Raw genomic sequence first — 57,671 nt, forward strand, 5'->3', positions numbered from 1 at the left:
GCCTGGTTCGACACCGAATACCAGAAGGACAACGATAACAACAACCCCGCGCGCGCGAATCAGGTGTCGGTTGCCTATGACGAATTCACTGATGACACTCGACATCTGCACGGCGGTGATGGTGAGTTATTAGATGCATTCGTTTATTGGAATGGTGAAGTTGCGGATCGAGCTTTGTCCTTTCGTTTGGGGCGGCATGGCCTGATTTGGGGGGAAAGTCTGTTTTTCGGGGCCAACGGGATTGCTGGCGGAATGGCTCCGGTAGACGTGGTAAAGGCTATTTCAGTACCCAACACCCAGTTCAAGGAAATCACCAGACCAGTTAGTCAGTTGTCTACTTCCTACCAACTTACTGATGCGCTTTCATTGGGGGCGTTCTACCAGTTTGAGTGGGAACAAACACGATTACCTGCAGCGGGTAGCTATTTTTCCACGCTCGACATGATGGGAGAGGGGGCTGAGCGCCTGATTGTCGGGGAGCCATTCCCCGATTTTCTCGGTGGTAATCCGAGCAGCCCTGCGGCCTTTTTTCATGGTAAGGACAAAAAAGCCCGGAATTCTGGACAGGGTGGCCTGCAGTTACGCTATGCAGCTGAAACTGTCGATTACGGGCTTTATGCTATCCAATACCACGATAAAACGCCGCAGTTGTACCTCCGTCCTGGCGTAGGCGCCCCTAATTTTGCAACCGGGCAAGTAGGTGAATTCTTCTGGGTGTATCCGGAGGATATACGCGCACTGGGCGCAAGTTTTACCACGTCAGTGGGTCAGTATAACTTTGCCGGGGAAGCGTCTATGCGCTGGAATATGCCCCTGGTATCGAATGGTCAGGTCGTACTGCCAGATGTAGAGGCTGACAATGACAATCATCCACTGTACGCGGTCGGGCGGACTGCCCACGTGAATTTGAACGTGCTCGCTTCTCTCGAGCCAACTTTCATATCCAATGAGGCCAGCTTGATCGGTGAAATTGCCTGGAACCGTTTGTTGAAGGTTACTGAAAACCGATCAGCACTGGATCCGAATGCTACAGACGACGGGGTAGGGCTCAAGTTGGTGTATACACCAACTTATCGTCAGGTCTTCCCGGGCATCGATCTTGGTGTTCCGCTAGGTGTCAGCTATTTTCCTATGGGTAAGTCGCCTGTAGTTGGCGCTTTCGGTCCTGATAAAGGTGGTGATTTCAATATCGGTGTAACCGCCACCTACCTTGATCGTGTCACTTGTGGTTTGACGTACACACATTATTACGGTCCATCTGACACTACGCTCAATGAGGCCAGCCAGTTTAATTATAAGCAATCATTTAAAGATCGGGATTACGTAGCCTTCTCTATCAAGAGCACTTTCTAAGAGGACTTGAACATGATTTCTCGAATTAAATTCAGTGCCGCTTATTTTTTCATAATGAGTGCTGTTGCTTTTAGTGCGTCCGCGATGGCTGCCGGAGTAGATGATTTAGGTAAAAGCCTGACCCCCTTTGGCGCTGAGCGGGCTGGTAACGCGGATAAAACTATCCCGGCATGGGAGGGTGGATATACCACCGTTGATCCGTCTTATCAGAAGGGTGGTAAACGTGGCGATCCTTTCGCCGCGGATAAACCACTGTTCAGCATTACTTCGAAGAACATGGCTCAATACGCAGATAAGTTGAGCGATGGTGTTAAAGAAATGTTCAAACGGTATCCAGACACCTATCGAATGGATATCTACCCAACACGTCGAACAGCAGCGGCTCCGCAGTGGGTATATGACAATACAGTCAAGAATGCGGTTAATGCCAAGCTGGTAGAGGGTAGCGCGGGTCCAATGCCCGAAGGGGCTTATGGCGGCATTCCGTTTCCGATTCCGAAAAATGGTGACGAGGCGATGTGGAACCATCTGCTGAGTTGGAGCGGTACCTCCATTACGCGGGACGCTCGCTTTTATTTGATGACTGCCGATGGTCAACAGGTAATGACTACTGATGGTAAGGCTATCCAAGAGATGCCGTATTACTTTCAGGATGGCTCGACGCAGACTTTCGATGGCGATTACTGGATGATTCGCCTTCTTAATATTGGCCCGCCGATTCGTGCTGGTGAGCAGGCGATGGATCGGGCCAATCTCAATGCCGATAAATCACAGACGCATATCTACCTTGCCGGTCAACGGCGAGTGCGCAAGGTACCTAACTCCTGCTGCGACACGCCAGCGCCTTCAACAGCAGGTGTGATGGCCTATGATGAACTGTCCGTATATAAAGGGCGGCTCAACCGGTTCAATTGGAAGTTGGTAGGAAAAAAGGAACTTTATATTCCCTATAACACCAATAAATTCTTTACCGCAGGCAAACCGGAAGACGTACTTGGTAAGCGGCATCTTAATCCGGACGTCTTGCGCTGGGAACTGCATCGTGTGTGGGTTGTGGAGGCAAATCTGAAGCCTGGGGAGCGCCATCAAATGGTTAAGAGCCGTTACTACCTGGATGAAGATACCTGGCAAGCGCTGTTGGGCGATCGTTGGGATGCAAGTGGTCAATTGGCCAAAACGCTGTGGGCGCTACCGGCAGTCATGCCAGATATTCCTGCCCAGGCTTCTGTCTCGTCGGGGTTCTATGACTTTATGTCCGGTACTTGGTTTGTACTTGACCTGCTCACTGGACAGCCCTCGCAATGGGGGATTGTCGATCGTTTCAAGAAGTCTGACTTCTCGCCAACAGTAATGGCGGGGCAGGGTGTGCGTTAACGCTAAGACTCTCTGAAAAGCACCGACAATTTCAGTTGTCGGTGCTTTGCAACACGTGATTCAAGAGATAATAAAAATGATAATAAATAGTCGTTTAAGTGCCTTGGCGTTAGCTTTGGCTTTGTCTGCTTTAGCTTCGCTTGCTTGTGCTGAGGGTGGAGCCGTTGGCTCTGTCCTGAGCTCACCGGCGATGCAAATCGCCACACCCGCTCATGCTGTTCTGATTGATTTGGCACGTGCTGGTGATCGACTGATTGCGGTTGGTGAAAGAGGCGTCATTGTACTTTCCGATGACAATGGCCAGTCCTGGCGACAGGTGCAGGTACCGGTCTCAGTCAGTCTGGTTGCGGTTCAGTTCATCGATGACGAACATGGCTGGGCAGTCGGACACGGTGGCACAGTGTTGGCCACTGTGGACGGTGGTGAGCGCTGGAGCCTCCAGCTTACGGGTATACAGGCTGCAGAGATTGAGTTGAAGGCAGCTCAAGATAATAAGGCTAATGCAGTCGATGCCGACGCGGCGGATATGCGCATTTCCAATGCCGAACGCCTGGTAGCAGATGGGCCGGATAAACCATTTCTGGCGCTGCATTTTCTTGACGCCAGGCACGGCCTCGTAGCCGGCTCCTACGGAATGGTTTTTTCTACTCAGGATGGTGGGGCAACATGGCAATCGCTGATAGGCAGCATCGAAAATCCGTCGCTTGTGCACATCTACGCGATCGCTCGGAAAGACCACCTTTGGTTCCTTGCCGGTGAACAAGGTTATGTAGCTCGCTCAACAGATGACGGAAAGTCTTTCACACAATTGCCAAGCCCATATAACGGTAGCTTTTTCACCGCGAATGTACGGGGTGACGGAGCTCTGCTGATCGCGGGACTTAAAGGCCATGCCTATTTGTCATCTGATGATGGTGCCAGCTTTAATCAATTGAAGGCGTCTAGGCCGAGTTCAATCAGTAGTTCCGCTCGATTGCCAGATGGAAGTGTATTGCTAGCCAATCAAACTGGTGATTTGTTCAGTAGCTCCGCCTCAAATGGTTTAGCACTTAACCCGGTGGGCAATCCACTGGGAATTCCCGTGAGCAGCATTGTTGAGGCGGTCGACGGTAGTCTGATTACCTCCGGTTTTGCTGGTTTGTCACGTTTTTCACATCCCGCCACTGAAGTTTCGGAGTGAGCATATGAATTCCGCTCGTCATCCATCCCTGCCTGAGTCAGGCATATTTGATCCAAGGTCAGGGACCTTGGTTGAGCGTGCTCTATTCAACCATCGCCACTGGGTGCTTCTGCTATGTCTGCTGACGACGGTCCTGCTCGGTTGGCAATCCACTCGACTGGGGTTGAACGCTAGTTTCGAGAAGATGATCCCGACTGGTCATCCCTATATTGCCAATTATCTAGCCAATCAAAAGGAGCTCTCCGGACTCGGTAATACGGTGCGTATCGCTGTTGCCAACAAGAAGGGGGATATCTACGACACTGATTACCTGCGCACTTTGCAGTCCATGAACGATCGTATCTTTTTGCTGCCAGGCGTGGACCGCGTGTACATGAAGTCGCTATGGACGCCTTCCACACGCTGGGTTTCGGTGACGGAGGATGGGCTCGATGGTGGGCCGGTCATTCCTGACAAGTACGACGGCAGCCCCGCATCCCTCGCTGAGTTACGAAGCAATGTGCAGTTGTCCAACGAGATAGGCCAACTGGTAGCCTTCGACCAGCGGTCCAGCATCATTTCCATTCCTTTGCTGTCACGCACGCCGGACGGCCAACCCCTCGACTACGCCAAACTTTCTGCTCAGTTGGAAGCGCTTCGCGCCGAGTTTCAAAGCGACAATATTGACATTCACATTACGGGGTTCGCAAAGAAGGTAGGGGACCTGATAGATGGGCTGGGGCAAATCATACTGTTCTTTGCCGCCGCCATTGCTATCACGACAGTAGTGCTCTATGGCTACACCCGATGCCTGCGGAGCACATTTCTGGTCGTGCTTTGCTCGGTAGTGGCGGTTGTCTGGCAGCTTGGTTTGCTGCCGTTGCTGGGGTATGAGCTTGACCCATATTCGGTCCTGGTGCCCTTTCTGGTGTTTGCCATTGGCATGAGTCATGGCGCCCAGAAAATGAACGGCATCATGCAGGATATTGGTCGCGGCATGCACCGAGTGGTTGCCGCGCGCTTCACGTTTCGTCGCCTGTTTCTCGCCGGTCTGACTGCACTGCTTTGTGATGCTGTGGGATTCGCCGTGTTAATGATCATTCAGATCAAAGTCATTCAAGACTTGGCCATTATCGCTAGCATCGGCGTTGCGGTGCTGATTTTCACCAACCTCATTTTGCTACCCGTCCTGCTCTCCTATGTCGGCGTCAATCGCTGCGCAGCCGAGCTAAGCCTCAAGAGCGAACGGGCCGAGCAGAGTGGTCAAGCGCGACACGTTTTTTGGCGATTCCTTGACCTATTTACTCGAAAACCATGGGCCTTGATCAGCGTAGTTGTCAGCCTGGTGGCTGCTGTGCTGGGCTTTATGGTCAGCTTGCATCTGGCAATTGGCGATCTGGATGCGGGAGCGCCAGAGCTACGTTCGGACTCGCGTTATAATCTGGACGATGCCTTCATGACGCGCAGCTACGGGGCCAGCAGTGACCTGTTTGCCATAATGGTGAAGACGCCGAAGAGTGCCTGCTCTCGCTACGACATCTTGCACAAGGTCGATGATCTAGATTGGCAGTTGCGTAGTTTGCCCGGTGTCGATTCAACCAACTCCATGGCGCTGCTAAATCGTCGTATGTTGGTAGGCCTGTCTGAGGGCAACTCGAAGTGGTACGAGCTGCAAAACAACCAGGCAATGCTCAACATGATTACCGCCAGCGCGCCACGTGGACTTTACAACGAGTCCTGTAGCCTGCTGACGCTTTACGTTTTTCTCAAAGACCATAAGGCTGAAACCCTTTCGCGCCTGGTTAGTCACGTCGAAGCTTTTGCAGCGGCTAATGACACCGATGAAGTCAAATTCCAGCTTGCCGCCGGTTCTGCAGGAATAGAGGCGGCAACTAACATTGTGGTCAAAGAGGCCAATCGCGAAATGCTGTTTTGGGTGTACGGCGCGGTTATTTTGCTCTGCCTCATCACCTTCAGGTCTTGGCGAGCGACTTTGTGTGCCGTAATTCCGCTTATGCTCACGTCGATACTGTGTGAGGCATTGATGGTCGGGTTAAGTATTGGCGTAAAAGTGGCGACGTTGCCGGTAATCGCTCTAGGTGTCGGTATCGGGGTTGATTACGCGCTGTATGTAATGACCATCATGCTGGGTTTCTTGCGCGAAGGAAAAAGCCTCTCGGAAGCTTACTACCGTGCGTTGGTATCCACTGGGAAGGTTGTAATGCTCACAGGGATAACTTTGGCGATAGGTGTTGGTACTTGGATATTTTCCCCCATCAAGTTCCAGGCAGACATGGGTGTTCTCCTGGCGTTCATGTTTGTCTGGAACATGGTGGGGGCTCTTCTCCTGCTGCCGGCACTGGCTTACTTTCTTTTGCCTTCCACCCCCCGTAGCGATGCTTCCAGCATCAAAGTGGCCAACCCGATGGCGTTGAGTGAACAACCCACTTCAGGTCATCCACTGCGTCTGCACAGCGCCAGCTCCTGATCATCGCGCCACGGCGTATTACGATTGATCAAGGGCTTTCATAACAACTGCGGCGGGGGAATATAGCGCGCGGATAATCCTGGACTTGGTTCAGGTTTATCCGGCCATTGACGCTGCCTCCGTTGGGAAAGCCGTAGTGGCTCCCTCAGTGGACATGTTTCCCTGTCCCTGGCGCACCACCACTAGCATGAAGAGGGGATGGGTATGTCTTTGGTGAACCGGCTACTGGGTAATCTCTCGGTGGGAGCCAAGCTGTCAATCGGTTTTGGCTTGGTGCTGCTATTCACTCTCGGGGTGGGAATTGCCGCGTTTCATTCTTTGAGTCTGTTGGGGGTGCGCGGTGAACAACTCCGTACTGAGGACTGGATTCAAACGTTGATCCTGCAGGCTCGTATCGCGGAAAAAGAATATGCGCTAAATCTTTCTCCTCTGGCGCAGGATCAAGTGCGAGGTGCCATTGACCAGCTCATTCGCCATTTTGATGATCTCCCCCAAAAAAACAGCTCTGAGACAGCGATGCGGGATGCGTCCAGCGACTATTTAAAGCAATTCCTGAGTTATGCCGAGTCTCTTCAGCTAGCACGCGAGGCTCGCTTGCGCATGCAAACACTCGCCCAGACAGCGGGTGAGAGCTTCACCTTGGTATTTCTCGATCAGCTGGATGCATTGAGCGAGCAACAAGAACAAGGAGCCTCTCCAGGTAGTGGGAAACTGTTGTTGCTGGAGCAGACCACCGCTCTGCGTGACAAGCTGGCGAAGCTCCGTGACAGCGAACTTTATTATTCGTTGGATGGTGAGGAGCGCTTCCGTAGCGATTGGGAGATGAGCATGAGCGACCTGCTGTCTTCAATGCAGGTGCTCAATCTTGATGATCAGGAAAAGGTTTCGCTGCAGGCTGCAAGCAATGCTTTGGGAGATTATCGAAAAGCCTTCGAACAGTTCGTTGCCAGCCGCAAGCAAATAGCACTTAGTAGCGAAGCGATGAACACGCAAACCCAGCAAGTCAGCGGGTTGCTGGATAAGGCCAACCAATTTCAGAGCCAGGCGATTCAACGCGATAGTCGCAGCGCATTCCTTCAGCTTGGCCTTATCAGCCTGCTGGCATTAGCGCTGGGTGTTGGCGCCAGTCTATTAATACGCCACTTGATACTGCAGCCTTTACGTCGGGTTGTTCATTTGGCTCAACAGGTTGCTGCAGGCGACCTGAATTGTGCGCTTGACGGTAGTAGCGGTCGCCACGATGAGCTTGGGCAGCTATTGGATACGGTCAATGGCATGCTAGGTAGTTTGAGAGGCTTGGTGGGTCGAATTGGTACCGGGGTAGGCCTGCTCAATGGAACGGCAGGGAGTCTGGCAGAAGTCATTCAGCGCAGCAGCCGGGGTGTTGAAAGACAACGACAGGAGACTGAAATCGCCGCAACCGCAATGCAGCAAATGACCGCGATGGCCAGCGAAGTCGCACATAATGTCAAGGAGGCTAGTGCTGCCGTAACTCTTGCCGATGGCCAGGCGCGCGAAGGTGACGATTTGGCACGCCAAGCGGGTTCCAAGATCGATCAATTAGCTTTGGAAATGACCGGCTGCGCTGATGCCATGCAATCTTTGCTACTGGAAAGTACCGCCATAGGCGGTGTACTTGACGTTATTAAGGCTGTAGCAGAGCAGACAAATTTACTGGCATTAAATGCGGCCATAGAAGCTGCGCGAGCGGGTGAACATGGTCGTGGATTCGCGGTAGTTGCTGACGAAGTGCGTGGATTGGCGCGCCGCACACAGCGTTCTACTGCGGAAATCGAAGGCTTGATCAGTCGACTGCGTGGGGTTGCCCATCAGGCAACTGAGCGGCTACAAGGGAGTCATGTACTAACAGGAGAAACAGTGATCCTTGCTGGTCAGGCATCTCAGGCATTGACGCGTATTACCCGCGCTGTATCAAGCATTGAGCAGATGAACAAACAAATCTCGGCGGCAGCGGAGCAACAACAAGTTTTGGCACAACAGGCGAGCCAGAATATAGTGCGGGTGCGCGAGGTGGCAGAGGAAAGCGCCCAGGAAAGTGTGAAATTGCAGCAGTTGACGCTCGAACTCCAGCAAGTGGATCAGGAGTTGAATGCAGCGGTCGGTCACTTTCGCACGTAAGTATTTTCATCCAGCAGCGGAGTTACGAAGTCGCAATAGCCACCCTTGGCTAGCGGTGAATGAAAGATGCTCAGACTCGCGGTTTTTCGCCAATGCTCAGTATTCAACGCCCGTTCAGGACCAACGACTTCTCACTACCAGCCCCAGCAATTCTCGATGTCCGCTGACTCCCACCTTTCGATAAAGTCGCTTGATGTAGGTAGCGGCGCTTGAGCGCTGGATTCCCATCAGGGGCGCAATGTCTTCCGCCCCCAGGCCACTGAGCAAATGCCTGAGCAGTTCACGGTCCCGACGAGTCAGTTCAGGAAAGAGTAACTCGACGCGTTGACTTAACAAGGACGGCATCTGATTGGCTTCGATAAAGGCGCGATAGTGCAATCGCGTGACTTGAATCAGTAACGGCGCAACCGATTCGATAAATTCAATCTCGCGCTGATTGAAGTTGCCGTGCTCACGACCTCGATAGAAGTTGATCGACAGCCAGGCCCCGCCCTCTTCCTGATGATTGAGCAAGGCCATGCGCTGAGATATTTGTGGTTGCTCGTAGCAGACCCACCGATAGTCACGATGGGTAATGTCTTCAACTGATTGAAGCTGAGCCAGGATTCGCGCACCGCCGTATTTTGCCCGATGGTCGAGCATCGCTTGGCGGTTGCCGTCCAGGCTGTGAAAACGCTCGACGTAGTCCCGGGAAATGCGCGATATTTGCACGAGTCTTGCCTGATCGGAGCACGACAACACCTGCGGCTCCTGGCCTTGCGGATAAGCGAAAATTGTACATTGAGCCAGCGGCATTTCACCCCGTACCAGGGTCAGTAACTCTGCCGCCAACCAAGTTCGGCAGTCCTCGCCTACCCGAGCCAATAGATGAGCAATTTCCCCCGTCGTCAATGGGCTCTGATGGTAAACGTTGGTAAGCAGCCAGTGGTTCATTCAGGGATGAGTTCACGTGATGAAGGTTGGCGTTCGTGGGGTAGTGTGCGTACCAGCATTGCAGCCACCAGTAACAGCAGCGCAGCGTACAGACAACCGGCGGTATAGGTATGGGTAAGGTCTTTCAGCCAGCCGACCACTAAGGGGTTAAGGGCAGACCCCAGATTACCCACTGCATTGATCACCGCGATGCCCACCGCCCTGGCTTGAAAACTCAATGAGCGATCCGGCAGGGTCCAGAAAATCGACATGGCCGTATAGGAACCCGTCGCCGCCATGCAGACCCCGGCCAGCTGCACGATCGGCTCACTCGACAGGGCCGTGCAACACCAGCCTGTTGCAGCTAGCAGCATTGGAAGCGCCAGGTGCCAACGCCGCTCTTGGGTCAGGTCCGAGTGTCGGCCCCAGAGGATCATGCCAATGATGGTGCATATTTGCGGAATTGCCGACAACAATCCGATCAGCGTATTGCTCTGGCCAGCGCTGAAGCTCTTGACGATCAACGGCGTCCAGACTGCGATCATCGCCAAGGTGTTGACCAGGCAAAAGTACACCAGACAGAACAGAATCACCGATGGCGACAGCAGCTCACGTCCCCAGTGAGCGTGAGGGGAAGGTGCCTGACGGTCACGCTCGATCAACTCGGCCAACTGCAGCTTCTCATCGTCGCTCAACCAGTGTGCCTTGCGCGGCTGATCATCCAGATAACCGTACACCGCCAGACCGAGTACGACGCTGGGTAGTCCTTCAAGAAGAAACAGCCATTGCCAGCCTGCCAGGCCCCAGTGGCCATCCAGCCCCAAAATGGCACCGGACAAGATCGAGCCAAAGCCCGCGGTAAACGGCATGGCGATCATGAACAGCGCATTGGCACGAGCCCGGTACGCTGCTGGAAACCAGAACGTCATGTACAACAGCACACCGGGCAGAAATCCTGCCTCGGTGATACCAACCAACGCACGCAACCAATACAGACTGGCTGCGTCATGCGCAAACAGGGTGGCTGTCGACGCGAGTCCCCAAGCAATCATCAGGCTGCCAATCCAGCGACGGGCGCCGAGTTTCGCCAAGGCCATGTTGCTGGGGATGCCGCAGGCGATGTAGGCCAGGTAAAAAATCGTCGTTGCCATACCGAACTGGGTACTGCTCAAACCCAGATCGTCCATCATCGTCAGCCCGGCGAAGCCGATGTTGATACGGTCCAGAAATGAAAAAACGAAGCAGATGAAAAGAAACCACAGCAGGCGTTTCGAAACCTTGGCAATGACCGGCGGTTGAGCGCCGGCCTCCACGCCAGGGGTCACAGCAGGACGGGATGGCATAGGGGTGATCCTGTTCTTGTAATTATTGGCTGGCGCGAAGCTTTACAGGTCTTGTCCGGCGCATTTGATCAGTGCGTCGAAGCGCTCGGCATCGTTCAGTGCCTCGGCCGCCAGTAGGGCCAGCTTGACCAGAAACAACTCGCTGTCGTTACCCGTACGATCAATCGCCTCGGCAAGTTGGTCATAGGCGCGTTCGAGGTCTGTTACGTTCATTGACTGGCTCATGGGTGGTCACTCCCGTTGTGGCCAAGGGCCTGGTTCAATCCATGGCGCAAACGCTCGCCATCCAGATGCAACCAGCGCGCGCAGACATGCTGGTCCGGGCGCGCCAGATAGGCGGCGCCTGCGTGCTGCACGCCGTAACGCGTGCTGAACAGATTGTCGCAATCGGTCAGGGTCAGGTCGGCGTGTTGCACCTGAAGGACTCCATTCGTGGCGATCGCGATCACTTGTATTGGCAGTCCCTGGCGGCGCCGAGCCTGGACTTGTGCAACGACTTCGACATCGAGTGCCGCCGCGTCAGTGAAGCAAATCAAATGATAAGCGGGCGCCAACTCATCGAAGAGATAGTGCTGCTCTGCCAGACGTACATTCAGCAACGGTGCACCGTTGCGCGGCCCGCCGGTAAACAATTGATTATCGTCGTTCACCGCGTTGAGTTGCGAATCGGCATAATCGTGAGCCCTTGAAGTCCGCCAGTGATAGAGCGGGCGCACGAACTCCCGGGTCAACGACAGCGACAGCACCGCATCGCGCAACAGACGATAACCGCGGCTAGGCGGCGCCATGAACCGCGTGCTCTTGCCTGCCTCTTCAATGATTTCACGAGCAGCCTTGACCCGTTCGTCACTGTAAGAAGCCAGCAGTCCGGCACCGGCCAGGCCTTTGATGTGCAGGGCCAGTTTCCAGCCCAAGTCGTGGCAATCCTGGAAGCCGGTATTGGCCCCGCGCACGCCGAAAATCGGTAACAGGTGCGCCGCGTCTCCGGCGAAAATCACGCGGTCGTTGATGTACTCCGCCAGGGTCAGCGCCCGGGCCGAGTACACCGAACTCCAATCCAGCTCCCATACCGGGTTCTCGACGCCGAGCATCGCCAGTTGCGCATCGATGCGCTCACGCAAGGAGTCGGGGTGCAGCGCCTGCTCGGGCGTTTCGTCCACGGGCAACTGGTAATCGATGCGCCAGATATCGCCAGGCTCGCGGTGCATCAACACGGTGTTGCCGGGGTTCCAGGCGGGATCGAAAAACGCCAGGCGTTCGGTCGGCAGATCAAGCTTGATGCGGATGTCGGCAATCACGAACCGCCCCTCATAGGACGCCCCTTCAAGCTTGAGCCCCAGCAACGAGCGCAGTCCGGAGCGGGCGCCATCGGCGGCCACCACCCAATCGGCCTCCAGGCTATAGGTATCGCCCGGGGTATCGACTTGCAATACCGCACCGTCGACGCCTTGCTCTATATCGATGACTTTGTTGCCCCAACGCAATTCGATCAGCGGTTGAGCCTGGGCGGCCTCTACCAAATGTTGCTCGAGGTACTGCTGTTGCAAGTTGGTCATCGGCGCAAAACGATCATGCTCGTCGACCGGTGCTTCCATGCGAAAAACCCGTTGGCCGCGGTAGTACGAATTGCCGAAACGCCAGGGCAGACCCTGCTCGGTTACCGCCTCGGACACCCCCACTTGCTGGAAAATTTCCATGGAACGACGGGTGAACACAATCGCGCGGCTGCCTTCGCAGACTTGCTGCTCAGCGGCCAGAACGGTACTTCGGACACCATAGCGCGCCAGTTCGAGCGCCAGCGTCAGGCCAATAGGTCCGGCACCCACAATCGCAACGGGCGAGCGATTGACGATGCTTGGGGACGGTACGAAAGCAGGATAAACCTGATAGGGAAAATACAGAGATTGATGGGGTACGATCTGAGGCTGATGCATGGTCCGGCGGCTCCCGGTTTATTGTTATCGGGGACAAATTTTGTCTTTGAGCCACTCTAAACCCGAGCGCTCAGAAAGATGTCCCCTTCAGGGGACATCTTTCTGAGCGCTCGTATTGACCAACTGCTAGAAAATCGCCAACCGGTAGTGACTTATGAAGGCGGTAGGGATCCAGTCGCGGTATACGTTGGAAAAGACATCATCGACTCGGCTGGTGGATGCTCGTAGGTTGAGGGCAAGACAGCACTGAATCGATCGCCCAACAGGTTCCAGGCACGCTTCTTCTCTTCGGCATAGTCGTGATGTAGGTAATGGCGCCTCACCCGCGAACCGGCCAGCACATGGTATTGGCAGCGGTCGATGACGTCCAGGCTGACACCCAAGGCTTGCATCATGGTCGCCCCCGTACGGCGCAGGTCATGCGGAGTCCAGTCGCCGTTTTGGCCGTCGGCAAGGACCAGGGTATCGTCATGGCACCGTCTGGAGAGGGCCTTACGGTTTTTGAACCGGGCCTGGCGATCGCCGACCTGTTTATATGGCGCGCTGTCTCTGAGCATTCTATTTTCCGCGATGCTGGCGCCATTGACCAGTCGGCTGATCGCCCGCTACGGCGGTCGCCCCATCCTGGCCAGTAGCGGCCTGGGTGTCGCCATCGGATTATTTCTGATGGCCAGCTCGACCTCGTTACCGATGTTTCTTTTGTCTTGGGCAGTGATTAGCGTCGGCATGGCGCTGGGGCTGTATGAAGCCCTGTTCGCAGCTTTAGGTTCTCTATACGGGGAGCGGGCGGGCACTGCGATTACCGGGGTCACGCTTATTTCAGGGTTCGCCACAACGCCGTCATGGCCCGCGGTGGCGCCGGTCATCGATCACGTTGGCTGGCGCACGACGTGCGTGGCGTATGGGGTGTTATTGGTCATTGCCGTGGCACCGCTTTATCTCTTGGTGCTGGCGCGTGGCGTAGGGCCACTCGCCCAAAGCCATACAACGGGTGATGAAAACCTCTCAATCGACCTGCGGATCTACCTGTTGCTCACGCTGATTTTTGCGTTAGGCGCAGTGATCATGACGGCGATGTCGGTCCAGCTGATTTCATTGTTGCAGGGGCAGGGTTACTCGCTTGCAGCCGCCATCGGACTGAGCGCGTTGCTGGGGCCGAGCCAGGTAGGATCAGGTGTTCTACAAGTTTTTTCGCGTAAGCGACACCCGATCTGGACGACGTTGATCTCCGTGGTATTCGTGGCAATCGGTCTGCTGTTTGTGACCATCGCACCGGCAATGACTGCGCTGGGGCTGGTGATCTATGGCGCGGGTAATGGTTTGCGGGCGATCGTTCGAGGACTGCTGCCATTGGCTCTCATGTCGCCCGCCCATTATGTTTTGCTGATGGGGCGCATGGCTCGGCCTTCGCTCATAGGACAAGCCTTGACCCCCCTAGCAGGCGGTTACTTATTGCAGACCTGGGGCGCTGGCGGTGTGCTTGCGGGCCTGAGTGCGCTAGCCGTATTGAACTTGCTCTTGGTCTTGCTGCTCATTCGACTGATATGAAAGGAACAGCGCTGACCCGGTGACAGAGTCAGCCATGCACGGCCGAAGGCCCCGACACTGTGGCCGCGTTTATCGGCGAGCCGCTGATGGGCACCGGCGGCATCATCGTTCCACCGGCCGGTTACAGGGCTGGTGCCGAACTCGTCCATGAAACCGCCTGGACCTGATCTACCCCCTGATTCGCCGCCTCGACCACGCCATGGTCGCGGTCAACGGCGTCAAGTTCACCGGCCACCCGATCCCGTTCGGTGGCATGAAAGCCTCGGGGCTAGGCCGCGAAGGCGGCACCGAAGGCTTCGAAGCCTTCGTCGAAACCACGTTACGTGGTACAGGCTGACTCACCGCTCCTCTAGGCTTCGCTGCCGCATCCTGGCACGGGCTCGATGGCGTTGCATGCGTAGCCAATGATGCGCGGCTGCTGCCGCACCAATGCAGGTGTCTGGCGCAACGTGCCAACCCCGGCCTCGCCCGCACCGGTGGTGCTAATGAAGACCACAGCGGTGACATCTTGGGTAGTAATAGGTGCGAACTACAAATATGCAGCCGATGGTAATTCTACCGAGGCGTCAGGAATCGCTGGATAAGTTTGTGTATTTGTTGAGACGCTATAGTCGAGCTCAATGCTCGCGTCGATCACGGGTTGGCAATGCCAAGCTTCTGCGCCACTTTCAGGCACTGTCTTGTACAGAGCTTTTGCAGCCGTGACCCCACGCGACGATTAGTTCAGCATGTTGTTAATTGTGGCGTTAGGAATACTCTTTATGGTGAGCTCCAGTTCATCCCAGTCGATGCAAGACTTCAGTAAAAACTTGCGCCTTCTCTGCGGATATTATAAATCGGTGGCGAAGGTGTGCCGCTCCCTTGATATCAATCGCCAGCAGTTCAACAAATACTTGGGGGCGCAAGCGACTCCCTCGTCTTTTACCCTGCGCAAGATCTGCACTTTTTTTGGGGTGGATGAGGAGGAAATATTCTCCGAGCATGAATCCTTCCGCGCTCTGCTCAACCGGCAACGCACGACGCGAGAGCCGGACAGTGCGGTACCAGCCGGTTTTTTCCCGAGCTCCGCGCAGACGTTGTCGAAGTACCAGGGTTACTACTTTGTCTATTTGTTGTCGCCTTCCGCGCCGGGGGAGGTGATCAAGTCGATTACCCGCTTGACCCGCTCCGGCGAAAAGATGCTGAGTAAAACCTACGAACGGATGAGGTTGGGCGATGACCAACTGAAGAGTTTCGGCATCAATAAATATCGTGGGTTCTGCTTTGCCTCATCGGATCTGATTTACATCGTAGAGCGCGAGTACCTCTCGTCCCGGGGCTATATCTGGTCAGCGATTTATCCCTCCTACCGTAGTCGTTTTCGTTTTCTTAACGGCTTGGTACTCGGCGTTTCGGGTGACAATTTCCGCCGTCCTTTTGGTGCCCATATTGTATTTGAGTACCTAGGCGAGTCGATCGACCTGCGTAACGCTCTCACCAGTTGCAGCTGTTTTCCGATTGATGCCCCTGAGATTCCCGACGAGGTGAGGGCGCGGCTGCTGGTACATCCATCAGAAGGTGAGTTCAACCTGGTCCCTCCGCTGTTTTAGTCTTTTTTAAAATAGACGCTAGGTGACGCTTCTGGGCGTCATCTGGCGTTTTTTTCTTCGTGCTCGCGAAATTGAGCTGGTCGTGCGGCAGATCGATAATGCCATACACCACTCAGAAGTCAGTTTCGTTAACGGCCAATCACATCATTCATTCCAGTTGAATGAGTTCCTGCTTCTACAAGTGATCCGCTGCGCCCACCATAAAAATAAGAGGAACATCTATGAGATTCAAAAGAACATTGATGGCGGGGTTGATGGCGCTGTCCATTACTGCGCCATTGACCAGTGGATTGGTGTATGCGGCAAACAATACCTTGGTTGTCGCTGATCGAGCCTCTTTCAAGGATTGGGATCCTGCCTCGGCTTTTTCGGAGGAAGTGCGGGTACTTGGCAATATCTACGAGACACTAGTTGTATATAACGCGCCAGGCAGTGCTGAGGAGTTTTCCCCCGGGCTCGCCACGTCCTGGGAAAGCAGCGACAACGGCAAGACCTGGACCTTCAAGCTGCGGCACGGCGTTAAATTTCATGACGGTTCGGCCTTTAATGCCGCAGCGGTCAAAAAGTCCATTGATTACGTCAAGGAGCTGAAACAGGGCGCTGCATTTGTATGGAACGGTCTGGATGCCGTCGAGGCCCTCGCTGACGATACGGTAGTGCTCAAGTTTAAGAGTCCCACTCCGGCCAATCTGATCGCGGCAGGTCAGTATGCGGCTTACATCATTGCCCCGGCGGCGGTGGAGAAAGGTCATGACTGGATGATGGCTCCCAACGCCATCGGCACCGGTCCCTACAAACTTGGGCAGGTCGAACAGGGCCAGCAAGTGGTGCTTGAGCGATTCGATGGCTACTGGGGAGGTTGGAAAGAAGGGCAATTTGATCGGGTCATCGTGAAGGTCGTGTCCGAAGCCGCCACTCGTACCCAGATGATCAAAAATGGCGAGGCCGGTGTCGCTTGGGATATCCCTCTTGATCAGCTCAAGGTGTTGGGAGAGAACCCCTCCATCAAGGTGAGCACCGCGCCTTCGTGGAAGAACTTTCAATTTTTGATCAATACCCAGAAGTACCCTACGAACAACCTGGCATTTCGTCAGGCGCTGCAATACCTCTGGGACTATGAAAGTGTCACCAAAGATATTTTGCATGGCTACGGCAGCGTTCCCAAGGGGCCTTTGCCCACCAGTATCTGGGGGCATGCCAGCGTGCCTATGGCCTCTTACGATCTGGATAAAGCCCGACAATTGTTGGAAGCCTCCGGTGTACCTAAGCAGGACTGGAAGGTCTCGATGCAGTACATCAGTGGCATCTATGCAAACGCTGCTGAACTATTCCAGGCGACGGCGTCTCAGGTTGGCGTTGAGGTGGAGTTACTCCCCGGCGAGTGGGGTGTGATCTGGGATAAGGCAAAGAAGCTGGATACCGCTCCCAACATGCAATCTATGGCTTGGTGGCCGACGTATCCGACACCCAGCGATTGGCTTTTCAGTGAGTTCCATACAGAAAAAACCACGCTATTCAATCTGTCTCACTACAGCAACCCAAACTTTGATCAGTTGATCGAAGAGGCGGCGGCGTTAGAGGGCAGTGATCGGGCCAAGTCCACTGAAAAGTACGTGCAGGCCCAGCAGATACTGGCCAAGGACGCTCCTGCGATCTGGTACGCCGACGTGCAGCAGATACGTGTCTCCCGCAAAGACATCAAGGGTATGGGAAAGAGCCTGAATCCTGCTTATGAGGCGATTCTCTACTACAACCTGAATCGCTGAATGCTTAGTCGTCTTTGATGAAGTGGTACGTGTAATACCTGATTTGCCATGTAAATCGATAACCAGGCAGTTAGTTAATTTGCCTGGTCATTCCCTCAAGGGTTAATCCGCTTTTGGGGTTTTTATGTAGGGCGTAAGAAGTCAGGGTCAAGTTTTTTAGCCACAAGGGGTATTCCAAATGGCGAAGTATATAGCTCAGCGATTGATAGTGATGTTCTTCATTCTTTTGGGAGTGTTGACCATCACCTTCGTTCTGAGCCGAGCTCTTCCGGGTTCCCCGGTAGAAATGATGCTGGGAAACCACCCCACGGTGGAGCAGATTGCCGTCGCACGGGAAAAACTGGGGTTGGATAAGCCTCTGCCGATCCAATACTTCAGTTACATCGGTGATCTTCTGCGAGGTGATTTTGGCACTAGTCTGCGCACCGGGCGGCCGGTGATGGAGGAAGTGGTCAGGCGGGTTGGTGCGACTTTTGAACTGACATTCCTGGCGATGTTCTGGGTGGTGGTGCTAGGGGTGCCGATCGGTGTCATCTCGGCGGCGCGGCAGAACTCAGTGGTCGATAATGCGGCACGAGCGGGGTCCATCGCAGGGACGGCGTTTCCAGTTTTCATCCTGGCCATGGGCTTGCAGTTATTGTTCTACGGCAAGCTCAACTGGCTGCCCCTGCAAGGACGTATCGATGCTTCCATTCTTCTCGATAGCCCTTTTGAGCGTGTGACAGGCTTTTACCTGATCGACACTCTGCTGGCCGGTAATTTCGTAGCACTGTGGAGCGCCATCAAACACCTGACGCTACCCGTGCTCACCCTGGTCATCGTGACCTTGGCCACTGTCACCCGGATCACCCGCAACATGATGGTGGAGGTGTTATCCGAGGAGTACATCCGTACGGCCGTTTCTTACGGTGTACCCAAGTGGCGTATCCATTACGCCTATGCCCTGAAGGCGACAATGATTCCGCTCCTGACAGTGGTGGGCCTGACCTTCGGTTACCTGCTCGGTGGTGCGGTAGTCGTTGAGTTCATTTTCGATTGGCCTGGCCTGGGCGGCTTCGTGGTGTTTTCAATTGCCCAGAATGATTTCCCCGCTGTGATGGGCGCCACCCTGGTGCTGGCCACGACGTATCTGTCGATCAACCTGATCGTTGATCTCTTGTATCACCTTGTTGATCCGAGGTTGCGAGTCCAATGAGTATCCAAGACGTATCCCTGTCCATGCCCTCGCGAGCCCCCTCATGGCGTATCAAAGCCTTGGCGTTTGCCAGCGATAACAAGTTGTTTGTATTCGGCGCGCTGTTATTGCTGCTGATCATCCTGGCGGCAGTCTTCGCCCCGTGGCTTGCACCTTATGAGCCGAACAAGATTGTCTTTTCCCAGAAATTGCTGGCACCCAACTGGGCACACTGGATGGGCACCGACGAGTTTGGTCGCGACATTCTTTCACGGGTGCTTTATGGCGCACGCACCTCGCTGATCATCGGAGTGAGCGTGACTCTGATTGCGATGCTGATCGGGATTCCGATTGGGCTTGTTTCCGGTTACTTCGGTGGTCGAGTGGATACGCTACTGATGCGTTTCACAGATGTGTTCCTGGCCTTTCCACCGCTGTTGTTGCCGATCGCTATCACCGCTGCGCTGGGATCGGGATTGGCCAACGCCATGTTAGCGCTCGCTGTCTCCTGGTTTCCCTGGTACGCGAGGATCATGCGCGGTGCGGTAGTACGGGTTCGGTCAGAAACCTATATCCATGCGGCCCGTTCCATGGGTGTCAGTCACTGCCGTATTTTGCTTCGCCATGTACTGCCCAATGCCACCACGCCTGTGATCGTGCAGGGCTCCATGGACTTTGGTTACACCATTCTCGCCGCTGCCTCGCTGAGCTTTATCGGGTTGGGGGCCAAGCCACCCATGATCGAATGGGGGCTGATGGCCGCAGCGTCGCGCTCGCAGTTACTCGAGAATCCCTGGACGGTGCTGTTTCCCGGAGTGGCGATTTTTGTCCTGGTGCTGGCCGTCAACCTGGTAGGTGACGGGCTGCGCGATGTGCTTGATCCAAAGAAGGGGACGCGCTGATGATCGACGAATCCTTGCAATATTCTCCTATCGAGAGTCTAGCCGCTTCGAATAACGACGCAGCTCAAGACCTGGTGCTGGAAGTGGAAGGGCTGACGGTGTCCTTCCCTGGTTTGTTCAAGACCGTACAGGCCGTACGCGGCATCGACCTTAAGATAAGGCGCGGCGAGATCCTCGGGTTGGTGGGGGAGTCGGGCTCTGGCAAGTCAATGACGGCCATGTCCTGCCTTGGATTGATGCCTGAGGCCGCTCGGCTGGGAGGCAGTGTCAGGGTCGCCGGACAGCAGGTCAACGGCGCGTCGGCGTCGCAGCTGGCGGTTTTGCGAGGCGGTGGCGCGGCGATGATCTTCCAGAATCCGATGAAGGGGCTCAACCCGTTCTTCACCATCGGGCGGCAGATGATCGATGTCATCGGTTGCCATCGGCAACTGAGTAAGGCAGAAATCCGCGCCGAGGCGCTGAGCTCGCTGGAAGCGGTGAGCATGCCCGACCCCTCTCTAGCGCTAGCCAAGTACCCGCACCAGATGTCTGGCGGTCAGTTGCAGCGAGTGGTGATTGCGATGGCGCTGGCCTGTCGGCCAAAACTGCTGATCGCCGATGAGCCGACCACGGCGCTGGACGTCACCGTGCAGGCGCAGATCATCGCCCTGCTGCGCAAACTGGCACGGGAGCAGGACCTGGCAATTCTGTTTATCACCCACAACCTTGGGGTAGTGGCTTCGCTCTGTGACCGGGTGGCGGTGATGTATGCCGGCGAAGTGGTGGAGAGCGGTCCGGTGGGCGAGGTGTTCAAGCGACCTGCACACCCCTACACCCTGAAGTTGATGGGCACCGTGCCCAAGTTGGGGCAGGGACCCCAGCCCCTGGGCTTCATCCCGGGGCAGGTGCCGAACATGGCGGCTCCCCCGGCTGGCTGTGCCTTCAACCCACGTTGTGAACGCGCCACCGGACGCTGCAATCACGCTGCGCCGAGGGTTGTCATCGGCAAGGAGCACTGGGCAGCTTGCCACAACATATTGGTCAAGGTGTGAGGCTTCTTTGAAAGGTAAACGGCTATGAATAACAACAAACAGCCCGCACTGTTGAGCGTCAATCAGTTGCACAAGACCTACGCCAGCCGCGACGGCCTGGTGACCGCCATTGACCACATCAGCCTGGAGGTGCAGGTCGGTGAGACGGTCGCGCTGGTGGGGGAATCCGGTTGTGGCAAAAGTACGGTGGCCGCGACCTTGCTCGGTCTGCTGCCAGCCGATAGTGGGCAAATTCTGGTCCAAGGTCGGCCGCTGCCCACTGATGCCAGGGCGCGGGGCAGGAGCTTGAGTATGGTGTTCCAGAACCCGTACGCCTCACTGAACCCGAAAATGACGATCAAGGCGATTGTTGCCGAGCCGCTGAAGGTTGCCTTTGGTTTGCGCGGTAGCGCCTTGCACGCGCGCATTCTCACGCTGCTGGGAAATGTAGGGATGGGCGAGGAGCACATGGAACGCTATCCCCATGAATTCTCCGGTGGCCAGTTGCAGCGTATCGCTATCGCCCGGGCCTTGGCGCTGGAGTCAAAACTGCTGATCCTCGATGAGCCTACGGCGGCGCTCGACGTGTCGGTCCAGGCCCAGGTGCTGCAACTGCTCAAGACGCTGCAGACTGACAATGGCCTGAGCTACCTGTTCATCAGCCACGACCTTGCGACGGTCGAGTATCTGGCGCAGCAGGTGCTGGTGATGTACTTGGGGCGCATCGTCGAGGCCGGGCCTGTGGAACAGGTGTTCGGCCGACCGCGTCATCCCTACACTCGTGCGCTGCTCAATTCAGTGCCCTCCATCGACCCGGAGCGCCGTGACCAGTTGCAAATCCTGAGTGGCGAGATCCCCAGCCCCTTGAACCGGCCTACCGGGTGCCACTTCGCGCCCCGTTGCCCGCGGGCTAGTGAGCGTTGTCGCCGAGAGGTGCCAGCCGAGACCCAGGATCACGGCCACCGCTTTTCTTGCCACCACCCTCTGAACGATGAGAGCTGAACCCCTATGTACAATAAAAAAGACATGACCGCTCCCGGCATTGGTTATCAGGACCTAAGTTTGATGCAGGGCTATCCGCCGCCCCGGGAAAAGCAAGTCGGCCTGCATAATTGGGACAGTCCGCCCTATAACCGCTGGTCGTTCCAGCACATCAGCCAGTTGTTTCCGGTGGCCGCTATTCATCGCAGTCCCGGGCCGGTCACCGAACTCGAGCGCAACGAACGCTCACTGGACAACGTACGTTTCCAGCGGGTCGACGGCGGACAAACCGATCTGGCGACCTTCTTGACCGATAGCTACACCGATGGTTTTTTGGTGCTTCATCAAGGCAAGGTGGTTTCGGAGCAGTATTTCAACGGTATGCAGCCGCACACGTTGCATCTGTTGCAATCGGTATCCAAGACCGTCGTCGGTAGCCTGGTCGGCAGATTGATCGGCCAGGGCAGAATCGATCCCCAAGCGCGTGTCAGCGACTATGTGCCCGAGCTTTCGGCAAGCGGTTATGGCGACGCTCGGGTACAGGATCTTCTGGATATGCGCACGGGAGTGAGATTCAGGGAGGACTACACCGATCCTGATGCTGAATTCATTCAGTTGGATATCGCCTCGGGTTGGCGTGAACGGGGAGAGCGAGAGTCACCTGACAGCATTTATGGTTTGTTGAAGTCGCTGAGTAAGGACCGTGAGCATGGCCAGTACTTTGAGTACCGTTCAGTGGATACCGACATGTTGGCCTGGGTTTGTGAGCGGGCTTGCGGCGAGCGGCTGCCCGTTTTACTGAGCCGGGAAATCTGGTCAAGACTGGGGGCAGAGCAAGACGCGAATATCACCCTCGATAGCGTTGGAACTGCATTGGCCGATGGCGGGATGAGCGCCACGCTGCGTGATCTGGGGCGCTTTGCCCAAATGTATCTGCAGGGGGGGCGTTTCAACGGCCAGCAGATTGTTCCAGAGGAGTTTGTGCGTGAATGCGGCCGTGGTTCCACACCGGCTTTTGAAGTTCTCTATGGCTTTTACGTCAAGAGCTTTCCTGGCGCGGCATACAGTAATCAGTGCTGGGTATTGGACAGTGAACTAGGTACCTACTCGGCGCGCGGAGTATTTGGGCAGAGTATCTATTGGGATCCGGCCTCTGAAGTGGCAATCGTAAAACTTTCCAGTTGGCCGGACTTTATCAATCCAGAGTGGACGTTGAATACCTTCCATGCCTGTGCGGCAGTAGTTGAACAACTGCAACGCAGCTGACGCGGGAGTATGAATGACCGCGGCTTGTCAGACACCTCCCAGCCTTAATGAAGAGGTGCCATATACAGGCTCTGCATAGCTACACCCAGACCCTGCAGGCCGCCGGCGGCTGACCCTCCCGGCCCGCACCTGGACGCTGTTAACAGCCTTCGTCCTGGCGGGCCTTACCCCTTTTATCCAGACCGCGCTTTTGCCGTGGCCGGGATAGCTGTTGCCAAAAATAAGACCTAGAGAAGAGACGGAGCGACCATGAACTTGAATACAACCCGGGCCTTGCGCTCATTGACCCCACTGGCGCTATTGGGCGCCCTTTCCAGCCCTGCGATGGCGATCCAGGTTACCGATAACCTTGATCTCGGTGGTGCCGTCCGGGCGCGTTGGGACTATGACCCGGATCGCGACATCCAGACGTTGAACTTCGACACCGCGATCCTCAGCGCCAAGTACAACTCCGACACCTGGATTGGCGAGGCCAAGTACCGTTTCTACGGTCGAGCCTACCCTTACAAGTACACAAATAATGTCGGTGACGTCCAGTTCGCCGAGTTGGCGTGGATCGGCTACAAGTTCAACCCCGACCAGCAGGTCCAGGTCGGCCTGAACCAGCTGCCGTTCGGTTTGCAGCCGTACTTCGGCAGCACGTTCTATCAAACCCTGGGCAGCGTCATAGGACTGGAAGACATCGAAGAAGTCGGTGCCAAGTACATCCAGCAAAGCGGCGACTGGAATGTTCAGGCCGGTTATTACCTGCGCCCGGCCTGGCAGGGCAAAGGCACCAGCAACGGTGAAACCTACTCCACCGTGGTCTCCGAAGCGGACAGCTATGTCACCGACGGCAGCAACAACCAGGAACGCAACACCGTGGTACTGCGGGTGGCCAAGGCGCTGGACCTGGGGCCGTGGAAGTCCGAAGTCGGGATCTCAGGCCTGACCTCGTCCCTGGAGAACCGGGACACCAACAATGATGGCCGACGCAATGCCATGGCGGTGCACTATATCGGCAAAAACGGCCCGTGGGGCGTGCAACTGCAAGCCGCGCGGCAGCAGATGTCCCCGCGCAACCCTGGCACCGATGAACTGGTGACTTTCGGCGGTTACGACGGCACCTTCAACGTCGCCAGTCGCGGCAACTTGTATGTGGCGGATTTGAGCTACGACGTCAGCGGCAAGTATCTGTTCGATCAGATCAGCGGTGTGAAGCTGTACGCCAACTACAGCGCCTTCGATAAGTCCGCGGACGATTTCAAGACCTCGCAACGGATGATTTTCGGCACCTCGTTCTCCCTCAGCAAGCTATGGATCGCCACGGAATGGTTGTACGGCAAGAATGATCCGGTCATCGGTGGCGGCAGCCTTACCCAGAGTCTGGGGGCTGGTGGTAGTAACCAGTGGGAAAACCAGTTGTACATGAACATCGGTTATTACTTCTGATCCGGATTTTTTGGCAACAGCCTTAAAGTCCTCTTCGCGAGCGGGCTCGCCCACAGGTTTAGCGCATAACCTATAGGCGAGCCTGAATTGGTCAAGTAAGTCCGGACGCCGATTACGGTGTTTATGCCGCTTTTTGCTCCATGGCTTTTGGCGACAGGTAGTTGTTGTAGCTGTGGAGCCTGGTGCGGTTGCCTGGGTATTTAATTTGGGTTTCTACACGGCCCTTGGTTTAACGAATCCTCTCTCACTTCGAGGCAAAATCATGACGGATTTGCTTGCACAACAAGATGTTAAACATCACCTCCATCCTTATACGGATGCTCGACTTCTTGAAGCGGATGGCCCCCTCATTATCGAGCGTGGAGAAGGAGTTCATGTTTATGACAATCAAAATAAGCGATACATCGAGGCGATGTCAGGGCTATGGAGTGTAGCACTTGGTTTCAGCAACCAGCGGCTGATCGAGGCTGCCGAAAAGCAGCTACGTACACTGCCGTTCTATCATGTGTTTTCCAGTAAGGCACACCGTCCCAGCATCGAGCTCGCCGAAAAATTGGTGGAGATGGCTCCGGTGCCGATGAGCAAAGTGTTTTTCACCAACTCCGGCTCTGAGGCAAACGACACGGTAGTTAAGCTTTTGTGGTACCGGAACAATGCACTGGGGAAGCCCGCCAAGAAAAAGTTCATCAGTCGGCAGAACGCATATCACGGTACCACTACCGTAAGTGCGAGCCTCACTGGGCTGCCAGCAAATCAGCGCGGTTTTGACGTTCCCCTGCCGGGCTTCCTGCATGTCAGCTGCCCGCACTTTTACCGATATGGTCTTGCAGGTGAAACAGAAGAACAATTCGCCGATCGCCTCGCCCGAGAACTGGATGATCTGATCATCAAGGAAGGCCCTGAGACGGTCGCAGCGTTTTATGGCGAACCGCTGATGGGAGCGGGGGGGGTGATCATTCCGCCGAAGACCTACTGGGAAAAGATCCAGAAGGTGTGCCGCAAGCATGACGTCTTGATTGTCGCGGACGAGGTCATCTGCGGTTTCGGTCGAACCGGCAGTATGTTCGGTTGCGAGACCTTTGATATCAAACCAGACGTCATGGTGGTATCCAAACAGCTGTCGTCCTCCTATCAGCCCATTGCAGCCATACTGATTAACGACGCTGTTTACCAAGACATTGCCGACCAGAGCCATTCGATCGGCACGTTAGGGCATGGCTTCACTGGTAGCGGGCACCCGGTAGCTACTGCAGTCGCCCTGGAGAATCTTAAAATTATCGAAGAGGAGGGCCTGGTTCAGCATGCTGCTGAAATGGGGATTATCCTTCGCAAAGGGCTTCAGCAGTTTGCTGATCATCCAATGGTTGGAGAGGTTCGTGGTGTGGGGTTGATTGCTGCCGTTGAGTTGGTAGCCGACCGGCACACAAAAGAGCCTTTTGAGGCTGTTGGCAGACTCGGGCGGTATCTGTCCTCTCAGACCCAGGAGCGTGGAATGATCAACCGAGTCATGGGAGATGCATTGGCATTCTGTCCTCCGTTGATCTCAACGGAGAAGGATATCAATGAAATCCTTGGAGTTTTTGCGGGTTCTTTGGATGCGACACTGCACTGGTACCTCAAACACACTGCACAGTAGTTAACGCCAATCACTCCAGGCAGAGCCGGAATACGGAGTCCTCCGGCCTGCCGCTTCGTACTCGCTTTGTCCACAGAGCGGTACTTTCCGTTCTCGGTTACGGGACGATGGCGCTAACCATTTACCGGATTCTGCTTACGGCGCCTCGTTCCGCTTTGATGAAGGTATTTAGGATGGAGGTGCCTGTTCCGTTGAATACAGACGCCTTCCCTTGAGGTAGCTCCGTTGTAATCAATCGACATAGTGTTGCTTGCTCAGTGACTGAGGCTTGTCAGTATTCTCACGGGCAAGTTCAATGCCAAAATGGTTTTCAGGTCGACCAATGCGACTTCATGATTGTTGCTCCTCTTTAAGGGCCGTACCTATGAGCGCTAGCAAACGAAGGCGAGCTTTATTCGGCTTATGATCATGCATTGACACACTCCGTACAAATAAGGGGCACCTGATGGCCACTGCACATGTTTTCATCGCCACCAGTCTGGATGGCTTCATCGCCCGGCCCGATGGCGACATCGACTGGCTTTTGCGGCGCGATGATCAGGCCGAGGATCATGGCTACTCAGATTTCATCGCCGACAAGGATGTAATCGTGATGGGGCGGGGAACCTATGAGAAGGTGCTGACCTTCGACACATGGTTCTACGACCGGCCCGTGGTGGTGCTGTCTGAGCAGCTGGTCGACTCGCCGGTGCCCGAGGCGCAGAAGGGCAAGCTGCGTTTTTCCAACCAAGCACCTAGGGACTTGATGGAGGAACTGGCGAGGCAAGGCATGCGTCGGGTCTATGTCGATGGCGGGCAGTTGGTGCAATCATTCCTGCGTGATGGATTGGTCGCCGATATGGTGATCACCACCGTTCCCGTGCTGATCGGGTCGGGTAGGCCATTGTTCGGGGGCCTTCAGCAGGATGTTGACTTGAAACTGTTATCCAGCCGCTGCTTTCCTTCGGGTTTGGTGCAGTCCACCTATCGGCTGGCCCCATAACCCACCCGCATGAACGTCCTACCCAAGGCAAGGGCAAGGACGCGCATCGTACCCCCCGCCCTGGATCATCTACTGGGCCCTTTGGTGGCCCACTGAAAGGGAGGATAGGAGCTTCGGGAATCCCTGCGTCTCGAGAATGACTTGGATCGCGGAAGGTCGGGGGGTAAAGGCTTGCGTTTGCCTGTCGCAACTACTACCTCTTCTTCGACCGTATCGTCGACATTGCGCAGGGGAAACGTCCCGATATGTCGAAAAACGAACCCGTTCGATGAGCTCGTTTTTTTGTAGCCAGTGTTTGAGTTACCAACCCAGCTGCTTGTTGAACGACAGTGCATCATAGTAGTCATGCTGCGTCGCGATCTTGCCATCCTTCAAACGAATGAAACTGACTCCCTTGAAGGACAACGGCTTGTTGGTTGCTGGCGTTTCAGGTGCCCAGGCACCGGTGTTGTGCCCATCGAACTGCCACTCGAAAGCGATGTTGTTGTCGTCGATAATTGGCTGGCCAACCATTTGCCATTTCAGGTCGGGCACTGCATCGATAAAGAGCTTGATGACTTCCACCCTGGCAGCTTCCCTGCCGACTTTAGGAACCCCTACCGAGGCGTCCAGAAACTCTCCGTGCTCGGCAAAGTATTGGGCTGCCGCGTCAGGGTCGTGTCTGTTCCACGCGCTCATGTAAGCGTTGATGACGTCAAGGGTGTTCTGTTAGTCCGCAGCAACCGAAAACTGGGCAAACAGAAGAAAGGCCAGGAGGCTGAATAGGCGAATCGATATCCGGTGCATGGTATTTCCTCTTCGATTATTGCTGTTGTTGGAGAGTCGGAAAACAGTTTTGCCCAAGTCGTGCAGCGACCTATCGCGGCACCTGCAGCTCGACCAGCGACCACTCGATCGACAGTGGTTTGAGCTTGTGTACCTTGGCGGCGGCAGGGCGGCTGGCCATGTTGCCGACGAACCAGTTCGCCGAATTGGCCGCGACGATCCGGCCTTCGCCGTTAATGATGAACGCCTCGTTTTTCATGCGCAGCAGGCAACGGGTGAGCAGTTGATCGAATTCGTGCAGGGCAATATCCGCCGCGGCGACGCCAACAAAATGCCCTCCGGCGAATATCGGCACGGAGAACGCCAGTATGTAGAGTTCGGTGCCATAGAGATCCACGAAGGGACCTTCGACCGAGGCTTCGCCCGTCAGCTTGGGGCGTGTGAACCAGGGCATGCCCTGGTAGTTATAGAAGCTTTCACTCTGACGGTTGAAGTTCAACATCATGGGGGCGACTTTTCCGCTCGAGGGGCGGTAGAACCATTCCAGGAACAGCTCTTGATCGGCGAGCTCACCCGGTTCCAGCACGACACCGGTCCCATGAATATAGTTGTCGTTTCCTGACAGGCGTTCTTCGATCGTCGGTTGTAAAAACGCCAGGTCCTTCGACGTTGGTTTTTTGCCTTCGGCGTCTAGCGCGTTCCACACCGTCACCACTTCTTCGGCCAGCGTATTCAGTTGCGCGAACACCTTGCAGAAGATGTCTTCAAGGCGCTGGGCGCACTGGCCAAGCTCGTCATTCATTTGTGTCGTGATCATCGCAATGTGCTCTCTTGCTGGCCAAGGAGGGCAAAGCGCAGATCCATCAGGCGCTTGATGCCTTCCTTGATGTGGGCTTCGGTCAGGGCCCTGGCCAGATTGGATTCGCCGGCCATCACGGCCTGCAGGATGGCCCGGTGTTCAGCAATGGCCGTGCTTTTCTGGACCTCGGTCGTGGAGATCCATTGGAGCTCGCCTATTTCGGTCTGCAGCCGCATTTCCGCGTGAGTTAGCCGCACCGATTGTGCAGCCACGGCAATTTCGATGTGGAATCGAGCATCTGCCCGACGCAGCTCGCTTCGGGTCGTGGCGTCCTGCAACGCCGTGACGAAATTTTCCAGCCGCTGGTGCTGGGCGCTGGAGGATCGGCTGGCGGCCAAGCCTGCGGCGGTCGCCGAGATGGCAATCTGTTCGTCGCACAGGTCGCGAAGTTCCAGCGAGCTCATGGCGCTCAACCTGGCCTTGAGAAAGTCATCGGAAACTTCCACGGGAGCGCAGACGAAACTGCCTCCGTTCCTACCGCGTTTCGTGGCGACAACGCCGCGCTGACGAAGAATGGCCAGGGCATCGCGCAGGGTCACGGTAGCCACGCCGAAGCGGGTCGCCAGCTCGCTTTCGCTGGGCAATTGTTCGCCCACGCCAATCAGGCCCAGCTCGATGACCTCGATCAGTCGGCGAGCCACTTCCTCGGGCTTACCTTCCTGGCTGACTTGCAGCAGGGAAAGGCGTTTCACTTTATTCAGTTGAGTCATCTATTCGCCGCAAAAAGTATGAAACTAGGTTTCTTTTAGTCATATACAGCCTTTCGTGCAATAGAAAAGCCTAACTTGCCAAAATTCAGCCGCAGGAGTGTCGTTTTTAGATTAAAGCGACACGCTGTTTGGCAGTGGGTTAGTCATAAGATATGGTTTCATATGTTTAATAAAGGCCAGGCTCCTGGATTCACCGGGAGCAGTACTGGCACCGACACAGAGGAATGGCACGTCATGACGAATCCAACCCTAAGCACTTGGGAAGCTCGCGCACAGGCACTGAAGATAGAGGGGCGCGCGTTTATCGGTGGGGACTACACCCACGCTATCGAGGGTGAAACCTTCGATTGTTTGAGCCCGATCGATGGCCGCCTGCTGACCAAGGTCGCCAGTTGCTCGGCCGCCGACGCCGATCGCGCGGTTGAAGTGGCCCGCGCCACGTTCAATTCAGGCGTCTGGTCGCGCTTGGCGCCGGCGGACAGAAAGCAGGTCATGATTCGTTTTGCCGAGCTGCTGGAGGCCAATGCCGACGAACTGGCACTGCTGGAAACCCTGGACATGGGCAAGCCGATCAGCGATTCGCTAGCTGTCGATGTGCCGCAGGCCGCGCAAGCCCTGAGCTGGAGCGGCGAGGCCATCGACAAGATCTACGACGAAGTCGCCGCCACCCCCCATGACCAGCTCGGTCTAGTCACCCGCGAGCCGGTCGGCGTGGTCGCAGCTATTGTGCCATGGAACTTCCCGCTGATGATGGCCTGCTGGAAACTGGGCCCGGCGCTGTCGACCGGTAACTCGGTAATCCTAAAGCCGTCGGAAAAATCGCCACTGACCGCCATCCGCATCGCCCAACTGGCCATCGAAGCGGGCGTTCCGGCCGGCGTGCTGCACGTGCTGCCCGGCTACGGCCACACCGTCGGCAAGGCCCTGGCCCTGCACATGGATGTAGATACCCTGGTGTTCACCGGCTCCACCAAGATCGCGAAGCAACTGCTGATCTACTCCGGCGAGTCGAACATGAAGCGCGTCTGGCTGGAAGCTGGCGGCAAGAGCCCAAACATCGTCTTCGCCGATGCCGCGGACCTGCAGGCCGCTGCCGAATCGGCTGCCGGCGCCATTGCCTTCAACCAAGGCGAAGTCTGCACCGCCGGCTCGCGCCTGCTGGTGGAGCGTTCGATCAAGGACAAGTTTTTGCCGCTGGTGCTTGAAGCCCTCGAGGGCTGGAAGCCGGGCAACCCCTTGGACCCAGACACCAATGTGGGCGCCCTGGTCGATACCCAGCAGATGAACACCGTGCTGTCCTACATCGAGTCTGGCCACAACGAAGGCGCCAAACTGCTGGTGGGCGGCAAGCGCACCCTGCAGGAAACCGGCGGCACCTACGTCGAACCGACGATTTTCGATGGCGTCAGCAATGCCATGAAGATTGCCCAGGAAGAGATCTTCGGCCCGGTGCTATCGGTGATCACCTTCGACACCGTCGAAGAAGCCATCACTATCGCCAACGACACCCCGTACGGCCTGGCCGCGGCGGTGTGGACCGCCGACATCTCCAAGGCCCACCTGACCGCCAGGGCGCTGCGCGCCGGTAGCGTCTGGGTCAACCAGTACGACGGTGGCGACATGACCGCACCCTTCGGTGGCTTCAAGCAATCGGGCAATGGTCGCGACAAGTCGTTGCATGCGTTCGACAAGTACACCGAGCTGAAAGCGACCTGGATCAAGTTGTAAGTCAGCACAGCAAAAACAATAACTGCCGACAGGACCATGTCCTCAGGATAACAACATGAACAGTTCCGAATTCTCCGCGGCTGACAGCGATGCCGCTCAGCTCAGGGCGCTTGGCTATACGTCGAACTTCGAAAGAAGCATGAGCCTCTGGGAAAACTTTGCGTTGGGCTTCACCTACCTTTCACCGGTCGTGGGCGTTTATACGCTCTTCGGCCTGTGTCTGGCGGCGGGTGGGCCGCCCATGTTCTGGTCGTATTTGCTGGTGGGTCTGGGGCAGATGCTGGTCTGCCTGATCTTCTGCGAAGTGGTTTCGCAATTCCCGATTTCCGGGGGCGTTTATCCGTGGGCACGCCGCTTGGTGGGCAAGCGCTGGGCGTGGATGGTGGGCTGGATCTATTCCGTGTCGCTGTGCGTGACCATTGCGGCCGTAGCGTTGGGCGCCGGTCCTTACATCGCTGCCATGCTTGGCTTCGAACCGAGTCCGGTGACCAATACATTGGTCGCCCTGGCCCTGACAGTGATGGCTACCGTGCTCAACCTGAGCGGGACCAAGCTGCTGGCCAAGGTCGCAATGTTCGGCTTTATCTGCGAGCTGCTGGGCGCGATCGTGATCGGTGGCTACCTGTTGATCTTCGAGCGTCATCAACCGTTCTCTGTACTGTTCAATACCTTCGACATCAGCATCGACGGCAGCTACTGGCCGGCCTTTCTGACCGCTTCGCTGGCGGGTATGTTCCTGTACTACGGTTTCGAAGCGTGCGGCGATGTCGCTGAAGAGACTCCAAACCCGAGCAAGCGCATCCCCAAGGCCATGCGCATGACCATCTACATCGGTGGTGGCGCAGCGATCTTCGCCGCTTTGGCATTGATCCTGGCGGTACCGGATATTGCCAAGGTACTTTCGGGCGAAGATAAGGACCCTATGTCGACCATCATGGCCAATGCATTTGGGCCGACCGGATGGCGCATAGTGACGGCGGTGATCACTGTCTCCTTCGTGTCCTGTGTTCTGAGCTTGCAGGCGGCGGCGAGTCGTTTACTGTACTCCTTTGCCCGGGACGAAATGGTCATGGGCAGCAGCGTGCTCAAGCGCCTTTCGCCCACAACACGTGTTCCCACTGCGGCATTGATCACCTGCGGGGTGATCCCGGCAGCCATCGTTTGTGCAGGGTTCTACCTGGAGAACGCAATCGCGATCATCGTGAGCTTCGCAGCGATCGGCATTTACCTCTCGTTCCAGATGATCGTGGGTGGGGCGTTGTTCGCTCGAATTCGCGGTTGGAAACCGGCAGGTCAGTTCACCCTGGGCGGTTGGGGCTGGATCGTGAACATCCTCGCGCTGATCTACGGCTTGCTCGCGATCGCCAATATGTCCTGGCCGCGTACGCCGGATGCCCCTTGGTACAGCAATTACGGCATTTTGCTCACCGCAGCAGTTGTCATTGTTTTTGGCCTGTTTTACATGGCCGTGTTCAAGCCGTATGACAAAGGTACTGCACCGTTTGCCGATGCGTGGAAGCTGCACAGAAAGTAAAACGTAATGCTCCCAAGTGAATAGGCGATTCACTTGGGAGCGCACGCGATTTCGGGCGCGACAGATGCCCCATGAAAACCTATCCCACAACGCGTATTTGGCACCTCCTCCGGATAGTGAAGGGCAGCTATGGTGGCGTGAACCTCACCACTCCCGCGGGCCTTAGACAGACGATTCATCGTCAGCTGTTGCACCATCTGCAGGATGTCAGACCCGCATTATCACTCGCCCGTTGCGCCGACGGCGCGCGAGCACGCCCTTCAAGTAAGCATACGGAGCATGTCCGTTGAGACGCGCAGATTGGATCAAACTCATGATCGCCGTTACCCGTTTGCCACTGCGCAGTGATCCTGCGAAGAGCCAGATCTGCAACAGTGGCGCTTCAAGGTAGTCGAAGGCAGCTCGCCAACTTGCTGGCGGTAGCTTTGTGAGAAGCGCCCCAAGTGCAAGAAGCCGTAGTCCAAAGCTAGTTCGGTGACGTTGGCCACATTGCAAGTGGGATCGGCGAGGCAAGCGTGGGCGCATTCCAGTTTTCGCTGGCGAATATACTTACGCGGCGTCGTCGGAACGTGGCACTCGAACAGAGCGTAGAGTGAACGCAAGCTCATGTTTGCTTGGCTTGCCAGACTTCCAAGGTCGATGTCTGCTTGAGGTTACGACGATGTAATCGTCGATGTGCTCGAATGAGGTCAGAGATGCGGACGGGCACGTTCGGTTGGCATTTGTCTTCAGTAAAGTCAGCAGCTTGCTGGCGACTTGCGATGAGTGCCTTCCATTTGATGGGAGCTAGCATGGGACTAATGGCTTTTTTCGTCTCGAGGTGAGTATCCAAAGCTTCCTTGAACCGGACGGAAAAAAGCGCCTGGCTGGAAAAACCACATTTGTAGGCCACTTCCGCAATGGTCGTGGGCCGAGCCTTGTGCAGCGCATTCTCGCGCAGAAGCTTTTGAGCGTGCCTGAGCCGAGCAAGACGAAGTTCTCGCCCGAACGTCGTATCGTGAGCCTGGAAAACCTTGTGGACATAGCGGATGGAAACGCGGCGAGCTTGAGCTGCTCGCTCAGGTGCAAGATCCGCGTCGTGAAAGTTTGCCGCGATATACGCCATGACACGGTGAAAGAAGTGATCGATGACCGTTCGTGAATCCCCCGCTGCATCGGTCTCCGGTACATCCATCATCAAGAAAGCCAATTCCAGCAATCCTCTCTCCACGCTTCTGACATGCTCGGGGGAAAGGCAGGAGGAGTTTACCAATGCTTGCAACGCGAATTGCGTTAGCAGCGGCACGAAACGCGAATTGGCGACGTCGACGCGGCCACAGTGCGCATCAATTTTCGGACACATCGCCCTGAATTGGTCGGCCGGTATTTTGACTGTTACGTTTCTCGTACCGTTGGGGATATCCATCTGTTAGGTCTCTGCGGAATTGAAGACAGAGACCTGGCCTGGCGCAAGGTCTCCAATTCGACCCAGGTGTGTGAACTCTTCAGTTTGCATGGTCGGCATGACTAGCGCGAAAAATTGGCTGGTTCCATTCTTAATGAAAAGAATTTCAATCGTAGTGAAAACTCATGTCATGCGCTTGCGAAGTAAAGCGGCATTGCGAGATTAGTCATGGGGTGCTGCACATTTCGATCATTAAGTTGTAAGTTTAGGTCATTGAGTGGCATCGGCGCGACTCTTAGTCTGTCCACCATGACTGACGGGAGCCAAAGAGCTCCTGCACTTTTTCCGTGATCGCTCGATGTGGAGTTACAAATGGCCGCCGCTCACTACCCGCACCTGTTGGCCCCGCTGGACCTGGGTTTTACCACGTTGCGCAACCGTACCCTGATGGGGTCGATGCACACTGGCCTTGAGGAAAAGCCCGGTGGATTCGAGCGCATGGCGGCGTACTTTGCCGAACGTGCCCGTGGCGGCGTTGGCCTGATGGTCACCGGCGGTATCGGCCCGAACGATGAGGGCGGGGTGTATTCCGGTGCCGCCAAGCTGACCACCGAGGAAGAAGCGCTCAAGCACCAGATCGTGACGCGCGCGGTGCACGAGGCGGGCGGCAAGATCTGCATGCAGATCCTTCATGCCGGGCGTTATGCCTACAGCCCGAAACAGGTCGCACCGAGCGCCATCCAGGCGCCGATCAACCCGTTCAAGCCTAAAGAGCTGGACGAGGAAGGCATCGAGAAACAAATCAGCGATTTCGTCACCTGTTCGGTACTGGCGCAAACCGCCGAATACGACGGCGTCGAGATCATGGGCTCCGAAGGTTATTTCATTAACCAGTTCCTCGCCGCCCACACCAACCACCGCACCGACCGTTGGGGCGGCAGCTACGAGAACCGTATGCGCCTGCCAGTGGAAATCGTGCGCCGGGTGCGTGAAGCGGTCGGTCCGAACTTCATCATTATCTTCCGCCTGTCGATGCTCGACCTCGTGGAAGGCGGCAGTACCTGGGAAGAAATCGTGACGCTGGCCAAGGCGATCGAACAGGCCGGCGCGACCATCATCAACACCGGCATCGGCTGGCACGAAGCGCGGATCCCGACCATCGCCACCAAAGTACCGCGCGCGGCGTTCAGTAAAGTGACCGCCAAGCTGCGCGGCTCGGTGAGCATTCCGCTGATCACCACCAACCGTATCAACACCCCGGAAGTGGCCGAGCAGATTCTGGCCGAAGGCGATGCCGACATGGTGTCGATGGCGCGGCCGTTCCTCGCCGATCCGGACTTCGTCAACAAGGCCGCTGAAGGTCGCGCCGATGAAATCAACACCTGCATCGGTTGCAACCAGGCGTGCCTGGATCACACCTTCGGCGGCAAATTGACCACTTGCCTGGTCAACCCACGCGCTTGCCATGAAACCGAGCTCAACTACGTGCCGGTGCAGCAGATCAAGAAGATCGCCGTTGTCGGTGCCGGGCCTGCGGGCCTGTCCGCCGCGACCGTGGCCGCCGAGCGTGGTCATCAGGTAACGCTGTTCGATTCGGCCAGCGAAATTGGCGGTCAGTTCAACATCGCCAAGCGTGTGCCGGGCAAGGAAGAGTTCTACGAAACCATCCGCTATTTCAACCGCAAACTGCAGACCACCAACGTCGAGGTGTGCCTGAACACCCGTGTCGATGTGGCGAAACTGGTGGAAGGCGGTTATGACGAGATCATCCTGGCCACCGGCATCGCGCCAAGAACGCCGGCGATTCCAGGTGTTGAAAACGCCAAGGTGCTGAGTTACCTGGACGTGATCCTGGAGCGCAAGCCGGTGGGCAAGCGTGTGGCGGTGATTGGCGCTGGCGGTATCGGTTTCGACGTGTCGGAGTTCCTGGTGCACCAAGGCGTGGCCACCAGTCAGGATCGCGAAGCGTTCTGGAAGGAGTGGGGCATTGATACACACTTGGAAGCCCGCGGTGGTGTCGCCGGCATCAAGGCTGAGCCACATGCACCGGCGCGTGACGTGTTCCTGCTGCAACGCAAGAAATCCAAAGTCGGCGACGGCCTGGGTAAAACCACTGGCTGGATTCACCGGACCGGTCTGAAGAACAAGCAGGTGCAGATGCTCAACAGCGTCGAGTACTTGAAGATCGACGACGAAGGCCTGCACATCCGCATCGGTGAAACCGGCGAGCCGCACGTGCTGCCGGTGGACAACATCGTGATTTGCGCTGGCCAGGATCCGTTGCGTGAGTTGCAGGACGGACTGGTCGCGGCTGGCCAGAACGTGCATTTGATCGGTGGCGCCGACGTGGCGGCAGAGCTGGACGCCAAGCGGGCGATCAACCAGGGTTCGCGGTTGGCTGCCGAGCTGTAATCCACACACTCCTGTGGTGAGTGGCCAAGCCCTTTCACTACAGGGCTGCTGCTAAGATGCCGGATCTTCTCGTGGATCCGGCATCATGCTTTTTCCTTCCAGCCACTGGCTGCCCCAAGCCCCCCTCGAACCCCTTCATCTCGATTGGCTCACCACCGCCGGTATCGAGGTCGCGATCCTGCGCCTGGACCAGATCGATCCGCTGATCAGCGGCAACAAGTGGTTCAAGCTCATCGAACACCTCAACGCCGCTGACCTCGCGGGTGCCAACGGCATCATCAGCCTGGGCGGTGCGCACTCCAACCATCTGCATGCATTGGCTGCTGCGGGCAAACGCTTCGGTTTCCGTACCGTCGGGCTGCTGCGCGGGCATGCGCAAGACACGCCGACGGTGACGGATTTGCAGGCGTTCGGCATGCAATTGCATTGGTTGGGGTATGGCGGTTATCGAGCGCGGCATGAGCCGGGTTTCTGGCTGCCATGGACAGAACAGTATCCCGACCTGCAACCCGTGCCCGAAGGTGGCGGGGGGCTGCGTGGCGCGCTTGGCTGCATGCAACTCAAGGCCCAGGCCTGTGAGCGACTGAACGACCTGGGCTGGAGCGATTACGACGGCTGGTGGCTGGCCTGTGGCACCGGCACGACCCTGGCGGGTCTGGTGCTGGCCGAGGCCGGTGAACGCAAGGTGTATGGGGCGATGGCAGTGCCCGATGATCACGGCGTTGCGCAAAACGTCGAATCCATACTGCAAGAAGCGGACTTGCCGTTGCGCAACTATGAACTGCTGGACGCCAGTCGTGGCGGTTTTGCCAAAGTCGATCAGCCGTTACTCGACTTCATCGAACAGACCGAACTAGCCGGCGGCGTGCCTCTGGAGCCGTTGTACACCGCCAAGGCGTTGCTGTCGCTCAAGCAGAACGTCGAGGCTGGACGCTTCAAAAAAGGCATGCGGCTGATCTTCATCCACACCGGCGGCTTGCAGGGCCGCCGGGGATTTGTGTAGCAGGGCTGCGCTCAGCTGCGCTTGGGCATCATGCGCAGCAAGGTGTTATCCCGCACCACGTAATGGTGATAAATCCCGGCTACCGCATGCAGGCCAATCAGCCAGTAGCCGATGGTACCGCCGAGTTCGTGCCAGCCCTTAAGCTCATTGGCAAATTCCTTGTTTTCGGCCACCAGCAATGGCAGATCAAAGCCGTAGAACATCACTTGATTGCCCTTGGCGCTGGTCACCAGCCATCCCAGAATCGGCATGGCGATCATGAAAATGTACAGCGCCCAGTGCATCAGCTTGGCCAGCGTGGTTTGCCAATGAGGCGAGGCCGGGAAAATCTGCGGTGCCGGGCCGAAGCTGCGAGCGAACAGCCGCAGCCACACCAACACGAACACGGTCAGGCCGAGCATGAAGTGTGATTCAACGATCAGGGTCCGGCCGCCACTGCCTTTGGGAAAGATCCCGCGAAACTCGATAGAGGCGTAAACCAGCGCCAGCAAGACCAGCATCAACCAATGCAGCGTGATCGATACCGTGCTGTAGCGTGATTCGGAATTCTTCCAGGGCATACGGTGTTCCTCACAGGTCTGGTCTAAAGCCACCGTTCTTGTTCGACGGTGTTCCTTTACTGTAATCCGCTTTGATGGATTTGCCTGCGGCTATTTGTCGTTGCAACGCTCTGGATCAAGTGATTGGCCAAAAAAAAGCGCCAGTTCCGTAAAGAACTGGCGCTTTGATCGGCAGCAAAAATTCAGTATCAACTGCTTTGCGGCATTTCGCCCTTGGCCAGACGCTTGTTGATGTCGGCGATGACTTCTGGCAAATCGGTGATGGTGTCGATCATGTAGTGCGGGCGCGAGCCTTCGAACATTGCATGGATGCGCTTGCGTTCGCTGTCCAGTTTATCGCTGCCCAAGGCGCGGTAGCCTTCGTAGTCCAGGCCCAGCGCGTTGCCCGAGCAGATCAGCGCCACGGTCCACATGCCGGCGCGGCGACCTTCGAGAATGCCCGGCACGGTGTCGTCGATCTTCACGCAAGCCGCGACATCGTCGATGCCCAGCGCAATCACGTTGGCCAGGGCTTGAGCCGGCCAAGGGCGGCCGTTGGGCACTTCGTCAGTGGCCACTACGTGATCGGCGACGTAACCATTGGTGGCCGCCAGCTCGACCACTTTGTCCATGACCTGTTTCGGGTAACCGGAGCAGGAACCGATCTTGATCCCTTGCTGGCGCAGGTTGGCGATGGTGTCCAGGGCGCCTGGAATCAACGCCGAGTGCTCGGCGATTTTTTCGATCTGCAGTGGCATGAAGCGTTGGTAGATGGCGGTGACGTCATCGTCGGTTGGCGTGCGGCCGAACACGGCGCGATAACGCTCCGCGACTTGCGGCTGATCGCACAGGGTGCGGATGTGGTCCCACTTGCCCATGCCCATCGGTCCACGGGCTTCTTCGATGGAAACCTGGACGTCGAATTCGGCGAAGGCTTCGACAAAAATCTGGGTAGGCGCGAAAGAGCCGAAGTCTACGACGGTGCCGGCCCAGTCGAGGATGGCGGCTTGCAGCTTGGTTGGGTTTGCGTAGTTCATGTCTCAAATCCTGTCTGTTGGAATGATGAGCAAATCTATGTAGCAGCTGCCGAGCTTGCGAGGCTGCGTTCGGCTGCGAAGCAGTCGTGAATTCGGGCGCTGCGGTCTATCAGGTAAACCCTGTGTAATGGGTTTACGACTGCTTCGCAGCCGAACGCAGCCTCGCAAGCTCGACAGCTGCTACAGGGTGTTTTTAATCAGATTTCGAGGACTTCCATCTCGCGCAGCACTTCGGCGACGGCCGCCACGGCCGCGTGCATCTCGGCCTGGTTGACGTGGCCGATGCAGCCGACGCGGAAGGTTTCAACCTGGGTCAATTTGCCCGGGTAGAGGATGAAACCCTTGGCCTTGACCCGTTCGTAGAATTCCTTGAACTGGTAGCGCGGATCTTTCGGTGCGTGGAACGTGACGATGATCGGCGCCTGGATCGCGGCGGGCAGAAAACTGCGCAGCCCCAGCTTCGCCATGTCATCGAGCAGCACCTGGCAGTTGTTGGCGTAGCGCTGATGCCGCGCCGGCAAGCCACCTTCTTCGTTGTATTGCAGCAACGCTTCGTGCAGCGCCGCGACCACGTGGGTCGGCGGGGTGAAGCGCCATTGACCGGTCTTGGCCATGTAGGTGTGCTGGTCGTAAAGGTCCATCGCCAGCGAGTGCGAGTTGCCGGCGGCGTTGGCCAGGGATTCTTTGCGGGCGAAGACAAAACCCATGCCCGGCACGCCTTCCAGGCATTTGCCTGAAGCGGCGATCAGCGCATCGAACGGCACCTGTTGGGCGTCAACCGGCAGGGCGCCGAACGAGCTCATGGCGTCGATGATCAGGCGTTTGCCGTGTTGCGCAATGACGTGGGCGATTTCCGGCAGCGGGTTGAGGATGCCAGTGCTGGTTTCGCAGTGAATCAGGGCGACGTGCGTAATGCTGGTGTCGGCGTGCAGCAGGCGGTCGACGTCGGCGGCGGTGGTGGGTTCGTCTTCAGCGGTTTCGAAGGTGCTGAAGGCGCGGCCGAGCACTTCGCAGATTTTCGCCAGGCGTTTGCCGTAGGCGCCGTTGATCAGCACCAGCACCTTGCCGTCACGAGGCACCAGCGTGCCGATCGCGGCCTCGACAGCAAAGGTGCCGCTGCCTTGCAGGGGCACGCAATGGTGGCTGTCGCCGCCGTTGATGATTGCCAGCAGTTGCTCGCACAGGCTAGCGGTCATTTGATTGAAGCGGTCATCCCATGAACCCCAGTCGACCATCATCGCCTGACGGGTGCGGGGCGATGTGGTCAGTGGGCCGGGGGTGAGCAGGATGGGTTCGGCAGTACTCATTCTCGTGTCCTCGCATTCGATGGGATGAAGCTACGGGACATAAATTGCAATTTGCGGTTGTATCAATCAAATTGTTTGTTGTTATGCCAGTCATCAGTGAGAATTATTCATGAACCTGTTCCAGCTTCGGGCCTTTGATGCGGTGGCCCGTGAAGGCAGCTTCACTCGTGCTGCCGCGCGGTTGTTCATCAGTCAGCCGGCGGTGACCGGGCACATCAAGGCCCTGGAGGAGCATTACCAGATCACCTTGTTGCGACGTACCGCTCGTCGAGTGGAACTGACGGAGGAGGGCACCAAACTGGCGGCGATCACCCGGGCCATGTTCGGCCTGGCGGAAGAGGCGCAAGTGATGCTCGAAGCGAATCGGCAGTTGCTGACCGGGCGCCTGGAAGTGGCAGCGGACGGCCCGCACATGGTGATGCCGATGCTGGCCAGTCTGCGCGCACGCTATCCGGGGATCACCGTGAACCTGCGGCTGGGCAATGCTCAGGAAACCCTGGCGGCGTTATTGTCCGAGCATGCCGACGTGGCAGTACTGACCGAGGTTGAACCGCGCAAAGGCCTGCATTTGCAGGCGTTGAATGAATCGCGAATTTGCGCGTTGGTGCCGCAAAATCATCCGTGGGCCAAGGCACCCAGCGTCAAGCTCAAGGAACTGGATCAGGTGATCATGGTGTTGCGTGAGCCGAGTTCGATTACGCGACGTACGTTCGATGACGCGTGTGCGACGGCGAAGGTCAATCCGCGGGTGTTGCTGGAGCTGGACAGTCGTGAAGCGGTGACCGAAGCCGTGGCCGCCGAGTTGGGGGTCGGTGTGGTGTCGTCGGTGGAAGTCAGCCATGACCCACGGGTGGCGGCAGTGCCGATCATCGGCGAGGGGCTGGTGAACCGGCACATGATCGGGTGCATGGAGCGGCGGCGGGATTTGCGCTTGATTCAGGCGTTTTTCGGGTTGGCGCCTGTCAGTTAGACCGCGGCGCGGCTATCGCGGGCAAGCCCGCTCCCACAGGATGCGCGGTGGAATCGGCTTCTGTGATCGACTCAAATCCCTGTGGGAGCCGGGCTTGCCCGCGATGGGGCCTGACCTGCCTACACCAGACTCTCGCGAACCATCTCCAGAAACGTCGCCACCACCCGCCGCGAACTCTGCTCGCGCAAGCACACCAGCGTCTCCGTCAGACGCCGCGTGCAATCGGTAATCGGCAACGCGCAAACCCTTGAGTCGGCACCGAACTCGGCGGCCGACACCACGCCAACCCCAATCCCCACGACCACCGCTTCGCGCGCCGCTTCGCGGCCTTCAACCTGAATCGCCGGGCGAATGCGGTACCCGGCGCGGGCCATTTCCTCTTCCAGTGTCTGGCGGGTCACCGAGCCGATCTCCCGCAGCACCAGGGGCGTGTCATCCAGGTCCGCGAGGCAAATCGACTCGCGATCTGCCCACGGGTGATTGCGCGAAACAAACGCCACCATCGGGTCATTGCGCAGGGGCAACGAGATCAGCCGCTCATCACTGACATCCCGACCCAGCAGCGCCAGGTCGGCCTGATAGTTGAACAGGCGAAACAGCGACTCATCGGTGTTGCCGGTTTCAATCTTTACGCTAATGCCGGGGAATTGTTCGCAAAACCGGGCGATCTGCGGCAACACGTGCACCGGCGCATCCACCGCGAGTATCAGGCTGCCGGTTTTCAACGCCTGGGAGTCGTGAAGCAACTCCTGCGCCTCGGCTTCGATGACGAACAACCGCTGGGTGATGCTCAACAATCGCTCGCCCAGGTCGGTCAGGCGTACCGAGCGTTTGTTGCGGTGGAACAGCAACACAGCAAATCGCTCTTCAAGTTTGCGCACCTGGTCGGAAATCGCCGGTTGTGTGAGAAAGAGCCGCTCGGCGGCTTTGGTAAAGCTTCCGTGGACGGCCACGGCGTGGAAGGCTTTGAGCTGGGCGTGGGAAACCGACATCGAAAACCTCCAGTAACAAGCTGATCTTATTTTTGAAATACGATAAATCGATTTCACTTATTATTCAGTAATTGTTTCTATCTGTTTCAACCCCGTGACTGCTCAGTCGATCAGCATCGGTGGCCATGAGCCTGTGCGTGTAACAGCAGGACTCATCTGACCGGTATCGCTACAGGGAATCCGCGATACCGCAGTGCTCAACAATAAAAACACAGGCGTTTTCTTCCAAATTCTGCCGGCACACTCATACCCTGAGGTCAGAACCACAATGAATAATCACATCGGCACCATCAAGCGCTGGCGCGTGCAGATCTTCGCGATCACCTGGCTCGCCTACGCTGCTTTCTACTTCACCCGCAAAGCGTTTTCCGTGGCAAAACTGGGGATCGCCGAAGACCCCACCTTCATGCTCGACAAAATGGCCATGGCCAACCTCGACGCGATCTACCTGGCGGCGTATGCCCTCGGGCAATTCACCTGGGGCATGCTTGCCGACCGCTTTGGCCCCCGGGTCGTGGTGCTTGGCGGGTTACTGATTTCGGCGGCGGCTGCGCTGGTGATGGGCAGCTTCGCGACACTGCCGATCTTCGCCACCTGCATGTTGATTCAAGGCTTGGCGCAGTCCACCGGTTGGTCGGGGCTGTGCAAGAACATCGGCAGTTTCTTCCCTGCACAGCAGCGCGGAAGAGTGCTTGGGTTGTGGAGCTCCTGCTACGCCTTTGGCGGGTTGGTGGCCTCGCCGTTTGCCGGTTGGTGGGCCTACACGCTCATCGGCACCTGGCATGCGGCGTTCATTTCCAGTGCGGCGGTGGTTGGGCTGGTCGCCGTGCTGTTTTTTATTTTTCAACGCAACAAACCGCAAGACGTCGGTCTACCGGTGGTGGACATCGAACCTGAGTTGACGGCTGAAGAGGCTGACGCCCAAAGCAGGATCAGCGTTCTGCAACCCCTGAAGGAAATCCTGCGCAACCGCACGGTGCTGGTGTTGGGTCTGGCGTACTTTCTGCTGAAGCCGGCGCGTTACGCCATTCTGTTGTGGGGCCCGGTGATCGTTTTCGAACAGATGCCGACGGTGGGCAAGGTCGGCGCGGCGATAATTCCGACGGCGTTCGAACTGGCCGGATTGCTCGGGCCGATTCTGCTGGGGCTGGCCTCGGACAAACTGTTCGGCGCTCGCCGCATGCCGGCCTGCGTGATCAGTCTGTTGGCGCTGACTGTGTCCCTCGCCTTGTTCATGGGTGCCCTGCATACCGGCAGCGTCTTGCTAGTGGTGGCCTTGCTGTTTGTCATGGGCCTGACCCTGTACGGGCCGGACTCGATGATCAGCGGCGCGGCGGCGATTGATTTCGGCACCGCCAAGGCAGGCGCGACGGCGGCAGGTTTCGTCAACGGTTGCGGTTCGGTCGGGGCAATTCTCGGCGGGTTGCTGCCAGGCTACTTCGACTCGGTCACGGTGTTCATTGTCTTCGCCGGCTGCGCGTTGTTCTCGGCCCTGGTGTTGATCCCCCACTGGAACAGCCGCCCGGCTGGCCTGCGTGGCAATTACCCGTTCGTGCCCAATCGGGCGATGGCCATCAAACCCCTGCGTACCTGAACCCTGTCCCTTGCAGCCTGCTGCGCTGGCGGCAGGCTTGCGTGTGGGCATCTGACTAGAGATTTTCCCATGAGACCCTTTTGGCTGGACCAGGCCTTAAAGGCTGATACGTCCGACACCTGCCCGGCGCTGGAGGGCAACACCCGCGCGGATGTGTGCATTGTCGGTGGCGGCTACACCGGGTTGTGGACTGCGATCATGCCAAGGAGCAGAACCCGGAACTCGATGTGGTGCTGATCGAAGCGGACATTTGCGGTGCCGGCGCCAGTGGCCGCAACGGCGGTTGTGCGTTGTCGTGGTCGGCCAAGTACTTCACGCTGGAGCGGTTGTTTGGCGTCGAAGAGGCGGTGCGCCTGGCCAAATTTGCGGCGGCGGCCGGCAAAGCGGACAAGGGCTGAGGGCTTTAGCGACGGATCAGCCAATCGAGCAGCAAACGCCCGTCGCTGCGTGGTCGATAAGCGGCACCCGGTTTGGGCGGGCGGCCGGCGGTGGCGCACAACACCGGGCGATCCGGGTCGCTGTCGAGAAAACTGATGAGCACCTCGGTGCCCGCGATTGGCAGCCAGTGCGGATCCCTCCGGCCGTCCGGCAGGGTGAGGGCTACAGGCAGCCACAGGCCGGCTGATTCGTCCCCGTCGTCTTCGAGCGTTGGCCATAACCTGACGTGTATCCGGCCTTGGTCATCCAGCTGCACCGGCTGCCCGATCGGCCCTAGCACGCGCGCCGTCTGATACCCCGGAATGCTCGGCCGGGGCTGTGTGCGCGGGGGCCTGAATTCCGTTGACCAGGGAATCGCGGTGAATTGATTGCTGTAGCGCCGTGGACGTTGATCGGCAAGGATTGAAGGCTGCTGTCCCTGGTGCCGGACTTCTGTGATCAGCCACTGATCGTTGAAGCCCGCCAGTGGATGCCCCGTCACTTGTACGATGCTTCCACTGCGCAAGTCGGATTCATTGCATCGGCCTTCAATCTGCTGATGGTGGCAGCGCATTCGCTCCAGCAACCGCCGACTGAGCTGCTCACGGTGCGCCTGCTCGGGGGACGGACGAGCAGTTGAAGGGGATGTGGCTGCAATGGCGTGGTTGGCCGCGCCGTCATCGATTGCCTGAGTGCCGAGGTTGTGGGCGATGCGGCGTTCAGGTTGGGCGCGCGCGCCATGACGCTGGAACAGCTCATGGATTACCGGCGCAGAAGTCTGCTCAATCGAAGTGTCCTGGAAGGGCAGCCGTAGCGGTTCCTGCGGAAATTTCTGAGTGTCATCGGCCAGCACCAACACATGCCCGTCGTGCCGATGTTCGAAGTGATAGTGAATGCCTTCTTCTTCGCAAAGACGCTGCAGCAGTGCCAGGTCGGTCTCTTCGTACTGAATGCAAAAAGGTCGGGGCGGGTAGTGCCCGGTTGCCAGATCCAGGCGATAGCTGGTCTCGGGCAGTGCATGTTCCTGGAACAACCGATGCAGGATCGCCGGCACACTGAGGCGATCGAACACCCGACGTGAGCGGTGACGGTCGAGGTTTTGCAGGTAGGGCACCAGGACAAGGTGATAGCCAATGCGATGCGGGCCGCGATGTTCAAGGCTGGCGCTGTGAACAATGCCGTGAATGCCGCTGTGATCGCCCAAGTTCAGATAAGCCGGTTGTTGCAGCAGCCGGTCGAGGTTGATCGCCGGTGCCAGGCTGATCATTTCAATGCTGAACCGATAGGGCTGGTTCAGGCCTTCAGCGCCACTGAACTGCAACACCTGCAGGCGCAATCCGCTTTTGAGGAGGGTCAGGGTGTAGAGACTTTCCTTGTCGTTGTGCATTGAACACGCTTCTGCCATGGAATGGGACGCGAAGGGTACGAAACCAAGCCCCTCAATGGTCACCGCAAATCGGCATTTCAGAATCGTCCTACGAGTGCTGGTGAATATGTCGATCGGCGAGGGGGCTGAATCAGTCCGCATTTTTTGGTCGATTGCCAACTTTAGGCCGTATAAACTTGCGCAACGCGTCGGCCAATAGATGTCTCGGCGCCACAGATCAAGAGAGTGAGTAATGGGCGCACAGTGGAAGGTTAAACACAAAGAAGCGGCATCCAACGCCAAAGGCAAGATTTTCGGCAAACTGGTGAAAGAAATCACCATTGCTGCGCGCAACGGTGCCGATACCGCCACCAACGCACATCTGCGACTTGTGGTTGAACAGGCCAAGAAAGCCTCGATGCCCAAAGAAACCCTCGATCGCGCGATCAAGAAAGGCGCGGGCCTGTTGGGCGAAACCGTGCAATACCATCGCGTGACTTACGAAGGCTTCGCCCCGCATCAGGTGCCGCTGATCGTTGAATGCGTAACCGACAATATCAACCGCACCGTAGCGGAAATCCGCGTGGCGTTCCGTAAGGGCCAACTGGGTGCTTCCGGCTCTGTGGCGTGGGACTTCAACCATGTCGGCATGATCGAGGCGTCCCCGGACAGCCCGGACGCCGACCCTGAAATGGCGGCGATTGAAGCCGGTGCCCAGGATTTCGAGCCGGGTGAGGACGGCGCAACCCTGTTCCTGACCGAACCTGCGGACCTCGACGCGGTGCAAAAAGCCCTGCCGGAGCAAGGTTTCACGGTGTTGTCGGCGAAACTGGGCTATCAGCCAAAGAACCCGGTCAGCGGGTTGAGTGATGAGCAAATGGCTGAAGTCGAAGCGTTCCTGGAAGGCCTCGACAACCATGATGATGTGCAGGATATGTTTGTGGGTCTGGCTGGGTAATTTGACTCTTCAGTAATACCGCTATCGCGAGCAGGCTCACTCCTACATTGGATCTCCGTCATACACAGATCCAATGTAGGAGCGAGCCTGCTCCGGGCGGCGTTCCGACGAATGACCGCGAAGCGGATCACCGATCCTGCAGCTCCCGCACAATCTCGCTGAACCCCGGTCGCTTCAGCACCTCTGGCTGACAGCAGCGCTCCTGCAACACTTGCAGCTCCTCGCGCGCGATATTGCTCAACCCCGAGTCGATGCGTTCCAGCAGTTCCCCCAGCAACACACCAAATGCCCGCACCTCGATGCGCTGCAGCGCCCGGCTTTCATGGCTGTCCACCGTCGCGTGGAAAGACGCTGCGCCAAAATCGCCCAGCAGGCAATCGCCGTGCTCGTTCCACAGGATGTTGTGGCCATAGAGGTCGCCGTGGGTGATGCCTTGGCGGTGCAAATGCCTGGCCGCCGAAGCAATGCCATGGGCAATGCGTAAGGCCACGCGCGCGCTGAAACGGGTGTTTTCGGTGTAGATGTCGCGGGTGCAGGACGCCAGGCTTGGCAGCGCGGCCAGGTTGCGATAACTCGGGTCGATCAGTTGCATCACCAGCCCGGCCTGCTGCTCGGGATGACCGACGATTCGGCCTTTGACCTGGATCAGGTTGGGGTGAAGGCCTGCGGTGATGCAGGCGTTCATTTCGTGCAGCGGTGAACCATCGCTGGTCATTTCACCCTTGTAGAGCTTCACCGCGACCGATGTGTCCGGATGCCCCTCCGGGCTCCAGGTCGCCCGATGAATCACCCCCGAAGCGCCTTCGCCCAGCAACTGTTCCAGACGTAATTGGTCCCACTGGATAAGCGGCGTGGCTTGCAGTGCAGCCGCATCGGCTTCGGTTTCCAGGGGGTTACCGGCGTACGCCAGCCAGGTCAGGCTGGGCAAGGTCAGCAGCCATTCGGGAAGTTCGCTGAGCTGATTGGCGGCGATGCGGATCAGTTCGAGCCGATGGCACTGGCTCAAGCTTCGCGGCAGGCGCTGCAAGCGGTTACCGGCGAGCATGAGTTTTTGCAGGTAGGGCCGCTCGCCCAGTTCCATTGGCAGTTCGGTGATGCGGTTGTCGGTCAGGATCAACCAGCGCAGCAACGGTGGCAGCGCGGCGGCCGGGACCGTTTCGATGGCATTGGCCTTGAAGCCGATCATCGTCAGCGCGGCGCATTGGCCCAGGCACGCAGGCAGCTCGGTAAACAAGTTGTCCGAGCAGAACAGCACGCGTAAACGGGTCAGGCGATGGAGGTCATCGGGCAGGCTGCTCAGGGCGTTGCCGCTGAGGTTGAGCACTTCCAGCGAGTCCGCCAGATCGAAGATTTCCCGGGGGAACTCTGTCAGGCCGCAGGCCAGGTCCAGGCGGGTGATGCCAGTCAGTTGGCCGGCGCGCAGTTGGGCGAGGGTATCCATGAGCGGGTTCGCTTTTGATCAAGTGAAGGCGCAGGGGCCCGGAAATGGGCGACATGATAACGGTAAAGGGTTCGCGCTTGTCAGGCCGTTGCGCGCACTTCCAGCAACTGCCCCAGACGGCTACGCGTGCGGGCCAGATCGATGGCATCGCCGCCCAGGCTTTCGCGCAGTGATTGCAGGCCGAGCAATGTCAGGTGCTTGTCCTGATCGTATAAAACGTCGATCAAATTGATGAAACGCTGCTGCGCGGCGATCGAACAGTCGGCCAGGTTGGGCAGTTCGTCGATGATCCAGTGATCGAAGCGCCGGCACAGCTCCAGATAATCCATGACGGCGGTAGGGTGTTCGCACAGGTCGCCAAAGGTGAACGCGATGGTCCGTTCTGCGCAGTGCTGCGCTTGCAGGTGGCGGGTGCCGACCGCTAGTTGCAATGGCGTGGGGTTGCGTTCGGGCAGGTTCAACGCCTGACGTTGTGCGACGCTGCCCGGCCAGACATACCGGCCCTGGGTGAACACCTGTTGCGCGTGCGTTCGCACCTGACTGCGGTAGTCATGCGGGCCGCCGACTTCCATCACGTGCATGCGGGCGTGGATCAGGTCGATGACCGGTTTGAAACGCGCATGGTAGAGCGGGTTGGGCAGCAAGCCTTCCGGCGGGTAGTTGGACGTCACCAGCAACAGGATGCCGCGACGAAACAGTGCCTTGAACAGTCGCGTGATGAGCATCGCATCGCCGATGTCATGGACGTGAAACTCGTCGAAACACAACACCCGGCAATCGTTCAGCAGCTCATCGAGGGTGAATGCCAGCGCATCGGGCTGATCGCGATGGATGAACATGCCCTGGTGCAATTGCGCAAAAAACTCATGGAAGTGCAGGCGCTGTTTTGCCTCAATAGGGATCGCCTGGAAGAAACCGTCGAGCAACCAGCTCTTGCCGCGCCCGACCGCACCATGCAAGTAAAGACCGGGCGGCGTTTTCGCCGACGCACCCAGCAGCGCCGTGGCGTGCTGTGCCATGCAGTCGATCACGCGCTGCTGGCTATGGCTGAGGGTATAACCCTGGGCATGGGCCTTTTGCCGAAAGTAGTCGTGGACGGCTTTACCTGCCGCCATCCCGCAGGCAGGGGCCGCGAGCGTCTTGCCGAACAGGCCGCGCAAGGAAGGCAAGCGCGGTGTGAGTCGCGAACGGTCAGGCGGTCGAGCGGCCATGGTCATGTCACCCCGAAATCGTCAGGCCGGCTCCCCGAGCAGCGGCGGCGTAGTGTAACCAGTTGGGGAATTTCCCTTCCAGTCATGTCGACGGACGCCGCGTTTTACACCCACCTGAAACGAATCAGAACTGCACCGTTTTCTTGAGCATCTGCGCTGCTGGCGTGTCGCTCGGGCTGACCATCGCATAGTTGTAGCCGCCGCCGGACCAGTACTCGGCCTGCAACTCGCCGTCGCTGCGACTGCCTCGTGGCAGCAAATTGTTTTTCGGGCCTGGTGGGCGCACGTAGAAGCTGATCTTGTGCCCGCCCTGATCCTCGTAAACCACCATGGCCGCCGGCCCTTGTTCGGTACTGAGCAAACGGCCGCTGACCGGTTTGAAGCCTGAACTCGACAAGTCAGGCAGGCGATGGGCCTGGGTGAAATAACGGTCGAGCCAACCTTGCATGTCGCCGTCGGCGACGGCTTTGTAGTCCGCCGGCAGGATGCCTTGCTGGGCGATCAGGCGATAAGCCTGCATGGCATCGGCCATCGGCGTCTGGGCGCTGGCCAGGGTCATCTCGCGCGCTTGCCAGCCGCTCAATCCACCCACGGCAACAGCGATCAACAGCACCGCCGCGCTGGCCAGATGACGACGGGACTGGTGTTTGAGGCGCTGGCGAATCAGCGCCGGGTCGAGGTCCTGATTGACGGGGAGTTGCAGCGTGCCGCTCAGGGCGGCGCGCAATTGTTGAGCATCCTGCTGCCAGGCGCGCACTTGCACGGCCACTTCAGGGTGACTGGCCAGATAGGTTTCCATCAGGTGTCGGTCGGCGTCGTTGAGCTGGTGATCGACGTAGGCGTGCAGGTCACGCTCGCTCGGGGGCATGCTGATCATTTGAGTATCCGCAGAGTAGGGCTGGTGATTTCGCCGTCGCTGAGCTGGCGCAAGGCCTGGCGTGCGCGGGACAGGCGGGACATCACGGTGCCGGTAGGGACGTTGAGAATCGCGGCGACCTCTTTATAACTCAAACCTTCCACCGACACCCAGAGCAGCAGCGCGCGCTGTTCGGTGGTGAGCTGATCGAAGGCTTGCAGTGTCGATTGGGCAATCACCGTGCGCTCGACCGATGGTTGTGCGTCGTCACGCCCGGTAAAGAATTCGAGCATCCGCGCATAGCGCCGGGAACGGCGGTGGGCATCCAGAAACTGGCGATAAAGGATTGAAAACAGCCAGGCGCGCAAGTCGCCCTCGGGGCGTTTGTCGCCCCAACTCGACAGGGCGCGCTCCAGGCTCGACTGCACCAGATCGTCGGCAGCGCTGGGATTGCGCGTCAGCGACACCGCGAAACGCCGCAGCCTGGGAATGATTTCTCTGAGTTGTTCGTCGATATCGTTCATGGGGAAGGGTGTGTCTTGAGTCAGTGAAGGGCGGCATTGACAAGGAAGACGCCGGCTACTGCAGGTTATTCCCTCTACTGGAAAAGAAAATCCCACGGTCCACTTTCTGTAGGACTGTTCCTATCTGGTTGTAATCCATGTAACGGCATCAAGCGTCGTGGCTCAACCCTCATAACAAGCGCAACCGGCACTCAGTTCAGCCGGCCTTGAGCTTACACATTGAGCCCGTTGAGACTTTTTTCATGCAAGAGCACGCAATCACCCTCAAACCAGCATTAGCCTATTGTGCGATGCCTGTGTCCGCAGTCGATCAGGAGCTTTGGCAGCCTTTTGCTTGTGGGCCGACGGTCAAGCCAGCGTTCTCCTTGATTCATCATGCAATCGAAGCGCAAGCCGTGACCAACCCGCAAGGTGTTGCGGCCCATTGCCTGGGTGAATCCATCACCTACCGAGAATTGAACAGACAGGCCAATCGACTGGCTGCCTTGTTGATAACGGAAGGCGTCAATCCAGGTGATCACGTTGCCTTGTTCGTGGAACGGTCGATCCCCATGCTGGTAGGTATGTTGGCCGCGTTGAAAGCAGGCGCGGCCTACATTCCCCAGCACGTGGGGATCACCCCTGCGACGCAATTGCGCCACATCATGGAGGTTGCCGACACACGTTTGGTGCTGACGCTGTCGAACCTGCAGTCGCAGATTCCCCTGACTGCGGCGCAGCACTGCATTTGCCTTGATACGTTCATGTCCGAGGCGTCAATGCAATCGGACGAATTGAACGTGGCCTGTACGCCGTTAATGACCCCGGATCACCTGTGCTTCCTTTTGTTCACCTCCGGTACCACCGGACAGCCCAACGGGGTTCGGGTTACCCAGCGTAATGTCTGCAATATTCTGCTGACGGAACCTGGCAACCTCGGCATGAAGCCTGGGCTCAAGGTCGGGCAGATTCTAAACATCGCCTTCGATATGGCCGCCTGGGAGATTTTGGGTTGCCTGGCCCATGGCGCGACGTTAATGATCCGTGGCAAAGACATTGCTCAGACTGCCGAACAATGCGATGTACTGATCGCCACGCCGTCGATTCTCGGCACACTCGATCCGGCACGTTGCCAGCAGGTCAAGGTCGTTGCCGTTGCCGGTGAGCCGTGTCCACAGCCGCTGGCCGATCGCTGGTCTTCGTTCTGCATTTTTTTCAATGCCTGCGGACCGACCGAAACCACCATCGTCAACACCATGCAGCGCTACCAGACCGGTAAGGCCCTGACCATCGGCAAACCCACGCCCAATAACACGGTGTACGTACTCGATGAAAACGGTCGACCTTGTGCCACAGGGGTGCAAGGGGAGATGTGGGCTGGCGGGGATTGCGTGACGGCCGGATACCTGGGGAATGCCGCTCTCACTGCCGAACGTTATCGCCCCGATCCCTTTCTCGGTGAGAACCGGATGATGTTTCGCACTCGCGACCTGGGACGCTGGACAGAAGATGGCGAGCTCGAACACTTGGGGCGCGTCGATGATCAAGTCAAGGTGCGGGGTTTTCGGGTTGAACTCGATAGCGTGTCCGCGGTGCTGGAGTCGTGCGCCTCCTGCGAGAGGGCGGTCACGCTGAAACTCGACAGTCGTCATCTGGTTGCCTTCGTCAGCCCCGCGTCCACCGATGTCGAAGAGGCGAGACGTCTCTGCGAGGAGCGCCTCGCCTACTATTGCGTACCTTCGTTGATCATCGCTCTGGACCACATTCCCCTGACGTCACGGGGTAAAGTCGACAAGCGGCTGCTGCTGGAACAAGCGCAACAGGCCAGGCTTGATGTCAATGTTGTACCAACGGTGAGCGCATGAGCACCGCCGGCGGTCTACCCGCCAAGCGTGCGATTTGGCGACGGCTCGGAACGCTGTCGGTGTTCTCTCATTACAACCGCCTTGTGGCATTGGTACTGGTACTTAATGGTGCCGCGCTGGCGCATGGGTTGAACGCGGGGCAATGGTGGACCCCCTCCGGTGTTGCACTGGAAATGCTGGCGGGGTTGGTGTTGGCGAATCTGTCGTTGGCGATTTTGATTCGTCAGCAATACGTCATCAACCTGCTGTTCTGGCTAGCCACCCGGGCTCCCACCCGTTGGCCGCTGCCGATTCGTCGTTCATTGGCCAAGGTCTATCACTTTGGTGGGCTGCACAGCGGCGCAGCCTTGGCAGCCATTGGCTGGTTCGTGGCATTGCTAGGCTCATTGGGTTGGCATTGGATTGATGACAAGGGCGGCGTTTCGGCAACGCTTCTGTGGGTGAACGCAGCACTGCTGGGCGTGTTGTTGCTGATAGCGACCATGGCGCATCCCGGGATTCGCTCACGTTTCCACAATGGATTCGAACGAACACATCGCTTCGGTGGCTGGACGGCGCTCGCTTTGTTTTGGGTATCGACCTTTGTGTTTGCCCGTGATCAGAACCCGCAAGTGCCGTTGCAAGAAGTACTGGCCACTTCTGTTCCCTTTTGGATGCTGGTGGTCCTGACGTTCAGTATTGCGCTGCCATGGCTGCGTTTACGCAAAGTGCCGGTGCAGTTACTCAGGACTTCATCCCACGCTGTGATTGCCCGGTTCGGGCATGTCACGCCGTTTGCAGGTTCGTCAAACGCCATCAGTCTCAATCCGCTGCTGGAATGGCATTCGTTTGCCAACATTCCCGCGCCGGGGCAGGCCGGTTTCCGCCTGATCATTTCCCGTGCCGGGGACTGGACCGGCGAATTCATCGAGCAAATGCCGACTCACGTCTGGGTCAAAGGCATTACCACCGCAGGTGTGGCGCACATAGAAACCCTGTTCAAGTCGGTGGTGTATATCGCGACCGGTAGTGGTATTGGCCCGGTGCTGCCTCATCTTCTTGCCAGGCAGGTACCGATACATCTGATCTGGTCGACCCGCAACCCACGCAAAACCTACGGTGACGAACTGGTGGAGGAGATTCTCCGGGCCGAGCCCGACGCCTTGATCTGGGACACCGATGTGCTCGGCAAACCCGATCTGGTGCAACTGGCCTATGACGCAGTTCAAGCGACCGGTGCAGAGGCTGTGATCTGCATTTCCAACCAGGCACTGACTCAACGTGTGGTCGAGGAAATGGAAGGTCGGGGTATTCCGGCCTATGGCGCGATCTGGGATTCCTGAGGTGTGAGTAAGTGCTCGCCATTCAACCATTATTCAACGAGGTCACCATGTACACATTGATCGAACGTCATGATCGAGTCGTATTGATTCGTCTCAACCGCCCGCAAGCCCGGAACGCCCTGAATGATGAACTCATGCGCGAATTGCTGGACATCCTGCAACGACTGGATCGGGACCCGCAGGTGGGGTGTTTCGTCCTGACGGGTACCGAGGATTTTTTCGCCGCCGGCGCCGATATCAAGGAAATGCAGCAAAAGTCATATCTGGACATGGTTCACGAGGATTACTTTGCCGGGTGGGAGGCCTTTGCCGCGTTACGTACCCCCAAACTGGCAGCCGTCGCCGGATATGCCTTTGGCGGCGGTTGTGAGTTAGCCATGATGTGCGACCTGATCTTTGCTGCCGACAACGCGCAATTTGCTCAACCGGAAATCAAACTGGGCGTGATGCCAGGCATCGGGGGCACCCAGCGTCTCACGCATCTGATCGGCAAATCCAAAGCCATGGACATGATTCTGACCGGACGTTCGATGTCTGCCCAGGAAGCCGAACGGGCGGGGTTGGTGTCGAGAGTGATTGCCGCCGCCGATCTGCTGGAGGAGTCCCTGGCAGCGGCGCAGACCATCGCCGGTTTTGCCAAGACCGCTACCATGGCGGCGCGCGAAGCGGTTGATCGTGCGCTGGAGTCTGGATTGCGCGAAGGTCTGCTGTACGAGCGAAGGGCGTTCCATGGGTTGTTTTCCACCCCTGGGCAACAAGAAGGCATGCAGGCTTTTCTCGATAAACGTGAGGCGCGTTTTAACCCCGTGTAACGGGCCTCTGGTATTCGTCGCTCGCGGTGATTTGAAAGAAACTACAGTTCAGGGGGAATAATCCTACGTGACGTTCGTCTCATAGGTCCTTCCCCCTATGGCCGATGGCCCTGGAGTCTTTCATGGTTGATCGCTCAACACCGCCCACACGGCCACCGCTGAGTGGCGCAAGCCTGACACTGCGTTTGACCGGCATCGCCGTGGTGGTCGCCGCGTTGGCCGGGGCCTTTGCCTACGTCAACGGCACCATTGACCCACAGCGTCTGACACCCAAAAAACTGATCAATGTGCTGGAAACCAACAACGGTGTGCACCCTGGATTCCGTCGTAACCACGCCAAAGGTGTGTGCGTGATCGGTCATTTTGAAAGCACCGCCGAGGCGCGCCCCTTTTCCAGCGCCCAGGTGTTCAGCGAGGCTCAGACCCCGGTGGTCGGGCGGTTCGCGTTGCCTGCCGGCAATCCTTACGCACCGGACAGCGCCGTGCCGATTCGTAGCCTGGCGTTGCGTTTCACTCAGGCCAACGGTCAGCAGTGGCGCACCGGCATGAACAGCATGCCGGTATTCCCGGTGGGCACGCCTGAGGCGTTCTACCAACTGCAGCAAGCCCAGTCGCCGGATCCCGCCACCGGCAAACCCAACCCTGCGGCGGTTCCGGCGTTTTTCGGCTCCCACCCGGAAGCGGCGCCGTTCCTGGCCTGGATCAAAACCGCCAAGCCGTCGGCCAGTTATGCGACAGAGTCGTACAACAGCGTCAACGCGTTTTACCTGGTGAATGCTGCCGGTCAACGCCAGGCAGTGCGCTGGAACATGGTGCCGGTGGCTCAGGATGTGGCGGGTGCCGCCGCGCCTGAGGGCAGTGATTTTCTTGAGAAAGACCTGGTTCAGCGCTTGTCGGCCGGGCCGTTGCGTTGGCAGTTGAAGATCACGCTGGCGAACCCGGAAGACCCGGTCAACGACGCCAGCAAGGCCTGGCCCGACGGTCGTAAAGTACTGAACGCCGGTACCTTGGTGCTGGAGCGCACTCAGCCACAGCTCAATGGTGAGTGCCGCGACATCAACTACGATCCGCTCGTGCTGCCCAGCGGTATCGAAGGTTCCGACGACCCGTTGCTCGCTGCTCGTTCAGCCGGTTACGCCAGTTCCTACTTGCGTCGCACCAGTGAAGTCAGTCAGTTGCCCGCCGCTAAACAGGAGGCTCGACAATGAGCGCTCAACCGAACCATTTCGCGCAATTGGCGCGGCTGCTGCATTGGCTGATGGCGCTGATGATTATTGCGATGCTGTTTATCGGTGCGGGAATGGTGGCCTCGGTGTCCGAGCGCCATGAGTGGTTGATTCATCTGCACAAGCCGTTGGGCATTGCGATATTGCTGCTGGTGATCGTGCGTGTGTTCGTGCGCTTTTCCACGCAACAGCCACCCTTGCCAGAAGACCTGCCGGGGTGGCAGGTGCTGGCGGCCAAGGCTTCGCACCTTTTGCTGTACGCATTGATGTTTGTGTTGCCGTTGCTCGGTTGGGCAATGATTTCGGCAGCGGGCGACCCGGTGATGCTGAGCCATTCAATCCAGCTGCCGTCGATCCTGCCGGCCAATGCTCAGGTGTTCGCGTTCCTGCGCAAGGCGCATGGGTACTTGGCGTATCTGCTGTTTTTGACCGTGTTGCTGCACTTGGCGGCGGCGTTGTTTCACGGTTGGGTGCGGCGTGATGACGTGCTGGACAGCATGTTGCGGGGTAAGGATCGCGGGTAATCTCTGTAGCAGCTGGCGTAGCCTGCGTTCGGCTTATGTAGCAGCTGCCGAAGGCTGCGTTCGGCTGCGAAGCAGTCGTCATCAAAAACACCGCGGTTGATCTGAAACACCGCGGTGTTGGTTTTTACGACTGCTTCGCAGCCGAACGCAGGCTACGCCAGCTGCTACATGAGCCGGGTAATCAGCGCAGGGTGTCGATCATGTCGGCGACGGTGGTCAACACGTCTTTACCCAATTGCTTCGAGCGTTTTCCGGACCAGCCAGTGAGCGCATTCGGCGAATCGTTGTTGTCCTTGAACGGCATTTCCAGGGTCAAGGACAGGCAATCGAATTTCTGACCGACGCTGTTGCAGGCCAAGGTCATGTTGGCTTTACCCGGCTCATCACGGGTGTAGCCATGCTTGGTCTGGAAGTCCTTGGTCAGGTGTTTCAGATGGCTGCGGAAATGCTCTTCGAGTTTTTCGATTCGCGGCGTGTATCCAGGGTTGCCTTCACAGGCAGCGGTGAACACGTAGGGGATTTCTTCATCGCCGTGGATGTCGAGGAACAGGTCGACGCCATACTTTTCCATCTGCTGCTGAACGAACAGCACTTCCGGGCTGATTTCCTGACTGGCGCTCTGCCAGGCACGGTTCAGGTCCTGCCCCATGGCGTTGGTGCGCAGATGACCATGGAAGGCGCCGTCCGGGTTCATGTTCGGCACCAGGTACAGGTCGGCGCTGGCCAGCAGTTTGTTCAATACCGGGTCATCGTGTTTTTCCAGGCGTTCGATGACGCCCTCCATGAACCATTCGGCCATGTGTTCGCCGGGGTGTTGCTGAGCGATCATCCAGACTTTGCGCCGGCCTTCGGCACCCGTGCCTTTACGCAGCAATTGAATGTCACGCCCTTCGACGCTCTTGCCGGTGGCCAACAGTTCGGTGCCAGCTTTGGTCAATGCCTGTTCGATCAACCAGTCGTGACGGCCACGGCTATAGGGTTCGAAGTAGGCGAACCAGGCGTGGGTCGCGGTGGCTTCGAGGCTGAAGCGCAGGCAGTCGCCTTCGAAGATGGTGGGTACGCGGAACCAGTTGACGTGGTCGTAGGACGCAACGGCCTGATAGCCGTCCCAAGCCTTGTTATAGGAGGACTTGCTGGCGTTGTTCAGGCGAAACCAGTGCTCCTGACCGACGTGAAGACCGCTGGCCTTGAAGTGGAACCATTGAAAGTGTTGGCTGCGGGTGTCGGGTTTGATGGCCAGCAATGCTTGAAGCGGATTGCTGATATCCAGCACTTCAATGTTGCCACTGTCGAAGTTTGCACTGATGTCGAAGGAAGATTTAGCCACGGTCATAATCGATATCCAGAAT

The 57,671-nt window shown here is 57.5% G+C and carries 46 protein-coding genes and 7 pseudogenes (1 of these 53 only partly in view); 32 read left to right on the forward strand and 21 right to left on the reverse strand.

Annotation, left to right across the window (positions count from 1 at the left end; genetic code table 11):
• From BMS17_RS22650 to BMS17_RS31055, 6 genes and pseudogenes are all read left to right on the forward strand, one after another.
• Positions 1-1,353, forward strand: partial view of a DUF1302 domain-containing protein gene (locus BMS17_RS22650; RefSeq protein WP_077431826.1) — the 3' portion only. It extends 351 nt beyond the left edge of the window; only the last 1,353 of its 1,704 coding nucleotides appear in the window; its start codon lies beyond the left edge, outside the window; the stop codon is at positions 1,351-1,353.
• 12 nt (positions 1,354-1,365) lie between these two features.
• Complete coding sequence (locus tag BMS17_RS22655) at positions 1,366-2,727, forward strand: DUF1329 domain-containing protein (protein WP_077431827.1); 1,362 nt, start codon at positions 1,366-1,368, stop codon at positions 2,725-2,727.
• Between the two features lie 76 nt (positions 2,728-2,803).
• Entirely contained in the window at positions 2,804-3,907 is a 1,104-nt protein-coding gene (locus BMS17_RS22660) for a YCF48-related protein (protein ID WP_077431828.1), read from the forward strand.
• Between the two features lie 4 nt (positions 3,908-3,911).
• Entirely contained in the window at positions 3,912-6,374 is a 2,463-nt protein-coding gene (locus tag BMS17_RS22665; protein ID WP_077431829.1) for an RND family transporter, read from the forward strand.
• Positions 6,375-7,355: 981 nt separating this feature from the next.
• Positions 7,356-7,655, forward strand: a pseudogene (locus BMS17_RS31050) (HAMP domain-containing protein); the annotation flags it as partial.
• Positions 7,650-8,513 (forward strand): methyl-accepting chemotaxis protein, encoded by an 864-nt coding sequence (locus tag BMS17_RS31055; protein ID WP_371916736.1) that lies wholly within the window; start codon positions 7,650-7,652, stop codon positions 8,511-8,513. The pseudogene BMS17_RS31050 and the gene BMS17_RS31055, both read left to right, overlap by 6 nt.
• Positions 8,514-8,627: 114 nt before the next feature.
• Here BMS17_RS31055 and BMS17_RS22675 read toward each other — a convergent pair whose 3' ends face one another.
• The 5 genes and pseudogenes from BMS17_RS22675 to BMS17_RS22695 all read right to left on the reverse strand — a co-directional run.
• Complete coding sequence (locus BMS17_RS22675; RefSeq protein WP_256577213.1) at positions 8,628-9,224, reverse strand: LuxR C-terminal-related transcriptional regulator; 597 nt, start codon at positions 9,222-9,224, stop codon at positions 8,628-8,630.
• A 218-nt stretch (positions 9,225-9,442) separates the two neighbouring features.
• A complete protein-coding gene (locus BMS17_RS22680) occupies positions 9,443-10,768 on the reverse strand; it encodes an MFS transporter (protein ID WP_077431831.1) in 1,326 nt (441 codons plus the stop codon).
• A 42-nt stretch (positions 10,769-10,810) separates the two neighbouring features.
• On the reverse strand, positions 10,811-10,993 hold the full coding sequence (locus tag BMS17_RS22685) for a DUF2783 domain-containing protein (RefSeq protein ID WP_077431832.1): 183 nt from the start codon (positions 10,991-10,993) through the stop codon (positions 10,811-10,813).
• Positions 10,990-12,702 (reverse strand): FAD-dependent monooxygenase, encoded by a 1,713-nt coding sequence (locus tag BMS17_RS22690; protein ID WP_077431833.1) that lies wholly within the window; start codon positions 12,700-12,702, stop codon positions 10,990-10,992. Before BMS17_RS22690 ends, BMS17_RS22685 begins: the two co-directional genes overlap by 4 nt.
• Positions 12,703-12,854: 152 nt before the next feature.
• Positions 12,855-13,235, reverse strand: a pseudogene (locus BMS17_RS22695) (site-specific integrase); the annotation flags it as partial.
• Between BMS17_RS22695 and BMS17_RS22700 the strand changes: the two are divergent.
• From BMS17_RS22700 to BMS17_RS22760, 13 genes and pseudogenes are all read left to right on the forward strand, one after another.
• Positions 13,234-14,250 (forward strand): annotated as a pseudogene (locus BMS17_RS22700) (MFS transporter); the annotation flags it as partial. The pseudogenes BMS17_RS22695 and BMS17_RS22700 sit on opposite strands and share 2 nt — an antisense overlap.
• Positions 14,251-14,401: 151 nt before the next feature.
• Positions 14,402-14,587 (forward strand): annotated as a pseudogene (locus BMS17_RS22705) (aldehyde dehydrogenase family protein); the annotation flags it as partial.
• Positions 14,568-14,758: pseudogene (locus BMS17_RS22710) on the forward strand (P1 family peptidase); the annotation flags it as partial. The pseudogenes BMS17_RS22705 and BMS17_RS22710, both read left to right, overlap by 20 nt.
• Before the next feature lie 220 nt (positions 14,759-14,978).
• Positions 14,979-15,839 carry a helix-turn-helix domain-containing protein gene (locus BMS17_RS22715; protein WP_256577214.1) on the forward strand — a complete coding sequence of 287 codons (861 nt, stop codon included), beginning with the start codon at positions 14,979-14,981 and terminating at the stop codon, positions 15,837-15,839.
• Positions 15,840-16,060: 221 nt separating this feature from the next.
• Entirely contained in the window at positions 16,061-17,605 is a 1,545-nt protein-coding gene (locus BMS17_RS22720; RefSeq protein WP_077431836.1) for an ABC transporter substrate-binding protein, read from the forward strand.
• A gap of 178 nt (positions 17,606-17,783) precedes the next feature.
• Positions 17,784-18,800 carry an ABC transporter permease gene (locus BMS17_RS22725; RefSeq protein WP_077431837.1) on the forward strand — a complete coding sequence of 339 codons (1,017 nt, stop codon included), beginning with the start codon at positions 17,784-17,786 and terminating at the stop codon, positions 18,798-18,800.
• Positions 18,801-18,859: 59 nt separating this feature from the next.
• Positions 18,860-19,681, forward strand: coding sequence for an ABC transporter permease (locus tag BMS17_RS22730; protein ID WP_224789268.1), 822 nt, complete (start codon positions 18,860-18,862; stop codon positions 19,679-19,681).
• Positions 19,681-20,712 (forward strand): ABC transporter ATP-binding protein, encoded by a 1,032-nt coding sequence (locus BMS17_RS22735; RefSeq protein ID WP_077431839.1) that lies wholly within the window; start codon positions 19,681-19,683, stop codon positions 20,710-20,712. Before BMS17_RS22730 ends, BMS17_RS22735 begins: the two co-directional genes overlap by 1 nt.
• A 24-nt stretch (positions 20,713-20,736) precedes the next feature.
• Positions 20,737-21,693, forward strand: coding sequence for an ABC transporter ATP-binding protein (locus BMS17_RS22740; RefSeq protein WP_077431840.1), 957 nt, complete (start codon positions 20,737-20,739; stop codon positions 21,691-21,693).
• Positions 21,694-21,699: 6 nt separating this feature from the next.
• Positions 21,700-22,938 (forward strand): serine hydrolase, encoded by a 1,239-nt coding sequence (locus BMS17_RS22745; protein WP_077431841.1) that lies wholly within the window; start codon positions 21,700-21,702, stop codon positions 22,936-22,938.
• Positions 22,939-23,187: 249 nt separating this feature from the next.
• The gene (locus BMS17_RS22750; RefSeq protein WP_077431842.1) at positions 23,188-24,369 is read left to right on the forward strand and encodes a hypothetical protein; all 1,182 of its coding nucleotides are present in this window, start codon (positions 23,188-23,190) and stop codon (positions 24,367-24,369) included.
• 262 nt (positions 24,370-24,631) lie between these two features.
• A complete protein-coding gene (locus BMS17_RS22755; protein WP_077431843.1) occupies positions 24,632-26,005 on the forward strand; it encodes an aspartate aminotransferase family protein in 1,374 nt (457 codons plus the stop codon).
• Between the two features lie 445 nt (positions 26,006-26,450).
• The gene (locus tag BMS17_RS22760; protein ID WP_077431844.1) at positions 26,451-26,987 is read left to right on the forward strand and encodes a dihydrofolate reductase family protein; all 537 of its coding nucleotides are present in this window, start codon (positions 26,451-26,453) and stop codon (positions 26,985-26,987) included.
• Between the two features lie 300 nt (positions 26,988-27,287).
• Here BMS17_RS22760 and BMS17_RS22765 read toward each other — a convergent pair whose 3' ends face one another.
• From BMS17_RS22765 to BMS17_RS22775, 3 genes are all read right to left on the reverse strand, one after another.
• Positions 27,288-27,677, reverse strand: a complete 390-nt coding sequence (locus BMS17_RS22765) for an ester cyclase (RefSeq protein ID WP_256577256.1) — start codon at positions 27,675-27,677, stop codon at positions 27,288-27,290.
• Between the two features lie 166 nt (positions 27,678-27,843).
• Entirely contained in the window at positions 27,844-28,569 is a 726-nt protein-coding gene (locus BMS17_RS22770) for a cache domain-containing protein (protein WP_077431845.1), read from the reverse strand.
• The gene (locus BMS17_RS22775; protein WP_077431846.1) at positions 28,566-29,321 is read right to left on the reverse strand and encodes a FadR/GntR family transcriptional regulator; all 756 of its coding nucleotides are present in this window, start codon (positions 29,319-29,321) and stop codon (positions 28,566-28,568) included. The genes BMS17_RS22770 and BMS17_RS22775 overlap by 4 nt, the downstream gene beginning before the upstream one ends.
• 234 nt (positions 29,322-29,555) lie before the next feature.
• Between BMS17_RS22775 and BMS17_RS22780 the strand changes: the two genes are divergently transcribed.
• Together BMS17_RS22780 and BMS17_RS22785 are read left to right on the forward strand one after the other, a co-directional pair.
• Positions 29,556-31,049, forward strand: coding sequence for an aldehyde dehydrogenase (locus BMS17_RS22780; RefSeq protein WP_077431847.1), 1,494 nt, complete (start codon positions 29,556-29,558; stop codon positions 31,047-31,049).
• A gap of 55 nt (positions 31,050-31,104) precedes the next feature.
• A complete protein-coding gene (locus BMS17_RS22785) occupies positions 31,105-32,583 on the forward strand; it encodes an APC family permease (protein WP_077431848.1) in 1,479 nt (492 codons plus the stop codon).
• Between the two features lie 181 nt (positions 32,584-32,764).
• On the opposite strand, the pseudogene BMS17_RS30065 reads toward BMS17_RS22785, so the two are convergent.
• The 3 genes and pseudogenes from BMS17_RS30065 to BMS17_RS31060 all read right to left on the reverse strand — a co-directional run.
• Positions 32,765-32,946: pseudogene (locus tag BMS17_RS30065) on the reverse strand (transposase domain-containing protein); the annotation flags it as partial.
• Positions 32,907-33,191 carry a helix-turn-helix domain-containing protein gene (locus tag BMS17_RS22790; protein WP_218191598.1) on the reverse strand — a complete coding sequence of 95 codons (285 nt, stop codon included), beginning with the start codon at positions 33,189-33,191 and terminating at the stop codon, positions 32,907-32,909. The gene BMS17_RS22790 and the pseudogene BMS17_RS30065, both read right to left, overlap by 40 nt.
• A complete protein-coding gene (locus tag BMS17_RS31060) occupies positions 33,188-33,988 on the reverse strand; it encodes a helix-turn-helix domain-containing protein (protein WP_218191599.1) in 801 nt (266 codons plus the stop codon). The genes BMS17_RS22790 and BMS17_RS31060 overlap by 4 nt, the downstream gene beginning before the upstream one ends.
• A 351-nt stretch (positions 33,989-34,339) precedes the next feature.
• Here BMS17_RS31060 and BMS17_RS22800 point away from each other — a divergent pair, with 351 nt between their 5' ends.
• Together BMS17_RS22800 and BMS17_RS22805 are read left to right on the forward strand one after the other, a co-directional pair.
• Positions 34,340-36,379 carry an FAD-dependent oxidoreductase gene (locus tag BMS17_RS22800; RefSeq protein WP_046032556.1) on the forward strand — a complete coding sequence of 680 codons (2,040 nt, stop codon included), beginning with the start codon at positions 34,340-34,342 and terminating at the stop codon, positions 36,377-36,379.
• An 85-nt stretch (positions 36,380-36,464) separates the two neighbouring features.
• Positions 36,465-37,382 (forward strand): 1-aminocyclopropane-1-carboxylate deaminase/D-cysteine desulfhydrase, encoded by a 918-nt coding sequence (locus tag BMS17_RS22805; RefSeq protein WP_077431849.1) that lies wholly within the window; start codon positions 36,465-36,467, stop codon positions 37,380-37,382.
• 11 nt (positions 37,383-37,393) lie between these two features.
• On the opposite strand, the gene BMS17_RS22810 is transcribed toward BMS17_RS22805, so the two are convergent.
• The 3 genes from BMS17_RS22810 to BMS17_RS22820 all read right to left on the reverse strand — a co-directional run bounded on the left by BMS17_RS22810 (position 37,394) and on the right by BMS17_RS22820 (position 40,265).
• Positions 37,394-37,942: a cytochrome b gene (locus BMS17_RS22810; protein WP_046032554.1), complete on the reverse strand. Its 549-nt coding sequence runs from the start codon at positions 37,940-37,942 to the stop codon at positions 37,394-37,396.
• Between the two features lie 188 nt (positions 37,943-38,130).
• Complete coding sequence (gene phnX, locus BMS17_RS22815) at positions 38,131-38,958, reverse strand: phosphonoacetaldehyde hydrolase (protein ID WP_046032553.1); 828 nt, start codon at positions 38,956-38,958, stop codon at positions 38,131-38,133.
• A gap of 197 nt (positions 38,959-39,155) precedes the next feature.
• Positions 39,156-40,265: a 2-aminoethylphosphonate--pyruvate transaminase gene (locus tag BMS17_RS22820; RefSeq protein ID WP_077431850.1), complete on the reverse strand. Its 1,110-nt coding sequence runs from the start codon at positions 40,263-40,265 to the stop codon at positions 39,156-39,158.
• Positions 40,266-40,374: 109 nt separating this feature from the next.
• Between BMS17_RS22820 and BMS17_RS22825 the strand changes: the two genes are divergently transcribed.
• A complete protein-coding gene (locus BMS17_RS22825) occupies positions 40,375-41,235 on the forward strand; it encodes a LysR substrate-binding domain-containing protein (RefSeq protein ID WP_046032551.1) in 861 nt (286 codons plus the stop codon).
• A 119-nt stretch (positions 41,236-41,354) separates the two neighbouring features.
• Here the strand turns inward: BMS17_RS22825 and BMS17_RS22830 are convergent, their stop codons facing one another.
• The gene (locus BMS17_RS22830; RefSeq protein WP_046032550.1) at positions 41,355-42,227 is read right to left on the reverse strand and encodes a LysR family transcriptional regulator; all 873 of its coding nucleotides are present in this window, start codon (positions 42,225-42,227) and stop codon (positions 41,355-41,357) included.
• A 268-nt stretch (positions 42,228-42,495) separates the two neighbouring features.
• Here BMS17_RS22830 and BMS17_RS22835 point away from each other — a divergent pair, with 268 nt between their 5' ends.
• Entirely contained in the window at positions 42,496-43,821 is a 1,326-nt protein-coding gene (locus tag BMS17_RS22835; protein ID WP_046032549.1) for an MFS transporter, read from the forward strand.
• A 69-nt stretch (positions 43,822-43,890) separates the two neighbouring features.
• Positions 43,891-44,183 (forward strand): annotated as a pseudogene (locus tag BMS17_RS22840) (FAD-dependent oxidoreductase); the annotation flags it as partial.
• 41 nt (positions 44,184-44,224) lie between these two features.
• Here the strand turns inward: BMS17_RS22840 and BMS17_RS22845 are convergent.
• Positions 44,225-45,625 (reverse strand): type VI secretion system Vgr family protein, encoded by a 1,401-nt coding sequence (locus BMS17_RS22845; RefSeq protein WP_046032547.1) that lies wholly within the window; start codon positions 45,623-45,625, stop codon positions 44,225-44,227.
• 232 nt (positions 45,626-45,857) lie between these two features.
• Here BMS17_RS22845 and BMS17_RS22850 point away from each other — a divergent pair, with 232 nt between their 5' ends.
• Positions 45,858-46,562 carry a YebC/PmpR family DNA-binding transcriptional regulator gene (locus BMS17_RS22850; protein WP_052967776.1) on the forward strand — a complete coding sequence of 235 codons (705 nt, stop codon included), beginning with the start codon at positions 45,858-45,860 and terminating at the stop codon, positions 46,560-46,562.
• A 127-nt stretch (positions 46,563-46,689) separates the two neighbouring features.
• Here the strand turns inward: BMS17_RS22850 and BMS17_RS22855 are convergent, their stop codons facing one another.
• The 4 genes from BMS17_RS22855 to BMS17_RS22870 all read right to left on the reverse strand — a co-directional run bounded on the left by BMS17_RS22855 (position 46,690) and on the right by BMS17_RS22870 (position 50,594).
• Positions 46,690-48,003 (reverse strand): protein kinase, encoded by a 1,314-nt coding sequence (locus BMS17_RS22855; protein ID WP_077431851.1) that lies wholly within the window; start codon positions 48,001-48,003, stop codon positions 46,690-46,692.
• Between the two features lie 80 nt (positions 48,004-48,083).
• On the reverse strand, positions 48,084-49,214 hold the full coding sequence (gene zapE, locus BMS17_RS22860; protein WP_077432213.1) for a cell division protein ZapE: 1,131 nt from the start codon (positions 49,212-49,214) through the stop codon (positions 48,084-48,086).
• Between the two features lie 124 nt (positions 49,215-49,338).
• Complete coding sequence (locus tag BMS17_RS22865) at positions 49,339-50,091, reverse strand: anti-sigma factor (RefSeq protein WP_046032544.1); 753 nt, start codon at positions 50,089-50,091, stop codon at positions 49,339-49,341.
• Positions 50,088-50,594, reverse strand: coding sequence for an RNA polymerase sigma factor (locus BMS17_RS22870; protein ID WP_046032543.1), 507 nt, complete (start codon positions 50,592-50,594; stop codon positions 50,088-50,090). The genes BMS17_RS22865 and BMS17_RS22870 overlap by 4 nt, the downstream gene beginning before the upstream one ends.
• A gap of 290 nt (positions 50,595-50,884) precedes the next feature.
• Here BMS17_RS22870 and BMS17_RS22875 point away from each other — a divergent pair, with 290 nt between their 5' ends.
• From BMS17_RS22875 to BMS17_RS22895, 5 genes are all read left to right on the forward strand, one after another.
• Positions 50,885-52,438 carry an amino acid adenylation domain-containing protein gene (locus BMS17_RS22875; RefSeq protein ID WP_256577258.1) on the forward strand — a complete coding sequence of 518 codons (1,554 nt, stop codon included), beginning with the start codon at positions 50,885-50,887 and terminating at the stop codon, positions 52,436-52,438.
• Positions 52,435-53,760, forward strand: a complete 1,326-nt coding sequence (locus tag BMS17_RS22880; RefSeq protein WP_046032541.1) for a membrane protein — start codon at positions 52,435-52,437, stop codon at positions 53,758-53,760. The genes BMS17_RS22875 and BMS17_RS22880 overlap by 4 nt, the downstream gene beginning before the upstream one ends.
• A gap of 47 nt (positions 53,761-53,807) precedes the next feature.
• Positions 53,808-54,572: an enoyl-CoA hydratase-related protein gene (locus BMS17_RS22885; RefSeq protein WP_046032540.1), complete on the forward strand. Its 765-nt coding sequence runs from the start codon at positions 53,808-53,810 to the stop codon at positions 54,570-54,572.
• 122 nt (positions 54,573-54,694) lie between these two features.
• Positions 54,695-55,780 carry a catalase family peroxidase gene (locus tag BMS17_RS22890; RefSeq protein WP_046032539.1) on the forward strand — a complete coding sequence of 362 codons (1,086 nt, stop codon included), beginning with the start codon at positions 54,695-54,697 and terminating at the stop codon, positions 55,778-55,780.
• The gene (locus BMS17_RS22895; protein ID WP_077431853.1) at positions 55,777-56,322 is read left to right on the forward strand and encodes a cytochrome b; all 546 of its coding nucleotides are present in this window, start codon (positions 55,777-55,779) and stop codon (positions 56,320-56,322) included. The genes BMS17_RS22890 and BMS17_RS22895 overlap by 4 nt, the downstream gene beginning before the upstream one ends.
• Positions 56,323-56,503: 181 nt before the next feature.
• Here BMS17_RS22895 and BMS17_RS22900 read toward each other — a convergent pair whose 3' ends face one another.
• Positions 56,504-57,655: a M14-type cytosolic carboxypeptidase gene (locus BMS17_RS22900; RefSeq protein WP_046032537.1), complete on the reverse strand. Its 1,152-nt coding sequence runs from the start codon at positions 57,653-57,655 to the stop codon at positions 56,504-56,506.
• Positions 57,656-57,671 lie beyond the last annotated feature (16 nt).

The organism is Pseudomonas sp. C9, assembly GCF_002000165.1.
Classification (GTDB): domain Bacteria; phylum Pseudomonadota; class Gammaproteobacteria; order Pseudomonadales; family Pseudomonadaceae; genus Aquipseudomonas.

What these genes read in the sequence shown, in the direction of transcription:
- BMS17_RS22655 (WP_077431827.1), top strand. Translation starts at nt 1,366, where the DNA reads ATGATTTCTCGAATTAAATTCAGTGCCGCTTATTTTTTCATAATGAGT.
- BMS17_RS22660 (WP_077431828.1), top strand. Translation starts at nt 2,804, where the DNA reads ATGATAATAAATAGTCGTTTAAGTGCCTTGGCGTTAGCTTTGGCTTTG.
- BMS17_RS22665 (WP_077431829.1), top strand. Translation starts at nt 3,912, where the DNA reads ATGAATTCCGCTCGTCATCCATCCCTGCCTGAGTCAGGCATATTTGAT.
- BMS17_RS31055 (WP_371916736.1), top strand. Translation starts at nt 7,650, where the DNA reads ATGCTAGGTAGTTTGAGAGGCTTGGTGGGTCGAATTGGTACCGGGGTA.
- BMS17_RS22680 (WP_077431831.1), bottom strand. Translation starts at nt 10,768, where the DNA reads ATGCCATCCCGTCCTGCTGTGACCCCTGGCGTGGAGGCCGGCGCTCAA.
- BMS17_RS22685 (WP_077431832.1), bottom strand. Translation starts at nt 10,993, where the DNA reads ATGAGCCAGTCAATGAACGTAACAGACCTCGAACGCGCCTATGACCAA.
- BMS17_RS22690 (WP_077431833.1), bottom strand. Translation starts at nt 12,702, where the DNA reads ATGCATCAGCCTCAGATCGTACCCCATCAATCTCTGTATTTTCCCTAT.
- BMS17_RS22715 (WP_256577214.1), top strand. Translation starts at nt 14,979, where the DNA reads ATGTTGTTAATTGTGGCGTTAGGAATACTCTTTATGGTGAGCTCCAGT.
- BMS17_RS22720 (WP_077431836.1), top strand. Translation starts at nt 16,061, where the DNA reads ATGAGATTCAAAAGAACATTGATGGCGGGGTTGATGGCGCTGTCCATT.
- BMS17_RS22725 (WP_077431837.1), top strand. Translation starts at nt 17,784, where the DNA reads ATGGCGAAGTATATAGCTCAGCGATTGATAGTGATGTTCTTCATTCTT.
- BMS17_RS22735 (WP_077431839.1), top strand. Translation starts at nt 19,681, where the DNA reads ATGATCGACGAATCCTTGCAATATTCTCCTATCGAGAGTCTAGCCGCT.
- BMS17_RS22740 (WP_077431840.1), top strand. Translation starts at nt 20,737, where the DNA reads ATGAATAACAACAAACAGCCCGCACTGTTGAGCGTCAATCAGTTGCAC.
- BMS17_RS22745 (WP_077431841.1), top strand. Translation starts at nt 21,700, where the DNA reads ATGTACAATAAAAAAGACATGACCGCTCCCGGCATTGGTTATCAGGAC.
- BMS17_RS22750 (WP_077431842.1), top strand. Translation starts at nt 23,188, where the DNA reads ATGAACTTGAATACAACCCGGGCCTTGCGCTCATTGACCCCACTGGCG.
- BMS17_RS22755 (WP_077431843.1), top strand. Translation starts at nt 24,632, where the DNA reads ATGACGGATTTGCTTGCACAACAAGATGTTAAACATCACCTCCATCCT.
- BMS17_RS22760 (WP_077431844.1), top strand. Translation starts at nt 26,451, where the DNA reads ATGGCCACTGCACATGTTTTCATCGCCACCAGTCTGGATGGCTTCATC.
- BMS17_RS22770 (WP_077431845.1), bottom strand. Translation starts at nt 28,569, where the DNA reads ATGATCACGACACAAATGAATGACGAGCTTGGCCAGTGCGCCCAGCGC.
- BMS17_RS22775 (WP_077431846.1), bottom strand. Translation starts at nt 29,321, where the DNA reads ATGACTCAACTGAATAAAGTGAAACGCCTTTCCCTGCTGCAAGTCAGC.
- BMS17_RS22780 (WP_077431847.1), top strand. Translation starts at nt 29,556, where the DNA reads ATGACGAATCCAACCCTAAGCACTTGGGAAGCTCGCGCACAGGCACTG.
- BMS17_RS22785 (WP_077431848.1), top strand. Translation starts at nt 31,105, where the DNA reads ATGAACAGTTCCGAATTCTCCGCGGCTGACAGCGATGCCGCTCAGCTC.
- BMS17_RS22790 (WP_218191598.1), bottom strand. Translation starts at nt 33,191, where the DNA reads ATGAGCTTGCGTTCACTCTACGCTCTGTTCGAGTGCCACGTTCCGACG.
- BMS17_RS31060 (WP_218191599.1), bottom strand. Translation starts at nt 33,988, where the DNA reads ATGGATATCCCCAACGGTACGAGAAACGTAACAGTCAAAATACCGGCC.
- BMS17_RS22800 (WP_046032556.1), top strand. Translation starts at nt 34,340, where the DNA reads ATGGCCGCCGCTCACTACCCGCACCTGTTGGCCCCGCTGGACCTGGGT.
- BMS17_RS22805 (WP_077431849.1), top strand. Translation starts at nt 36,465, where the DNA reads ATGCTTTTTCCTTCCAGCCACTGGCTGCCCCAAGCCCCCCTCGAACCC.
- BMS17_RS22810 (WP_046032554.1), bottom strand. Translation starts at nt 37,942, where the DNA reads ATGCCCTGGAAGAATTCCGAATCACGCTACAGCACGGTATCGATCACG.
- phnX (WP_046032553.1), bottom strand. Translation starts at nt 38,958, where the DNA reads ATGAACTACGCAAACCCAACCAAGCTGCAAGCCGCCATCCTCGACTGG.
- BMS17_RS22820 (WP_077431850.1), bottom strand. Translation starts at nt 40,265, where the DNA reads ATGAGTACTGCCGAACCCATCCTGCTCACCCCCGGCCCACTGACCACA.
- BMS17_RS22825 (WP_046032551.1), top strand. Translation starts at nt 40,375, where the DNA reads ATGAACCTGTTCCAGCTTCGGGCCTTTGATGCGGTGGCCCGTGAAGGC.
- BMS17_RS22830 (WP_046032550.1), bottom strand. Translation starts at nt 42,227, where the DNA reads ATGTCGGTTTCCCACGCCCAGCTCAAAGCCTTCCACGCCGTGGCCGTC.
- BMS17_RS22835 (WP_046032549.1), top strand. Translation starts at nt 42,496, where the DNA reads ATGAATAATCACATCGGCACCATCAAGCGCTGGCGCGTGCAGATCTTC.
- BMS17_RS22845 (WP_046032547.1), bottom strand. Translation starts at nt 45,625, where the DNA reads ATGCACAACGACAAGGAAAGTCTCTACACCCTGACCCTCCTCAAAAGC.
- BMS17_RS22850 (WP_052967776.1), top strand. Translation starts at nt 45,858, where the DNA reads ATGGGCGCACAGTGGAAGGTTAAACACAAAGAAGCGGCATCCAACGCC.
- BMS17_RS22855 (WP_077431851.1), bottom strand. Translation starts at nt 48,003, where the DNA reads ATGGATACCCTCGCCCAACTGCGCGCCGGCCAACTGACTGGCATCACC.
- zapE (WP_077432213.1), bottom strand. Translation starts at nt 49,214, where the DNA reads ATGGCCGCTCGACCGCCTGACCGTTCGCGACTCACACCGCGCTTGCCT.
- BMS17_RS22865 (WP_046032544.1), bottom strand. Translation starts at nt 50,091, where the DNA reads ATGATCAGCATGCCCCCGAGCGAGCGTGACCTGCACGCCTACGTCGAT.
- BMS17_RS22870 (WP_046032543.1), bottom strand. Translation starts at nt 50,594, where the DNA reads ATGAACGATATCGACGAACAACTCAGAGAAATCATTCCCAGGCTGCGG.
- BMS17_RS22875 (WP_256577258.1), top strand. Translation starts at nt 50,885, where the DNA reads ATGCCTGTGTCCGCAGTCGATCAGGAGCTTTGGCAGCCTTTTGCTTGT.
- BMS17_RS22880 (WP_046032541.1), top strand. Translation starts at nt 52,435, where the DNA reads ATGAGCACCGCCGGCGGTCTACCCGCCAAGCGTGCGATTTGGCGACGG.
- BMS17_RS22885 (WP_046032540.1), top strand. Translation starts at nt 53,808, where the DNA reads ATGTACACATTGATCGAACGTCATGATCGAGTCGTATTGATTCGTCTC.
- BMS17_RS22890 (WP_046032539.1), top strand. Translation starts at nt 54,695, where the DNA reads ATGGTTGATCGCTCAACACCGCCCACACGGCCACCGCTGAGTGGCGCA.
- BMS17_RS22895 (WP_077431853.1), top strand. Translation starts at nt 55,777, where the DNA reads ATGAGCGCTCAACCGAACCATTTCGCGCAATTGGCGCGGCTGCTGCAT.
- BMS17_RS22900 (WP_046032537.1), bottom strand. Translation starts at nt 57,655, where the DNA reads ATGACCGTGGCTAAATCTTCCTTCGACATCAGTGCAAACTTCGACAGT.